Annotated in this window: 45 protein-coding genes; 25 read left to right on the top strand and 20 right to left on the bottom strand. The window is 72.8% G+C overall.

Annotation, left to right across the window (positions count from 1 at the left end; genetic code table 11):
* Positions 1-214: 214 nt before the first annotated feature.
* The 5 genes from BIV25_RS39675 to BIV25_RS39690 all read left to right on the top strand — a co-directional run bounded on the left by BIV25_RS39675 (position 215) and on the right by BIV25_RS39690 (position 3,978).
* The gene (locus BIV25_RS39675; RefSeq protein ID WP_071377420.1) at positions 215-1,093 is read left to right on the top strand and encodes a helix-turn-helix transcriptional regulator; all 879 of its coding nucleotides are present in this window, start codon (positions 215-217) and stop codon (positions 1,091-1,093) included.
* A gap of 3 nt (positions 1,094-1,096) precedes the next feature.
* A complete protein-coding gene (locus BIV25_RS39680) occupies positions 1,097-1,270 on the top strand; it encodes a DUF397 domain-containing protein (protein WP_071377421.1) in 174 nt (57 codons plus the stop codon).
* A 109-nt stretch (positions 1,271-1,379) separates the two neighbouring features.
* Positions 1,380-1,532: a hypothetical protein gene (locus BIV25_RS54780; protein WP_371273124.1), complete on the top strand. Its 153-nt coding sequence runs from the start codon at positions 1,380-1,382 to the stop codon at positions 1,530-1,532.
* Positions 1,533-3,638 carry a 4-alpha-glucanotransferase gene (gene malQ, locus BIV25_RS39685; protein WP_071377422.1) on the top strand — a complete coding sequence of 702 codons (2,106 nt, stop codon included), beginning with the start codon at positions 1,533-1,535 and terminating at the stop codon, positions 3,636-3,638.
* Positions 3,639-3,696: 58 nt separating this feature from the next.
* Entirely contained in the window at positions 3,697-3,978 is a 282-nt protein-coding gene (locus BIV25_RS39690; protein WP_071377423.1) for a hypothetical protein, read from the top strand.
* A 126-nt stretch (positions 3,979-4,104) separates the two neighbouring features.
* Here the strand turns inward: BIV25_RS39690 and BIV25_RS39695 are convergent, their stop codons facing one another.
* A complete protein-coding gene (locus BIV25_RS39695) occupies positions 4,105-5,622 on the bottom strand; it encodes an MFS transporter (protein WP_371273125.1) in 1,518 nt (505 codons plus the stop codon).
* 257 nt (positions 5,623-5,879) lie between these two features.
* Here BIV25_RS39695 and BIV25_RS39700 point away from each other — a divergent pair, with 257 nt between their 5' ends.
* A complete protein-coding gene (locus BIV25_RS39700) occupies positions 5,880-6,872 on the top strand; it encodes a helix-turn-helix domain-containing protein (protein ID WP_256257116.1) in 993 nt (330 codons plus the stop codon).
* A 38-nt stretch (positions 6,873-6,910) separates the two neighbouring features.
* Here BIV25_RS39700 and BIV25_RS39705 read toward each other — a convergent pair whose 3' ends face one another.
* Positions 6,911-7,528 carry a TetR family transcriptional regulator gene (locus tag BIV25_RS39705; RefSeq protein ID WP_071377424.1) on the bottom strand — a complete coding sequence of 206 codons (618 nt, stop codon included), beginning with the start codon at positions 7,526-7,528 and terminating at the stop codon, positions 6,911-6,913.
* Positions 7,529-7,658: 130 nt separating this feature from the next.
* Between BIV25_RS39705 and BIV25_RS39710 the strand changes: the two genes are divergently transcribed.
* Positions 7,659-9,158, top strand: coding sequence for an FAD-dependent monooxygenase (locus BIV25_RS39710; protein ID WP_071377425.1), 1,500 nt, complete (start codon positions 7,659-7,661; stop codon positions 9,156-9,158).
* 91 nt (positions 9,159-9,249) lie between these two features.
* Here the strand turns inward: BIV25_RS39710 and BIV25_RS39715 are convergent, their stop codons facing one another.
* Positions 9,250-9,756, bottom strand: coding sequence for a MarR family winged helix-turn-helix transcriptional regulator (locus tag BIV25_RS39715; RefSeq protein ID WP_071377426.1), 507 nt, complete (start codon positions 9,754-9,756; stop codon positions 9,250-9,252).
* Positions 9,757-9,855: 99 nt separating this feature from the next.
* Here BIV25_RS39715 and BIV25_RS39720 point away from each other — a divergent pair, with 99 nt between their 5' ends.
* From BIV25_RS39720 to BIV25_RS39735, 4 genes are all read left to right on the top strand, one after another.
* On the top strand, positions 9,856-11,178 hold the full coding sequence (locus tag BIV25_RS39720) for an MFS transporter (RefSeq protein ID WP_071377427.1): 1,323 nt from the start codon (positions 9,856-9,858) through the stop codon (positions 11,176-11,178).
* Positions 11,175-12,128 carry an EamA family transporter gene (locus BIV25_RS39725; RefSeq protein WP_071377428.1) on the top strand — a complete coding sequence of 318 codons (954 nt, stop codon included), beginning with the start codon at positions 11,175-11,177 and terminating at the stop codon, positions 12,126-12,128. Before BIV25_RS39720 ends, BIV25_RS39725 begins: the two co-directional genes overlap by 4 nt.
* A gap of 39 nt (positions 12,129-12,167) precedes the next feature.
* Positions 12,168-13,073, top strand: a complete 906-nt coding sequence (locus BIV25_RS39730; RefSeq protein WP_071377429.1) for a DMT family transporter — start codon at positions 12,168-12,170, stop codon at positions 13,071-13,073.
* A 684-nt stretch (positions 13,074-13,757) separates the two neighbouring features.
* Positions 13,758-14,660: a LysR family transcriptional regulator gene (locus tag BIV25_RS39735; RefSeq protein WP_071377430.1), complete on the top strand. Its 903-nt coding sequence runs from the start codon at positions 13,758-13,760 to the stop codon at positions 14,658-14,660.
* A gap of 117 nt (positions 14,661-14,777) precedes the next feature.
* Here the strand turns inward: BIV25_RS39735 and BIV25_RS39740 are convergent, their stop codons facing one another.
* Together BIV25_RS39740 and BIV25_RS39745 are read right to left on the bottom strand one after the other, a co-directional pair.
* Positions 14,778-15,026, bottom strand: a complete 249-nt coding sequence (locus BIV25_RS39740) for a hypothetical protein (RefSeq protein WP_071377431.1) — start codon at positions 15,024-15,026, stop codon at positions 14,778-14,780.
* A 131-nt stretch (positions 15,027-15,157) separates the two neighbouring features.
* Entirely contained in the window at positions 15,158-15,652 is a 495-nt protein-coding gene (locus BIV25_RS39745) for a DUF1203 domain-containing protein (protein ID WP_071377432.1), read from the bottom strand.
* 112 nt (positions 15,653-15,764) lie between these two features.
* On the opposite strand from BIV25_RS39745, the gene pepN (BIV25_RS39750) reads away from it, so the two are divergent.
* On the top strand, positions 15,765-18,341 hold the full coding sequence (pepN, locus tag BIV25_RS39750) for an aminopeptidase N (protein ID WP_071377433.1): 2,577 nt from the start codon (positions 15,765-15,767) through the stop codon (positions 18,339-18,341).
* Between the two features lie 139 nt (positions 18,342-18,480).
* Here pepN (BIV25_RS39750) and BIV25_RS39755 read toward each other — a convergent pair whose 3' ends face one another.
* Positions 18,481-19,500: an aspartate-semialdehyde dehydrogenase gene (locus BIV25_RS39755; RefSeq protein WP_071377434.1), complete on the bottom strand. Its 1,020-nt coding sequence runs from the start codon at positions 19,498-19,500 to the stop codon at positions 18,481-18,483.
* 309 nt (positions 19,501-19,809) lie between these two features.
* On the opposite strand from BIV25_RS39755, the gene BIV25_RS39760 reads away from it, so the two are divergent.
* Positions 19,810-20,361 (top strand): RNA polymerase sigma factor, encoded by a 552-nt coding sequence (locus tag BIV25_RS39760; RefSeq protein ID WP_071377435.1) that lies wholly within the window; start codon positions 19,810-19,812, stop codon positions 20,359-20,361.
* Positions 20,358-21,215: a hypothetical protein gene (locus tag BIV25_RS39765; protein WP_256257117.1), complete on the top strand. Its 858-nt coding sequence runs from the start codon at positions 20,358-20,360 to the stop codon at positions 21,213-21,215. Before BIV25_RS39760 ends, BIV25_RS39765 begins: the two co-directional genes overlap by 4 nt.
* A gap of 51 nt (positions 21,216-21,266) precedes the next feature.
* Here BIV25_RS39765 and BIV25_RS39770 read toward each other — a convergent pair whose 3' ends face one another.
* A complete protein-coding gene (locus tag BIV25_RS39770; protein ID WP_071377436.1) occupies positions 21,267-21,809 on the bottom strand; it encodes a CGNR zinc finger domain-containing protein in 543 nt (180 codons plus the stop codon).
* Between the two features lie 110 nt (positions 21,810-21,919).
* Here BIV25_RS39770 and BIV25_RS39775 point away from each other — a divergent pair, with 110 nt between their 5' ends.
* From BIV25_RS39775 to BIV25_RS39800, 6 genes are all read left to right on the top strand, one after another.
* Positions 21,920-22,366: a VOC family protein gene (locus BIV25_RS39775; protein ID WP_071377437.1), complete on the top strand. Its 447-nt coding sequence runs from the start codon at positions 21,920-21,922 to the stop codon at positions 22,364-22,366.
* 2 nt (positions 22,367-22,368) lie between these two features.
* Positions 22,369-23,274, top strand: a complete 906-nt coding sequence (locus BIV25_RS39780; RefSeq protein WP_071377438.1) for a pyridoxamine 5'-phosphate oxidase family protein — start codon at positions 22,369-22,371, stop codon at positions 23,272-23,274.
* A gap of 9 nt (positions 23,275-23,283) precedes the next feature.
* Positions 23,284-23,778 (top strand): NUDIX hydrolase, encoded by a 495-nt coding sequence (locus BIV25_RS39785; RefSeq protein WP_177235585.1) that lies wholly within the window; start codon positions 23,284-23,286, stop codon positions 23,776-23,778.
* A 210-nt stretch (positions 23,779-23,988) separates the two neighbouring features.
* Entirely contained in the window at positions 23,989-25,761 is a 1,773-nt protein-coding gene (locus tag BIV25_RS39790) for a TIGR03767 family metallophosphoesterase (RefSeq protein ID WP_071377440.1), read from the top strand.
* An 80-nt stretch (positions 25,762-25,841) separates the two neighbouring features.
* The gene (locus tag BIV25_RS39795; protein WP_256257118.1) at positions 25,842-27,026 is read left to right on the top strand and encodes a serine hydrolase; all 1,185 of its coding nucleotides are present in this window, start codon (positions 25,842-25,844) and stop codon (positions 27,024-27,026) included.
* 336 nt (positions 27,027-27,362) lie between these two features.
* Positions 27,363-28,553: a glycosyltransferase gene (locus BIV25_RS39800; protein ID WP_071377462.1), complete on the top strand. Its 1,191-nt coding sequence runs from the start codon at positions 27,363-27,365 to the stop codon at positions 28,551-28,553.
* A gap of 16 nt (positions 28,554-28,569) precedes the next feature.
* On the opposite strand, the gene BIV25_RS39805 is transcribed toward BIV25_RS39800, so the two are convergent.
* From BIV25_RS39805 to pepN (BIV25_RS39815), 3 genes are all read right to left on the bottom strand, one after another.
* Positions 28,570-29,379 carry an SGNH/GDSL hydrolase family protein gene (locus BIV25_RS39805; RefSeq protein ID WP_071377442.1) on the bottom strand — a complete coding sequence of 270 codons (810 nt, stop codon included), beginning with the start codon at positions 29,377-29,379 and terminating at the stop codon, positions 28,570-28,572.
* 162 nt (positions 29,380-29,541) lie between these two features.
* Positions 29,542-30,591: a hypothetical protein gene (locus tag BIV25_RS39810; protein ID WP_071377443.1), complete on the bottom strand. Its 1,050-nt coding sequence runs from the start codon at positions 30,589-30,591 to the stop codon at positions 29,542-29,544.
* A gap of 207 nt (positions 30,592-30,798) precedes the next feature.
* Positions 30,799-33,384 carry an aminopeptidase N gene (gene pepN / locus BIV25_RS39815; protein ID WP_071377444.1) on the bottom strand — a complete coding sequence of 862 codons (2,586 nt, stop codon included), beginning with the start codon at positions 33,382-33,384 and terminating at the stop codon, positions 30,799-30,801.
* Between the two features lie 130 nt (positions 33,385-33,514).
* On the opposite strand from pepN (BIV25_RS39815), the gene BIV25_RS39820 reads away from it, so the two are divergent.
* Complete coding sequence (locus tag BIV25_RS39820) at positions 33,515-34,153, top strand: DsbA family protein (RefSeq protein WP_071377445.1); 639 nt, start codon at positions 33,515-33,517, stop codon at positions 34,151-34,153.
* A gap of 125 nt (positions 34,154-34,278) precedes the next feature.
* Here the strand turns inward: BIV25_RS39820 and BIV25_RS39825 are convergent, their stop codons facing one another.
* The 8 genes from BIV25_RS39825 to BIV25_RS39860 all read right to left on the bottom strand — a co-directional run bounded on the left by BIV25_RS39825 (position 34,279) and on the right by BIV25_RS39860 (position 42,873).
* On the bottom strand, positions 34,279-34,926 hold the full coding sequence (locus BIV25_RS39825) for a superoxide dismutase (protein ID WP_071377446.1): 648 nt from the start codon (positions 34,924-34,926) through the stop codon (positions 34,279-34,281).
* Between the two features lie 124 nt (positions 34,927-35,050).
* The gene (locus BIV25_RS39830) at positions 35,051-36,448 is read right to left on the bottom strand and encodes an amino acid permease (RefSeq protein ID WP_071377447.1); all 1,398 of its coding nucleotides are present in this window, start codon (positions 36,446-36,448) and stop codon (positions 35,051-35,053) included.
* Between the two features lie 121 nt (positions 36,449-36,569).
* Complete coding sequence (locus BIV25_RS39835) at positions 36,570-37,466, bottom strand: TauD/TfdA family dioxygenase (RefSeq protein ID WP_071377448.1); 897 nt, start codon at positions 37,464-37,466, stop codon at positions 36,570-36,572.
* 18 nt (positions 37,467-37,484) lie between these two features.
* Positions 37,485-38,828 carry an LLM class flavin-dependent oxidoreductase gene (locus BIV25_RS39840; RefSeq protein ID WP_071377449.1) on the bottom strand — a complete coding sequence of 448 codons (1,344 nt, stop codon included), beginning with the start codon at positions 38,826-38,828 and terminating at the stop codon, positions 37,485-37,487.
* A complete protein-coding gene (locus BIV25_RS39845) occupies positions 38,825-39,559 on the bottom strand; it encodes an ABC transporter ATP-binding protein (RefSeq protein WP_071377450.1) in 735 nt (244 codons plus the stop codon). Before BIV25_RS39845 ends, BIV25_RS39840 begins: the two co-directional genes overlap by 4 nt.
* Positions 39,535-40,380, bottom strand: a complete 846-nt coding sequence (locus tag BIV25_RS39850) for an ABC transporter permease (RefSeq protein ID WP_071377451.1) — start codon at positions 40,378-40,380, stop codon at positions 39,535-39,537. The genes BIV25_RS39845 and BIV25_RS39850 overlap by 25 nt, the downstream gene beginning before the upstream one ends.
* Positions 40,377-41,420, bottom strand: a complete 1,044-nt coding sequence (locus BIV25_RS39855; protein ID WP_071377452.1) for an ABC transporter substrate-binding protein — start codon at positions 41,418-41,420, stop codon at positions 40,377-40,379. The genes BIV25_RS39850 and BIV25_RS39855 overlap by 4 nt, the downstream gene beginning before the upstream one ends.
* A gap of 238 nt (positions 41,421-41,658) precedes the next feature.
* The gene (locus BIV25_RS39860; RefSeq protein WP_071377453.1) at positions 41,659-42,873 is read right to left on the bottom strand and encodes an ROK family protein; all 1,215 of its coding nucleotides are present in this window, start codon (positions 42,871-42,873) and stop codon (positions 41,659-41,661) included.
* A gap of 481 nt (positions 42,874-43,354) precedes the next feature.
* On the opposite strand from BIV25_RS39860, the gene BIV25_RS39865 reads away from it, so the two are divergent.
* Positions 43,355-43,939: a biotin transporter BioY gene (locus tag BIV25_RS39865; RefSeq protein WP_071377454.1), complete on the top strand. Its 585-nt coding sequence runs from the start codon at positions 43,355-43,357 to the stop codon at positions 43,937-43,939.
* Between the two features lie 278 nt (positions 43,940-44,217).
* Here BIV25_RS39865 and BIV25_RS39870 read toward each other — a convergent pair whose 3' ends face one another.
* Positions 44,218-45,642 (bottom strand): amino acid permease, encoded by a 1,425-nt coding sequence (locus BIV25_RS39870; protein ID WP_071377455.1) that lies wholly within the window; start codon positions 45,640-45,642, stop codon positions 44,218-44,220.
* A gap of 273 nt (positions 45,643-45,915) precedes the next feature.
* On the opposite strand from BIV25_RS39870, the gene BIV25_RS39875 reads away from it, so the two are divergent.
* Together BIV25_RS39875 and BIV25_RS39880 are read left to right on the top strand one after the other, a co-directional pair.
* Positions 45,916-46,401, top strand: a complete 486-nt coding sequence (locus BIV25_RS39875) for a ribose-5-phosphate isomerase (protein WP_071377456.1) — start codon at positions 45,916-45,918, stop codon at positions 46,399-46,401.
* Between the two features lie 58 nt (positions 46,402-46,459).
* Positions 46,460-47,269 (top strand): Fpg/Nei family DNA glycosylase, encoded by an 810-nt coding sequence (locus tag BIV25_RS39880; protein WP_071377457.1) that lies wholly within the window; start codon positions 46,460-46,462, stop codon positions 47,267-47,269.
* Positions 47,270-47,283: 14 nt separating this feature from the next.
* Here the strand turns inward: BIV25_RS39880 and BIV25_RS39885 are convergent, their stop codons facing one another.
* Positions 47,284-48,531 carry a GNAT family N-acetyltransferase gene (locus BIV25_RS39885; RefSeq protein WP_071377458.1) on the bottom strand — a complete coding sequence of 416 codons (1,248 nt, stop codon included), beginning with the start codon at positions 48,529-48,531 and terminating at the stop codon, positions 47,284-47,286.
* A 208-nt stretch (positions 48,532-48,739) separates the two neighbouring features.
* On the opposite strand from BIV25_RS39885, the gene BIV25_RS39890 reads away from it, so the two are divergent.
* Entirely contained in the window at positions 48,740-49,924 is a 1,185-nt protein-coding gene (locus BIV25_RS39890) for a PP2C family protein-serine/threonine phosphatase (RefSeq protein ID WP_071377459.1), read from the top strand.
* Positions 49,925-50,173 lie beyond the last annotated feature (249 nt).

Below are 50,173 nucleotides of genomic sequence, written 5' to 3' on the forward strand. Positions count from 1 at the left end.
CTGCGGGGGACGGGGGTGTAGTCGAGCTGGTCTTCGTGGGGGAGGGGGGTGGGGGTGGGGCTGGGGTCGGGCATGGCGTGCACCTCCGGATGACTCCGATACGTGGGTGACTGCTTGCTGAACGTAGCGGTGCGTATGTAGCGGGTGCAAGGCGATCAGGTGCAATTGTCTCCATCGAGTGACGAGGTGTAATCCGGCAGGAGAGACTTGGCCCGTGACTCGTACCTCGCCACTGGGTAACCGGACGTCAACTGTGCTGGGCCGCAGGCTCGGCGGTGAGTTGTTGCGCCTGCGCGACGCCGCCGGCAAGACCCAACGCCAGGCAGCGGACGCCATCAACGCGTCCAACTCGAAGATCGTGAAGATGGAACAGGGCTGGGTTCCCATGCGGGACCCCGATATCCGTGCACTGTGCGAGTGCTACGGCCTCAACGAGCAGAAGGCCGTGGCCCGACTGCTGGAATTGGCGAGGCTGGACCGTGAGCGCCGGAAGGTCAGAGGGTGGTGGAGCAGCCGTCTCGACACAGGCGCGACGGCTGAGTTCATCGCGATGGAGGACGCTGCCAGTCGTATCCGTAACTGGCAGACGGCACTGATCCCTGGACTCCTCCACACTCCCGAGTACACGCGTGCCCTGGCTGTCGCCGACGGTGCTTGGGAAGACCCGGATGAGATCGAGCACTGGGTCGCGATCAAGCAGCGGCGTCAGGAGCGGCTGTTCGGCGAGCGTCCGCTCCATTACCACGCGGTGATCTGGGAAGCCGCGCTGCGGCAGCAGATCGGAGGACCCGAGGTGATGAGAGCCCAGCTGGAAAGGCTCCTGGAATCCGCCGAGTTGCCCAACGTACGCCTTCAGGTGCTCCCGTTTCGAGCTGGGGCGCACCCGTGCATCTCGGGCCCGTTCAGCATCCTCTCCTTCGCGGAGGGCGAGGCGCTCGACGTGGTCCAGAGCGACGTCATCATGGGAATGGTCTGGGTGGAGAACGAGACCGAGAGTGGCACGTACAGCCTGTTGTTCGACCGTACGTCCCGACTCTGTCTCGCGCCCCGCGATTCCGCGACGCTCATCGACAACCTGCGCAAGGAAGTGTGAGTCATGTCCGAGTTCGAGTTCCGCAAGTCCAGCTACAGCCACGTTGAGAACGACTGCGTCGAAGTCGCCCGCAACCTCCGCCACACCGTCGCCGTCCGCGACTCCAAGACCCCCGACGGCCCGATACTCCGCCTCGCCCCGCAGACCTGGACGGAGTTCACCGCGTCGCTCCGCTGAGTCGAATGTGACGAATGGCATGTTGTTCCCTGCCGTACGTCTGCCGTCGCGCTCACGGGGTAGGGGCTGCGGTAGCCCACAAGGTCGCCGTACCCGAAAGGAGGCCCCCGTGTCCGTCTTCTGCGCGGAGAGTGCCTGTACTCAGGCCCCGCTGACCAGCGAGCCGCCCCTGCCCGACGCCGAACCCCTGACCAGTGAGCCGCCGCTCGCCGAGACCGCCCCGCTGACCAGTGAGTCCGACGCCCTCGCCGCGGGGGTGTAGGTGACCGCGGCGCTTGCGGACGCGGGCCTGGCCCGGCTCGCCGAGCTGCACGGGGTCGCCACCTCCTACCGCCCCGCCCCGGACCGTACGGTCGCCGTGCCCGCCTCCGCCGTGGTCGCCGCCCTGGCCGCCCTCGGCGTCGACGCGGCCGGCCAGGGCGCCGTCCGCACCGCGCTCGCCGCCCGGGAACGCGAGCAGCGCGAGCGCCTGCTGCCGCCGACCGTCGTGTGCTGGGGCGGGGATCCGCAGCGGCCCGCTGCTCTCGCCGCGCTGCCGTCCGGCACCCGGCTCACCGTCACCACCGAGGGCGCGACGGAGGAGCGGGAGTGGGATGGCGGCGGGGGCGGGGAACTGCCGCTGGGCGTGCACCGGTTGACCGCCGTCGCGGCCGACGGGCGGACCGGCCGCGCTCATCTCGTGGTCGCCCCCGACCGGCTGCCCGCCCCGCCCAACCGCTCCCACGGGCTGCTCGTCCAGCTGTACTCACTGCTCTCGCGCCGCTCCTGGGGCATGGGCGACCTCGGTGACCTCGCCGAGCTGGCCGGCTGGGCCGGGCGCACCGCCGGTGCCGGATTCGTGCAGGTCAACCCGTTGCATTCGGCCGTACCCGGCGCCCCGACCGATCCATCGCCGTACCGCCCGTCCTCCCGCCGCTTCCCGGACCCGGTCCATCTGCGGATCGAGGACGTTCCCGAGTACGCGTACGTGGAGGACGCCGAGGGCCGGGAACGGCTGGCGGCGCTGCGGGAGCGGGCGGGCCGGCTGCGCGCCGCCGTCCTCGACAAGGGCGAGCTCATCGACCGGGACGCCGTGTGGGAGCTGAAGCGCGAGGCCCTGGAGATCGTCCTCGCCGTACCGCTCGGACCGGGGCGGCAGGCGGCGTACGACGCCTTCCGCGCCGCCCACGGCCGGGCCCTCACCGACCACGCCACCTGGTACGCCCTCGCCGAGACCCACGGCGCCGACTGGCACGGCTGGCCCGAGGAACTGCGCGACCCCCGCTCGGCCGCCACCGCCGCCGCACGCGACGGCCTCGCCGACCGCGTCGAGTTCCACACCCGCCTCGCCTGGCTCACCGACGGCCAGCTGCGCGCCGCCCAGCGGGCCGCCGCGGAGGCCGGGATGTCCGTCGGGATCGTGCACGACCTCGCCGTCGGCGTGCACCCGCAGGGCGCCGACGCCTGGGCGCAGCAGGACGTGTTCGCCGCCGGCATGTCGGTCGGCGCCCCGCCCGACGCCTTCAACGCCCGCGGCCAGGACTGGGGCCTGCCGCCCTGGCGCCCCGACCGGCTCGCCGCCTGCGGCCACGCCCCGTACCGCGAGCTGCTGCGCGCCCTCTTCCGCTACGCCGGAGCCCTGCGCATCGACCACGTCATGGGCCTGTTCCGGCTGTGGTGGGTGCCGAGCGGACGCGCCCCGACCGAGGGCACGTACGTCCGCTACGACGCCGACGCCATGCTCGCGATCCTCGCCCTGGAGGCGCACCGCGCCGGGGCGCTCGTCATCGGCGAGGACCTGGGCACCGTCGAGCCGGGCGTGCGCGAGGCGCTGCAACGGCGCGGGGTGCTCGGCACCTCGGTCCTGTGGTTCGAACGGGACTGGGAGGGCGACGGCCGCCCGCTGCCGCCCGAGCGCTGGCGCGCCGACTGCCTGGCCACCGCCACCACCCACGACCTGCCGCCCACCGCCGCCCGGCTCACCGGCGACCACGTCGGCCTGCGCGACCGGCTGGGTCTGCTCACCCGTTCGGCGGCCGAGGAGCGCGCCGAGGCCGACGCCGACACCGCCGAGTGGCTCGCCCTGCTCGGCAGTCTGGGCCTCCTGGACCGGCCGGCCGCCGGACCGCCCGGCTGTGACGAGGAGGAGGAGATCCGCGCCGTCCACCGCTTCCTGCTGCGCACCCCGGCCCGGCTGATCGGCGTCTGGCTCCCGGACGGCATCGGCGACCGCCGCCCTCAGAACCTGCCGGGCACCTGGGACCAGTACCCGAACTGGCGGCTGCCCATCGCGGACCGCGACGGCCGCCCCCTGCCGCTGGAGGAACTGACGGCCGCGCCCCGACTGCGGGCGTTACTCGATGTATTCACCCAGGTCAGGGGCGGGTGAACGGCGCGTACGGGACCCCGGACGCGCGCCTCTGCAGGCGATTCGCTAACTTGAGAACGTGGACAAGAAGAACGCCCTGCGCGCCGGCGCCCTGGCCTCCGGTACGACGCTGATGATGCTGCTCATGTCGTCCCCCGCGCTCGCGCTGACCCGCGACGACGGTGACGACCCCGGCCATGGCCTGAGCGTCGTCCAGACGCTGGGCCTCTACGTGCTGATCCCGCTGGCCCTGTTCGCCGTCATCGCCGGCCTGGTGATGGCGCTCGACAAGTCCAAGATCCGGACCATCAAGCCCTCGTCCAAGGCTGCCGTGAAGTCCGGGGCCGACGCCAAGGCCTGACCGCCTGCCGGTTCTTGCGCACACCGGTTCTTCCGCCGGGGGCGCCCGCCTTCCCGCCGTACGCGCGCATCGCCGTATCCGGGTGGGGGGGGGGCGCCCTCGGCGTTTTCGTGCTCCCGGCCGGGCTCAGCCACGCCGCAGCAGGAGGCGGGAGAGGGCGGCGGTGAGGACGAGGAGCGCGGCGACGGCGAGGAGGCCGAGGCGCATTCCGGGGAGGGAGAAGTCGCCGCCGGGGCCCGAGAGCAGGCTGCCGAAGAGGGCGACGGCGAGCGCACCGCCGGTCTGCCGGAAGGAGTTGAGCAGCCCCGACGCGGTCCCCGCGCGCTCCCGGGGCACCGCGTCCATCAGCAGCGCGGTCAGCGCGGGCACCGCGAGCGCACCGCCGATGCTCAGCGGCAGCAGCAGGACCAGGACCAGCCACACCGGGGTGTGGGCGGCCAGCGGCAGCATGGCCAGCATCGCCCCCGCGAAGACCAGCTGGCCGGCGACGATCACCGGACGCCGCCCGATCCGCTCCGCCATGCGCGGCGAGACCAGGTTGGTCGCCGTCACCACCGCCGACATCGGGACGAACATCAGCCCGGCCGCCGTTCCCGACATCCCGCGCAGCTGCTGGTAGTACAGCCCGAGCAGGAAGATCCCGCCGTAGAAGGCGGCGTTGACGGCGAAACCGACCGCGAGCGGGACGGCCACCTGGCGGTTCCTCAGCATGCCCAGGGGGACCATGGGCTGGCGGTGCCGGGTCTCTGTCGCGTAGAAGGCGTAACCGGAGGCGACGGCGAGCGCGGCGGCGGCCAGGACGGGGCCGCTGGTCCAGCCCTGGTGGCCGCCCTCGATCACCGCGAAGGCCAGCCCGGCCAGGGCCAGTACGGCGGTGAGCTGCCCGCCGCCGTCCAGCGCGGCCGGCCGGCGCGGGGAGCGCGGCACCCGGACCAGCAGGGCCAGGATCACCGCGCCCACCGGGAGGTTGAGCAGGAAGACCGCCCGCCAGCCGGCCGAGTCGGTGAGCAGACCGCCGAGCACCGGGCCCGCGGCCATCGCCACCGAGCCGCCGACCGTCCACAGCGCGATGGCGCGGGCGCGCGCCCGGACGTCGTCGTACGCCTGCCGTATCAGCGCCAGCGAGGCCGGCATCACGACCGCGGCGGCGGCGCCCTGCGCCACGCGTGCGCCGACGAGCGTGCCGATGCCGGGCGCGAGCGCGCAGCCGAGGGAGGCGAGGGTGAACAGGGCGACGCCCCAGGCATAGGCGCGGCGGGCGCCGGTGCGGTCGGCGAGGGCGCCGGCGGAGAGCATCAGGGCCGCGAACATCAGGGTGTACGCGTCCACCACCCACTGCAGCCCGGTCATCCCGCCGCTGAAGGAGTTCCGGATCGCGGGCAGGGCGATGTTCACGGCCGAGACGTCGATGGTGATCACGCTGAACCCGAGCAGCGCGGCGACCAGCGCGAGCCCGCTCCTCGATGGCGGGGTGGGTCCATCGGCGGGTGGTGTGGGTCGCCCGGCCGGCGCGGCCGGCCGGGCCCGGTCCGGCTGTCGCCGCCGGACCGTGAGCGCCGCCGGCCCCGGGGCGGGGGCCGATGACTCGGGGGCGGTCCCGTGAGCGGTGGTGGTGGCGGTGGACCGGGGCGGGGTGGCCGGCACGGTGACTCCCTTTGGCATGGGGGTGGTTGACGGCTCGTTGACGGCTCGTCAGTGGTGAAGCGGCGGGCGGCGGCAGCCCGCCGGGGCCGCGGTCCGGTGTCGTGCACCCCCTGGGCCCCGGCGGCCGGGCCGCCCGCTCCAGGACCAACTGTGGCTCCGCGCACGGCCGTCCGGCAGACCGTGCTCTGCCGGGGGTGCGGCGTTCCAGGCCCTGACAGGACCCCCCACGCTCCCGGTCCGCCTGCGACAATGGCCGGATGGCAGCAGCATCAGCGGACACCCGGGGCACCGAGCTGGGCAGGTATCTGAAGGCCCGCAGGGCGCAGGTGCGCCCGGAGGAGGTCGGCCTCCCGGCCGGCGCGGGCGTGCGCCGCACCCCCGGACTGCGCCGGGAGGAGCTGGCCGCGCTGGCCGGGGTGAGCGTCGACTACTACATCCGCCTGGAGCGCGGCCGGGAGGCCAACCCTTCGCCCGCCGTCGTGGACGCCCTCGGCCGCGCTCTGCGGCTGCGCGGCGACGGTTACGAGCGCCTGCACGAGCTCGCGGAGCTCGCCGCGGGCCGGGTCTCGGAGCTGCCCGCCTGCTCGGACCACACCGTCCGCGAGTCGGTACTGCGCATGCTGGAGTCGGTGCGCCCGCTGCCGGCCTACGTGGTGAGCCGCTACAACCGCGTACTGGCCGCGAACCCGCCCGGCCGGCGGCTGCTGCCCGGGCTCTGGGACTGGCCGGAGGACCAGCGCAACCTGACCCGCTACCTCTTCCTCCACCCGGTCGGCCGCACGATCTACGACCCGTGGGAGGAGAACGTCGCCCTGTCGGTGGCGCACCTGCGGGCGGTCGCCGGGGCCGACCCGGACGATCCCGAGCTGACCGCGCTGGTCGGCGAACTGGTGCTGAAATCACCCGAGTTCGCGCGGCTGTGGGAGCGGTACGACGTCTGCGAGCGCGGCGGCGGGCAGAAGACCTTCCAGCACCCGAGGACCGGCCCGATGACGCTGACCTACGAGGTCATGCGACTGGCCCGGACGGGCGGCCAGCGGATGGTGGTCTACCAGGCCGCTCCCGGCACGCCGGACGAGGAGGCCATGTTGAGCCTGGACGCCGGGGACGCGGTGGACACCGCGGACGCCGCGGACGTCCGACCGGTGCCGGAGCCCGTGCAGGAGCCGGTGCTGGTGCCCTCGGGCCGTCGTCCGCAGCCGGCCGTCGCGCCGTGCCCTGCCTGCGCGCAGACCCCGGCCCACGTCTGATCACGGCCCACCCCTGAGCGCGGCTCGTCGAGCCCCGCTCAGGGGTTCGGCGCCGTCAGATACCGCTGCACGGTCGGCCCGAGCCACGCCAGCAGCTCCGCGCGGGTCAGCTCCTGGGCCGGCGGCAGGCGCAGGACGTAGCGGGTGAGGGCCAGGCCGAGCAGCTGCGCGGCACACAGCGCGGCGCGCGCCGGGAACTGCTCGGGGTCGGGGCACACCTGCCGGGCCACCGGCAGCAGCTGGTCCCGGAAGATGCCCTGCATCCGCTGCGCCCCGGCCTGGTTGGTGGCGCCGACCCTGAGCACGGCCGTCAGCTCCTCGTTCTGCTCCCACAGGTCGAGGAAGTGGCCGACCAGCGTCCGGCCCACCTCGTCCCGCGGCACCTGATCGAGGTCGGGCAGCCGCAGATCCAGCGTGACGGCCGCCGCGAACAGCCCCTCCTTGCTGCCGAAGTACCGCATGACCATCGACGGGTCGATCCGGGCGTCCTTGGCGATGGCCCGGATGGTGGCCCGTTCGTAGCCGTCGGCGGCGAACCGCTCGCGGGCGGCGTCGAGGATGGCGGACCGCGTGGCGTCGGAACGCCGCGCCGGGCCGCCCGGGGCCTGGGTCGGGGCCTGGGTCGTGTCCTGGTTCTTCTGTGCGCTGCCGTTCATACCAACGAGCGTAGGCCAACAACCGTAGGCCAACAAGTGTTGACGCGCGTCGTGCCACGGTCCTATCGTTGCCTACAAGCGTTGGCCTACGGATGTTGGCCAACGGGCGTTGTCACCCCAGGAGGCCACCATGAACGGCACCACTGGACACGTCGCCATCGTCGGCTCCGGCCCCACCGGCCTGCTGCTCGCCGGTGATCTCGCCGCCGCCGGCGTCCCGGTCACCGTCCTCGAAAAGCGCCCCCACGAGATCAGCAACCTCTCCCGCGCCTTCGTCCTGCACGCCCGCACCCTCGAACAGCTCGACGCCCGCCCGTCGCCCACCACCACCCTCAACGGACGCGCTGCGCGCGCACCTCGTTCGCGGAGCCTCGCCGACGAGCTGGAGGCCCTCGGCCGGCCCCTCGACCACCTCCGCGCCTTCGGCCGGCTCGACCTCGACCTCGGCGCCCTCCCCTCCCGCTTCCGCCACCTCCTCGTGCTGCCGCAGTACGAGGTCGAGAAGGTCCTGGCGGAGCGGGCCGTCGAGGCGGGGGCGCAGTTCCGGTACGACACCGAGGTGACCGGGATCGCCCAGGACGCGGACGGGGTCACCGTCGAGGTGCGCGGGCCCGAGGGGCGTACGGAGGCGCTCCGCGCCGGGTACGTCGTCGGCGCCGACGGGATGCGCAGTGCGGTGCGGCAGGCGATCGGGCTGCCGTTCCCGGGCAGGTCGGTGATCCGGTCCGTCGTCCTCGCCGACGTCCGGCTCGCCGAGGAGCCGCCGGACCTGCTCACGGTGGGCGCGGTCGGCGACGCCTTCGCCTTCCTCGCGCCGTTCGGCGACGGCTACTACCGGGTGATCGGCTGGCGGCGCGGCCGCGACCTGCCCGACCACGAGCCCGTCGGCCTGGCCGAGGTCGAGGAGATCACCCGGCTCGCCCTCGGCCGGGACTTCGGGATGCACGACGCCCGCTGGATGTCCCGCTTCCACAGCGACGAACGGCAGGCGCCGGCCTACCGGGTGGGCCGGGTCTTCCTGGCCGGCGACGCCGCGCACGTGCACACCCCGGCCGGCGGCCAGGGTATGAACACCGGGCTCCAGGACGCCGTCAACCTGGGCTGGAAGCTGGCCGCGGTCGTCGCCGGGCACGCGGACCCCGCGCTGCTCGACACCTACCAGGCCGAACGGCACCCGGTCGGCAGGGCGGTGCTGCGCAGCAGCGGCGGGATCATCCGCCTGGCGATGGCCAAGCGCCCCTGGACGCTCGCGGCGCGCTCCGTGTTCACCCTGTTCCTGAACACCGTCGGCCCCGCCCGGCGTGCCCTCACCGCGCAGGTCACCGGCCTCGGCTACCGCTACCCCGCGCCCCGCGGCGCCCACCGCCTCACCGGCACCCGGGTCCCGGACGTCGCCCTGGCCGGCGGCGGCCGGCTCTACGAGGCCCTGCGCGGCGGCCGGTTCGTCCTGATCACCCCGGAGCCGTACGAGCCCGGACCCGGCCGTGCCGGCCGGCTGACCGTGGCCCGCTGGGCGAGCGACCGCCGTACGACGCTGCTGGTGCGCCCCGACGGATACGCCGCCTGGGCGGCCGACTCCACCGGCGCGAAGGGGATCGAGGCGGCGGTCAGCGCGCACGTCGGCCGCTAGAGGGTGTCGGTTTGGATCATGCCGGCGCCGCGGGGTCCGGCGCGCACTCCCGCAGCACCGTTCCTCATGGCCGTCCTGATCCGGACACCCCCTAGTGCGGCGCCTCCGGGCTCTCGGTGAGCAACTCCCGCAGCAGGCCGGCCAGTTGGCCGGCTTGCTCGTCGTCGAGGTGGGACAGGGCCGCGGTCTGGACCGCCAGACCCGCGCCGACCGCCCGGTCGATGACGTCCAGTCCCTTCTCGGTCAGCGTCACCTTCAGGCCCCGGCGATCGTGCGGGTCGGGGGAGCGGCGCAGCAGGCCGCCCCGCTCCAGCTTGTCGAGGCGGCCGGTCATCCCGCCGGTGGTGAGCATGAGAGTGGCCGACAGCTGGCGCGGCGAGAGGGTGTACGGCTCGCCGGAGCGGCGCAGGGTCGCGAGCACGTCGAACTCGCCGCGCGAGATGCCGTACTGCTGGTACGCCTTCTCCATGCGGTCGCCCATGGCGCGGGAGAGGCGGTAGATCCGCCCGAAGACCTCCATCGCCCTGGTGTCGAGGTCGGGCCGGACGGCCGCCCACTGGTCGATGATCGCGTCGACGGGATCCCTGCCTGCACTCATGCGCCGAGTATGGCCTTCCCGGAGGTCGTCGGCAAGAAAGTAACTTGATGGAAAGTAGATTGCTGCTAAGCTACTTCCGTTCAAGCTACTTCAGGGGGCATGGTGACAAGAGAGAACGAACGCATAACCGGCGCATGGACGCTGCCCGTCACCGCCGCCGTCAACGGCGTCGGCACCGGCATGTACGTCCCGTTCACGCTGGTCTTCTTCCACGCCGTGACCGGGCTGTCCTTCCCGGCCGTCGGCGCCGTGCTCACGGCCACCGGCCTCGCGGGCATCGCCGTACTGCCGCTCGCCGGGACGGCGGTGGACCGGTACGGCGCGCAGCCGACGCTCTACGCGCTCTACGGCGTCCGGGTCGTCGGCTTCGCCCTCTACCCCTTCGCCCACTCCCTGCCCGCCTTCGCGGCCGTCGCCCTGGTCACCGCGGCCGCCGACCGGGCCTTCCCCGCCGCCCAGCAGTCCCTGATCGGAGAGGTGGCGCGCGGGGCCGGCCGGGACCGGCTGCAGGCGTCGACACGCGCGCTCCAGAACGCCGGCAACGGCGCGGGCGCGCTGCTCGCCACGCTGGTCATCTCCCTTGCGGGCAGCGCCGGTTACACCTACGCGGCCTGGGGCAACGCCCTGTCCTTCGCGTTCGCGGCCCTGCTGCTGCGCCCGCTGCGCCCGCTGCGCCCGCTGCGCCCGCTGCGCACGGCGGAGGAGGGACCGGCCCCGCGCCGGGCGGGCGCGGGCTACCGGCTGGTCCTCGCCGACCGCCCCTTCCTGGTCGTCACCGGCGCCAACTTCCTGAACGCGCTCAGCTATTCGGCCCTCTCGGTGCTCTTCCCGCTGTTCCTGGTGGAGTGGCTGCACGGCCCCGCGGCGCTCACCGGCGCCGCGTTCACCCTCAACACCGTGCTGTGCGCGGTGGCCGGGGTCGCCGTCGGCGCGCGGGTCCGCAGGAACGGTGCCCGGCGCACCCGGGCGGCGGCGCTGGGCGGAGCCCTGTTCGCGGCCGCGTTCGCCGCACAGATCGTGCTCGGCACGCTCCGGCCCGGCGACGACCTGGTGCTGGGCGGCGCCCTGGTCGCCGTGACCGTCGTCTACACCCTCGGCGAGCTGATCCACAGCCCCGCCTCCCAGGTGCTCGCGGTCGAGGCGGCGCCCGAGGCGGTGCGCGGCCGCTACCAGGCGGCGTACCAGATGTCCTGGTCGCTGGCGAAGGCGGTGGCGCCGTCCCTGTTCACGGCCCTGCTCGCGCTGGACGGCCGGGCGCCGTGGGCGTTCCTCGTCGTCACCTCGGCGCTCGCCGCCGCCCTCCTGATCCGGGTGGAGCGCCGGCTCCCGGCGGAGGTGCTGCGGCCGCTGCCGGCGTCGGTACCGGTGGCCCGCGGCACCGCCGTCCCCGTTTCTCCCGCCCCCGAAGGAGTCCGGCCGTGAGACGCTCCCTGGCCGCCGTCGCGCTCACCGCCCTCGCCCCCGCCTCCTGGGGCACCACCTACGCGGTGACGACCGCGTTCCTGCCGCCGGACCGCCCGCTGTTCACGGCCCTCGTGCGCGCCCTGCCCGCAGGGCTGCTGCTGCTCGCCCTGACGCGGGTGCTGCCGAAGGGCGCCTGGTGGTGGAAGTCGCTGGTGCTGGGCGCGCTGAACATCGGCGCCTTCTTCCCGCTGCTGTTCGTCTCGGCGTACCGGCTGCCCGGCGGCATGGCGGCCGTCGTCGGCTCGGTCCAGCCGCTGTTCGTCGTGGGCCTCTCGGCGCTGCTGCTCGGCCGGCGGCCGGCCGGGCGGACCCTCGCCACCGGGGTGGTCGCCGCGCTCGGTGTCAGCCTGGTCGTCCTCCAGGGGGCCGGCGCCCTCGACGTGGTCGGGGTGCTCGCGGCCGTGGCCTCCACGGCCTCGATGGCCGCCGGTACGGTGCTGACCAAGCGGTGGGGCCGCCCGGACGGCGTCGGTCCGCTCGCCCTCACCGGCTGGCAGCTCACCGCGGGCGGCCTGCTCATCGCGCCGGTCGCCGCCCTCGCGGAGGGAGCCCCGCCGGCCCTGGACGGCCGTGCCGTGGCGGGCTACGTCTACCTGGCCCTCGTCAACACGGCGGTGGCGTACTGGCTCTGGTTCCGCGGCATCGGCCGGCTCAGCGCCACCCAGGTCGCCTTTCTCGGCCCGCTGTCCCCGCTCACCGCGGCGGTCGTCGGCTGGGCGGCGCTCGCGCAGTCGCTGACGCCGGTGCAGGTGGCGGGCATGGCGCTGGCGTTCGGGGCGACGCTGGCGGGACAGCTCGGGGGGTCCGGAGGGTCCGGAGGGTCCGGAGGGGAGCGATCGTTCAGTTCTGCTGAAAAGAACGGTCGTAAAGTTTCGATGGACCTGACAGGTAAGTCCTTGCGACGGTGAAGAGGCACGGCCCGCTGCCGCCTCGCCGAAAGGACCCCCGTGACCGCCGTCCTCCCCCGGACCCCCACCTCTGCCTCCACCTCCGCCGCCCCTGTCCTGGGCCTCGCCTGCGCCGCCCTCGCGACGGTCGTCTGGTCCGGCAGCTTCGTCGCCTCCCGCGGTCTGCACGACAGCGTCCCGCCGATCCAGCACGCCTTCTGGCGCTGGGTGATCGCCCTGCTCGCCGTGGCGCCGTTCGGTGCCCGGCAGGCCTGGCGCAGGCGGGCCCTGTTCCGCCGCCACGCCCGCTACGTGTTCCTCACCTCGCTCCTCGGCGTGGCCGTCTACAACACCCTCGTCAACCAGGCAGGACTGACCACCCCGGCCGCCACGATGGGCATGATCATGGCCGCCTCGCCGGTGCTCATGGCGGTCCTCGAACGCCTCGGCGGCGTACGGCTCGGCGCGCGGCGCGCCACCGGGCTGCTGATCGCCTGCGCGGGCGTGGCCCTGCTCGTGGGCGGCGCCGCGCGGTTCTCGGCGGGCGATTTGTGGATGATCGCGGCCGCCTGCTGCTTCGCGGGCTACAGCGCGCTGCTGCGCCGCAAGCCGGCCGAACTCGGCGGCACCGCCTTCCTGTTCGCGACGTTCGTCATCGGTGCCCTCCTGCTTCTGCCCGTCCAGGCGGCGAGCGTGGCCGTCCAGGGCGGCTTCGCCCCGACCCCCGGCACGGTCCTGCCGCTCCTCTACGTGGGCGTGGCCTCCTCGGCGGTGGCCTTCTTCGCCTGGAACAAGGCCATCACCCTGATCGGCGCGACCCGCGCGGGCATCGTCTACTACCTTCAGCCCCTCTGCGTGACCCTGCTGTCCTGGGCCCTCCTCGGCGAGACGACCGGATGGCCGCAACTGCTGTCGATGGCCCTGATCCTGGGCGGGGTCGTCCTGGGCGCTGGATCTCGCCGGTGACGGTGTCGGGGACGGCGGTGTCAGGGCGGTGGTGCCAGAAGTGCGGCGGTGTTCGGGGTCGCGGGGATGGTGGCGGCGGACGGGGGCCGCGGTGGACGGGGGTCGGGGGGTTGGTGGCGGTGGTGGGCCGGGGTCGTGGAGGCGGGGCCGTGGTGATGGCGGCGGCGGTCGACCGGGGCCGGGGGGTCCAGGTCAGCGGTGATGGCTGTGGCGGTGTCGGGTCCGCGGCGGGCAGGGGTCGCGGGGTTGGTGGCGGCGGTGGGCCGGGGTCGTGGAGACGGGGCCGCGGTGATGGCTGTGGCGGTGTCGGGTCCGCGGCGGGCAGGGGTCGCGGGGTTGGTGGCGGCGGTGGGCCGGGGCTGTGGAGGCGGGCCGCGGTGACGGCTGTGGCGGTTCATCGAGCTGCGGTGTTTCGGGCTGGGGGGGGTGGCTGTGGCGGTTCATCGAGCTGCGGTGTTTCGGGCTGGGGGGGTTGGCTGTGGCGATTCATCGAGCTGCGGTGTCCCGGGCTGCGGAGCTGGTCGTGGCGGTCCGCCGGAGGCGCGGTGTCCCGGGCCGCAGTGATGGCTCGGCGGTGGACCGCGATCGCGGTGGGCCCCGGGATCGTAGTGGACCGGGGCATGCCGTGGACGAAGGTGTGCCGCAGGCCCAGGCGTGTCGTGCGGCGGCGTGTAGCGTGCGCGCATGGTCGAGTGGGACATCCGTAAGTTGCAGATCCTGCGTGCTCTGCGGGAGCGCGGAACGGTGACCGCGGCGGCGGAGGCCCTGCACATGACCCCCTCCGCGGTCTCCCAGCAGCTCACCAATCTCGCCCGGCAGCTCGGTCTGCCCCTGCTGGAGGCACGGGGCCGCCGGGTGCGGCTCACCGACGGGGCCCGGCTGGTGCTGGCGCAGACGGAGCCGGTCTTCGAGCAACTGGAGCGTGCGGAGGCGGCGTTGGCGGCGTACGCCGAGGGGGAGGCGGGGGAGGTCCGGGTGGGCGCCTTCGCCACCTCGGTGCCCGCCCTGGTCGTACCGGCCGTACGGGCCCTGCGGGACGCCCACCCCGGGGTGAGTGTCCGCGTGCGGGAGGCGGAGGCGGCCGAGGCCTACGAACTGCTGACCGCCGGTGACGTCGACCTCGCCCTGTCGCTGGCGGCCGAGGCTCCGAGCGCGGCCGATCCGCGGCTCACCCAAGTGCCGCTGCTGGCCGATCCGTTGGACGTGGCCCTGCCCCCCGATCACCCCCTGGCGTCGGCCCCCGGCCTGACCCTGACCGACCTGTCGTCCGAACCCTGGATCTTCGGTGGCAGCGGCCCCTGGTCGGACATCACCCGTCGTGCCTGCGAGGCGGCCGGATTCAGCCCCCACCAGGGCCACTCCGCCTCCGGCTGGACCGCGATCCTCGCCATGGTCGAGGCGGGCATGGGCGTGGCGCTGGTCCCCCGGATGGCCGCGGGCCGGCGGGACGGGGTGGTGCTGCGGGACCTCGGTCCGGACGGCCCGGTCCGGCATGTCACGGCGGCGGTCCGCAGGGGCGGCGAGTCGGGGCGGGCGGTGGGCCGGGTACTGGAGGCCCTGCGGGACGCGGCGGCGGGCGGGCGCTGACGGCTGCCCGCCGCCGTGGCGCCGCCCGACGCGAAGGCCCCGTACCGGTCACGGTACGAGGCCTTCTGCATCCACTCGGAGACCAAACGTGCGGCTCACCGCAGGCCGGACGGACTGTCAGCGATCGCAGTCGGTACCCATGTCGGTGGACTGCGCACCAGGGCTTCCCTCGCCGTTCAGCGCGTTGCCGAGCAGCCCGTTGAGGATGCCCACCTCACCCAGGATGTCGAGATTCTGGTTGTGGGTACGGCATCCATGTCCGCCGCGCATCTGCACCGCGGGCTGGGCAAGGGCGGGACCGGCACCCATCACACCGACACCGGTGATGACGGCGGCCGTAACGGCGAGCTTGGATATCAGGCGCATTTTTCCTCCTCGGGACGGATCGAGCGCACCATCAGAAGATCCACATTGCGCTCATCTCGGAGGCTAGGCCGCTGCCCGCCGCGGCGCTCATCGGGAAAGCCATTCGGGGGGAACTGAGACTCGCTCAGGCCCTAGCCCCGCCGCACCTCGTACAGAAAGCACCCGTACTCCACCGCCCGTACATGCACCAGCGTCACCTCCGGATCGGTGAAGGCCTCCGTGAGGGCGTCGGTGAAGGCGTCGGGGAGGGCGTCGGTCACCAGGCGGCCGCCGAGGATGTGCCCCTCGCGGGAGTAGCGGCGCAGTACGCGGGGGGCGTTGGTGAAGGGCAGGGCGGCGGGGTCGGCCGGGCCCGCGCAGTCCTCGGCGTGGACGAAGACCGGGCCCTGTTCGTCGTAGGCGCCGGGGTGGGCGCCGGTCTCGGCCGCCCAGCGGCGCAGCGGGGCGTACGAGACCAGGGCGATCGCCTCCCCGGGGACACTCCTGCGCAAACAGCAGCGCAGCGGGGCGCCGCCCTCGGCGTCGGTGAAGGGCACCGCGCGGCGGCCCGCGTCGTCGGTGACCCGCAGCGACCGGAGGACCTCGGGGGCGATCGGACGTGCCGTGTGTGCCGTTGTCGTCGTCATGCCTCAAGCGTCCGTTCCGGCCACCGCGGTCACCGGCGGGAACCGGACATCGCGTTCCGTGTGGATCGCATGGAAGGATGACGCAACCGACACATAACGAGGAGATGACCGCGTGCCTGGCACAAACCTGACTCGCGAAGAGGCGCAAGCGCGGGCCGAGCTGCTCACCGTTGACTCGTACGAGATCGAGCTCGACCTCTCCGGCGCGCAGGAGGGCGGCACCTACCGGTCCGCGACCACGGTGCGCTTCGACGTCGCCCGCGGCGGAGCCGAGTCCTTCATCGACCTGGTGGCGCCCACCGTCCACGAGGTGAGTCTGAACGGTGACACGCTCGACCCCGCCGAGGTCTTCGCGGACTCGCGGATCGCGCTGCCGGGCCTGCTGGCGGGCCGCAACGTCCTGCGGGTCGTCGCCGACTGCGCGTACACCAACACCGGCGAGGGGCTGCACCGCTTCGTCGACCCGGTCGACGAGCAGGCGTACCTCTACACCCAGTTCGAGGTGCCGGACGCCCGCCGGGTCTTCGCCTCGTTCGAGCAGCCCGACCTGAAGGCGACCTTCCAGTTCACCGTGACGGCGCCCGACGGCTGGACGGTCGTCTCGAACTCGCCGACGCCCGAGCCGAAGGACAACGTCTGGATCTTCGAGCCGACCCCGCGCATCTCGTCGTACATCACCGCGCTGATCGTCGGCCCGTACCACTCCGTGCACAGCGTGTACGAGAAGGACGGGCAGTCCGTGCCGCTCGGCATCTACTGCCGCCCCTCGCTCGCCGAGTTCCTGGACTCGGACGCGATCTTCGAGGTGACCCGGCAGGGCTTCGACTGGTTCCAGGAGAAGTTCGACTACGCGTACCCCTTCGCCAAGTACGACCAGCTGTTCGTGCCGGAGTTCAACGCGGGCGCGATGGAGAACGCGGGCGCCGTCACCATCCGCGACCAGTACGTCTTCCGGTCCAAGGTGACCGACGCGGCGTACGAGGTGCGGGCCGAGACGATCCTGCACGAGCTGGCCCACATGTGGTTCGGCGACCTCGTCACCATGGAGTGGTGGAACGACCTGTGGCTGAACGAGTCGTTCGCCACCTACACCTCCATCGCCTGCCAGGCCGCCGCCCCGGGCTCGCGCTGGCCGCACTCGTGGACCACGTTCGCGAACTCCATGAAGACCTGGGCGTACCGGCAGGACCAGCTGCCGTCCACGCACCCGATCATGGCGGACATCCGCGACCTGGACGACGTGCTCGTCAACTTCGACGGCATCACGTACGCCAAGGGCGCGAGCGTGCTCAAGCAGCTCGTCGCGTACGTCGGCGAGGGCGAGTTCTTCAAGGGCGTGCAGGCGTACTTCAAGCGGCACGCCTTCGGCAACACCCGCCTGTCCGACCTGCTCGGCGCGCTGGAGGAGACCTCCGGGCGCGACCTGAAGACCTGGTCGAAGAAGTGGCTGGAGACCGCGGGCATCAACGTCCTGCGCCCGGAGCTCGCCACCGACGCCGACGGCGTCATCACCTCCTTCGCCGTCCGCCAGGAGGCCCCGGCGCTGCCCGCCGGCGCCAAGGGCGAGCCGACCCTGCGTCCGCACCGCATCGCGATCGGCCTGTACGACCTCGACGCCGCGAGCGGCAAGCTGGTGCGTACCGAGCGCATCGAGCTGGACGTCGACGGCGAGCTGACGGCCGTACCGCAGCTGAGCGGCAGGCGCCGCCCGGCGGTCGTGCTGCTCAACGACGACGACCTGTCGTACGCCAAGGTCCGACTGGACGAGGAGTCCCTGGCGTTCGTCACCGAGCACCTCGGCGACTTCGACGCCTCCCTGCCGCGCGCGCTGTGCTGGGCGTCGGCCTGGGACATGACGCGGGACGCCGAACTGGCCGCCCGCGACTACCTCTCCCTGGTCCTGTCGGGCATCGGCAAGGAGTCCGACATCGGCGTCGTGCAGTCGCTGCACCGCCAGGTCAAGCTCGCCATCGACCTGTACGCCGACCCGGCCGCCCGCGAGTCCCTGCTGACCCGCTGGACCGACGCCACGCTCGCGCACCTGCGCGCGGCCGAGCCGGCGAGCGACCACCAGCTGGCCTGGGCCCGCGCCTTCGCGGCGACGGCCCGCACGCCGGAACAGCTGGACCTGCTGGAGAGCCTGCTGGAGGGCACCCACACCGTCGAGGGCCTGGCCGTGGACACCGAGCTGCGCTGGGCGTTCGTGCAGCGCCTCGCGGCGGTCGGCCGCTTCGACGAGGCGGAGATCGCGGCCGAGTACGAGCGGGACAAGACCGCGGCCGGCGAACGGCACGCGGCGACGGCACGGGCGGCCCGCCCGACGCCGGAGGCGAAGGCGGAGGCCTGGGCCTCGGTCGTCGACTCCGACGGGCTGCCGAACGCCGTGCAGGAGGCCGTGATCGGCGGCTTCGTGCAGACCGACCAGCGCGAGCTGCTGGCGCCGTACACGGACCGGTACTTCGAGGCCCTCAAGGGCGTCTGGGACTCCCGCTCGCACGAGATCGCCCAGCAGATCGCCATCGGCCTGTACCCGTCGGTCCAGGTCTCCGAGCAGACCCTGGCCAAGACGGACACCTGGCTCACCGCGGCCGAGCCGAACGCGGCCCTGCGCCGCCTCGTCTCCGAGTCCCGCTCGGGCGTGGAGCGCGCCCTGAACGCCCAGGCGGCGGACGCGGCGGCCGGTCAGTAGGCAGTACGGCGAGTGAGGGCGCCCGTGCTTCGTGCCGGGCGCCCTTTCCCGGTGCGCACACCGCAGGCCCTCACCCGGGCCCGGCAGACGGCAGGGGCGGCCGCGCGCACGCGACCGCCCCGGTGCCGTGCCGGGTGTCCTACTTGGCGGACAGCTCCGCCGCCACCAGCTCCGCGATCTGGACCGCGTTCAGTGCGGCGCCCTTGCGGAGGTTGTCGTTGGAGACGAACAGCGCGAGGCCGTTGTCCACCGTCTCGTCGCGGCGGATGCGGCCGACGTACGACGGGTCCTGGCCGGCTGCCTGGAGCGGGGTCGGGATGTCGGAGAGGGTGACGCCCGGGGCCGCGGCGAGCAGCTCGGTCGCGCGCTCCGGGGGGATCGGGCGGGCGAAGCGGGCGTTGATCTGGAGGGAGTGGCCGGAGAAGACCGGGACGCGCACGCAGGTGCCGGAGACCTTCAGTTCGGGGATCTCCAGGATCTTGCGGGACTCGTTGCGCAGCTTCTGCTCCTCGTCGGTCTCGTTCAGACCGTCCTCGACGAGGTTGCCGGCGAAGGGGAGCACGTTGAAGGCGATGGTGCGCTTGTAGACGTTCGGCTCGGGGAAGTCGACCGCCGCACCGTCGTGGGTGAGCTTGTCGGCGTCGGCCGCGACCTTCTGCACCTGGCCGTGCAGCTCGGCGACGCCCGCGAGGCCCGAGCCGGACACCGCCTGGTAGGTGGCGACCACGACCGCCTCCAGACCGGCCTCCTCGTGCAGCGGCTTCAGGACCGGCATCGCGGCCATCGTCGTGCAGTTCGGGTTGGCGATGATGCCCTTGGGGCGGTCGGCGATCGCGTGCGGGTTCACCTCGGAGACCACCAGGGGGACGTCCGGGTCCCGGCGCCAGGCCGAGGAGTTGTCGATCACGACGGCGCCCTGGGAGGCGACCTTCTCGGCGAGCGCCTTGGATGTCGTGCCGCCGGCGGAGAAGAGCACGATGTCGAGGCCGGTGTAGTCGGCGGTCGCCGCGTCCTCCACCGTGACGCCGTCCAGCACGGTCCCCGCCGAACGGGCCGAGGCGAACAGGCGCAGCTGCGTGACCGGGAAGTTCCGCTCCGTGAGGATCCTGCGCATGACCGTGCCGACCTGACCGGTGGCTCCGACGATTCCGACCCTCACGGCGACTCCTTCTAGGTGTTCTCTGCGTGTACGCGGCTTTTCCATCATGCGGCCGACCCCGGTCCGCCTGTCCAATTCTTTGCGTGTCATGCCCGAGTACTGGGACACCAGAGCGCGACGGCCGGTTGCGGAACTCCCGTCGCACCCCTTCTGAGCTGGAGAAATTCGCCTGACGATCTCCCTTCGCCGCAAGCCGTGCAGGTCCGTGCGCCGGTGTGAGGTACGCCTCGGCGCGGATTCCGGAAAACCCGGTCGAACGTTTCCGTGCGCAGCCGCGTCGTAGGGGAAACGCGGTGAGGGGGTGGCTGGGTGCTGCGCGGAACGGCCCGCCGTGTCCAGGGGGACGATCAGGGCGATCCTCTGGACGCGGCCCAGGAACGCCGGGTGCGGGCGGTGCTCGCGCTCGGCGGGGTGCCGCAGTCGGACCTGCCGGACGGGGTGCAGCAGGTCCGGCTGCGGCTGCTGGAGCGGACCGCGAACGGCCAGGAGGCGCCGCGGGACGTGTCGGCGTGGGCGGCGGTCGTCGCCTCCCGCCTCGCCATGGACTGGCACCGGGCCAGGCGGCGCCAGGACCGGCTGGGCGAGCGGCTGGCCGCGCTGCGCGCACCCGCGCATCCCTCCGGCGAGGAGGCCAGCCTGCTCTCCCTCGCCGTGGCCCGGGGCCGCGACGAACTGCCCGCCGTCCAGCGGCAGGTGCTCGTGCTGCGCTTCTTCGCCGACCTGCCCGTGCGGGACATCGCCGGGGAACTGGGCATCCCGGAGGGCACGGTCAAGAGCAGGCTGCACACGGCGGTCCGCGCCCTGCGCGGCCGGCTGCACGAGGACTACGGGAACCACGGGGGACGGGGTGGTGTGAGATGACCGCCGAGTACGGGGGTACGACCGGTGCGGGTGCGGGTGCGGGTGCGGGTGCGGATGACGGCGGGGACGGCCGGGAGTACGACGGAGTGGACGCGTTGATGGCCGCCATCATCGGGGAACCGCTGCCGGAGGAGGCCCGCCGGGACCCCGCCTTCGTCGCCGAGCACCGCGCGGCCGCAGCCGACGTGGCCGTACTGAGGGAGCAACTCGCCTGGCTGGGCGAGGCGTTGGCCGCAGACGCGGAGGCCGAGGCGGAAGGGGAGGAGGGGAGAGCGGCCGTCGCACGTCCGGAACCTCCGGTCCATCCGGTACGGCCGCCGCGCTCCGGCCGACGCCCCGCCCTCCGCTTCGCGCTCGGTTCGCTCGCCGGTGCCGCGGCCTTCGCGATGGTCGCCGGCTTCGGCTGGCTGGTGACGCACGACTCCGGTACGGCCGGCGGCGCGAGTACGGCGTCCGACGCCAAGAGCCGGCCGGTCCGCGGGGCGGACCAGGGCCGCCCGGCCGACCCGGAGCGCGAACTCGCCTGCTCCCGGCTGGTGGTGGAGGGCACCGTGGCCCGGGTGACGCCGGAGAAGGCGTCCTCCTGGCAGCGGGTCACGCTCACCGTGACCCGCTCCTACAAGCCCGCCCACGGCCCGGCCGAGGTCGGCTTCCTGCTGGACGGCGGTGCGCGGCCGGCCCCGCGCGCGGGGCAGCACGTGCTCGTCACGGTCCTCGCGGGCGGGCAGGACGCGCACCTGTGGGTCGTCGGAGACGCCCGCGTGGCCGTCGGCCGGGCCTGGATCACCGAGTCGCTGCCCGCCTCCCGGCATCTCGGCTGCCCGTCGGGCGACCCCTCCCGGGCGGGGCGGTAGCGGGGCGGCAGCGGATCGGCGGCGGGGCGGTACGGCGTCGGCGCGGGCCGGTCAGCTCTCCTTCGAGCGCGCGTAGTGCCGGGACGCCTTCGCGCGGTTGCCGCACGCGGCCATCGAGCACCAGCGGCGGGTGCCGTTCCGTGACGTGTCGAAGAAGTGCAGGATGCAGCCGCCGCCGGCGCAGGTGCGGATCCGCTCCGGGGCCCGGGTGAGCAGGTCCAGGTAGTTCCGGGCGGCGAGCCAGGCCGGGCCCCAGGCCGGGTCGGCGAACTCGGGCTCCTCGGCGGGGCCCTCGGCGGTCAGCCGAGCCCGGATCCGGCCGTGCGCGAGGACGGCGTCCACGAGCGGCGCCGCCTGCCCCGGTGAGCCGTGCACGGCGGCCGTGAGTGCCTCGCGGGCCGTGCGCAGATGGCGCAGTGCGGCCGCGTCGGCCGGGTGCGCGCCGGCCAGTCCGTTGCTCGCCAGCCACACCGCGAGCCCCTCGGGGGCGTCGAGCAGGTCCTGGGTCTCGCTCTCCCGGTTCCACCGGGTGTTGAGCAGGTCGAGGGCGAGGGGCTCGCCGGTGAGCGGGCGGGGATCGGGGGCGGCGGGCATGGGACTCTCCTTCTCCTCTAACCGCTCAATCGTACGTTACCGGTTGACTCTGCCGCCTCTAACCCCCTAACGTTGATTACGTAGGTTAGTCATCCCGAAGGAGAGCAGCCATGGCGCCCCGCCTCGCGCACACCGGCCTGAACGTCACCGACCTCGACCGCTCCCTCGCCCTCTACCGCGACCTCCTCGGCCTCGCCGTACTCGCCGAGGGCAAGGAGGACGACCGGCGCTGGGCGCTGCTGGGGGAGAGCGGCGGCCCTCCGCTCGTCACCCTCTGGCAGCAGGCACAGGGGACGTACGACAGCGGCCGACCCGGACTGCACCACCTGGCCCTCGCCGTGGACACCGTCGACCAGGTCCGCGCCTACGAGGCCGCGCTGCGGGCCGCCGGGACCGACTTCGCCCACGAGGGCGTCGTCGCCCACCGGGAGGGCGGCGCCTCGGGCGGGATCTTCTTCCACGACCCGGACGGCATCCGCGTGGAGATCTCCGCACCGCTCGGCCCCGAGGGTGCCCCCGCCCCGTACGAGGCCGCTCCGACCTGCGGATTCTTCTAGCCATGGGCGCCTACCACGCGGGCTCGCTCGCCGTGCAGGAGCTGCTGGGCGTCCGTGACCGCGCCGACCACGTCGGCCGCTCCCTCGGTCAGGACATCAAGCCGGTGGCGGCGGCCTTCCTGGAAGTCCAGCCCCTGCTCGTCGTCGGCGCGGCGGACCCGGGGACCGGGCGGGTGTGGGCGTCGGCGCTGACGGGGGCGCCGGGGTTCGTCCGGGCGACGGGCCCCCGGCAGATGTCGGTCGTCACCGCCGAGGGCCCGCACCCGGCCGGTCGCCCGGACGCTGCGCTCGCCCCGGCCCTGCACACCCCCGGCACCCGCATCGGCACCATCGCCCTCGACCCCCGCACCCGCCGCCGGATGCGCCTGAACGGCCGGCTGCGGCCCACGGCACGGGGCTTCGCCGTCGAGGCGGACCAGGTCTTCGCCAACTGCCCCAAGTACATCCAGCGCCGGGAGTCGTACGAGACGGTCGCCGACCGCACGCCCGGAACCCCGCAGGTCCGCACCGAACTCACCGAGGGGCAGCGGGAGTTCGTCCGGCGGGCCGACACCTTCTTCCTCGCCACCGTGCACGGCGGCGGCGCCGACGCCAGTCACCGCGGCGGCAACCCCGGCTTCGTCCGGGTCGCCTCACCGCGCGAACTCGTCTGGCCCGACTACCCCGGCAACGCCATGTTCCTCACCCTCGGCAACCTGCGCACCGACCCGCGCGCCGGGCTGCTCTTCCTCGACTGGACCACCGGCGACACCCTCCAGCTCACCGGCGAGGCGCACACCGGGTGCACGGCCGACGGCGGGCGTACCGTCCGCTTCGCGCTCACCGCTGCCCGGTGGACCCCGGGCGCCCTGCCGCTGCGCTGGTCCGCCCCCGAATATTCACCGGCGAATCCGGACATCGCACGCTAACGTCCGCGCATGCGAAGGAACTTGAGGGTGGCGGCCTACGCCGTGTGCATCCGCGACGGACAGCTCCTGCTCGCCCGCTCGCCGGGCCCGGACGGGACGCCCGAGTGGGTGCTGCCCGGCGGCGGCATGGAGCACGGCGAGGATCCGTACGACACCGTCCGCCGTGAGGTCACCGAGGAGACCGGCTACCGGATCCGGGTCACCGACCTCCTCGGCGTCCACTCCCACCGGCTGGTCGGGAACCCGCGCGTCGGCCGGCGCACGGACCACCACGGGGTCCGGATCGTCTACGCCGCCGAGGTCACGGGCGGCGAACTCCGGTACGAGGTCGGCGGATCCACCGACCTCGCCGCCTGGCAGCCGCTGGACGCCGTACCCGGACTCCACCGCGTACCCCTCGTCGACATCGCCCTCGGACTGTGGCGCGAGCGCCCGCCCCATGGACGCCCGTCCCACGGACGCCCGGAGGCAGGGCCCCTGCCCCGGCAGATGAACGAGGAGTGACCGGCCTCCGGCCGCGCGCGATCCGCTCCCCGTCCACTCCATGGCCGCAGGCAGGCCCCGTGATCCACGTACGGTGATCGGCGCCGCGCGTTGCCGCCGCGTTCACGCACAGGCCATTCCCGGTGCCAAGCATCCAGTGCGAGCGGGGTGTTCGCGCCTGCGACGGCCCGCGACCACTGCCGACGCGTTCGCACTCGGGGAGATCGCGCCATGTCGCGCACACGCTCTGTCGCCACCTCCACGGGCTCCGGCCCGGGGGTCCACCGCCGTACCGTCCTCGCCGCCGCCGGAGCGGTCTCGCTCTCCGCGGGCGTCGGCTACGCCCTGCGCCCCACCGACAGCGAGGCCGCCACCGCCGCCGGCACCGGTGACGACGTGCCCGTCGCCCACTCCCGGCAGGCCGCGGCCGGCCCGCTCGCCCCCTACACCAAGGGCACCACCCTCGCCTCCGTCGCCACCCCGCTCAGCGGCGGCGCCTACCGCCGCCTCGGCGACGGCCCCGGCTGGCCACGCGTGGTGCGCGAGGAGCTGGCCGTGCCCACCTCCGGCCGCGCGAACCGCCGTACGACGCTCGCCGCGTTCGTGCAGTTCACCGACCTGCATCTGATGGACGTCCAGCACCCCCTGCGCTGGGAGTTCCTGCGCGCGGCGGACGTGCACTCCTGGCGCCCGCAGGAGCTGCTCACCGTGCCCGGCGCCATCTCGCTCGTCGAGCGGGTCAACGCCCTGCGCGGCGCCCCCGTCACCGGCTCCCCCCTGCACTTCGTGATGACCACCGGCGACAACACCGACAACAACGCCCGCTCCGAACTGGAGTGGTTCATGAAGGTGATGAGCGGCGGCCGCATCACCCCGAACACCGGTGACCCGAGGCACTACGAGGGCGTGCAGAACAGCGGGCTGAAGCTGTACTGGCAGCCCGACTCCACCCTGCGCGACCGCGACAAGACGCTCGGCTTCCCGCATCTGCGGGGCTTCCTGGCCGCCGCGACCCGCGAGCTCAGGAGCCCCGGCCTCAACCTGCCCTGGTACTCCACCGTCGGCAACCACGACACCCTCCCGCTCGGCGCCTACGGCTCCCACGGCGACCGCTACCTCGCCGAGGCGGCCGTCGGCGGCAAGAAGCTGATGGACGTACCGGCCGCCGACGCCAGGAAGCTCCTCGACAGCATCAACCACGCCACCGACCCCAAGGGCACCGGCTACCGCGACTTCCTCAAGGCCCACGCCCGCTCCATGCGCTCGGTCACGCCGGACGAGCGGCGGGCGCCGTACACCCCGGCCGACTACCTCAAGGCCCACCTGGACCCCGCCCACCAGGGGCTCGGCCCGGTCGGCCACGGCTACTCCGCCGCCAACCTCGACGCCGCCACCCAGTACTACGCCTTCCGCGTCTCCGCCGACGTCATCGGCATCAGCCTCGACACCACCGACGCGGGCGGCCACTACAACGGCTCCGTCGGCACCGCCCAGCTGAACTGGCTCGCCAGGACGCTGAAGGACAACAAGGACGCCCACGTCGTCGTCTTCAGCCACCACACCAGCAAGACGATGAACAACACCCGCCCCGACCCGGCCCGCCCCGGCGAACAGCGGCACACCGGTGCCGAGGTGCTCTCGCTGCTGTCCGCCCACGCGAACGTCCTGGCCTGGGTGAACGGCCACGTCCACAAGAACGTCGTCACCCCGCACCAGGGCTCCTCCGGCGGCCACTCCTTCTGGGAGATCTCCACCGCCTCCCACATCGACTTCCCCCACCTCGCCCGGGTCATCGAGCTGGTCGACAACAAGGACGGCACGATCTCGGTCTTCACCACCCTGATCGAGTCGGCCGCCCCGCACCGCACCGACTTCTCCGACCTCTCCCAGACCGGTCTGGCCGCCCTCTACCGCGAACTGGCCTGCAACGCCCCCGGCGCCGACACGAGCCTCGGCGGCACGGCGGGGGACCGGAACACCGAGCTGGTGCTCAAGAAGAGCTGAAAATCACCCAACTGGCGTAACGTCGAGCAACCTTCACGTATCCGGCACCGGTTTCATCCCCCGACCGCATCGTTCATCACATGCTGGGGGAAGACATGCGTGCACGTACGACTCTGGTGGGCGCCGCCGCCCTGCTCGTCTCGGCCGCCCTGGCGGCTCCGGCGTTCGCCGCAGGCGGCAGTACGGGTGAGGGCCTTGCGGGTGGCGGGCACGCCGCCACCCGCAAGGCCGTCGAGGCCGCCGTCACGGCCGGGGTGCCCGGCGCGACCGCCACCGCGAGGGACACCCACGGCACCTGGTCCACCACGGCGGGCGTGGGCGACCTGCGCACGGGCGAGCCGCGCTCGGCGGCCGACCGCTACCGCGTCGCCAGCATCACCAAGACCTTCGTCGCCACCGTGCTGCTCCAACTGGAGGCGGAGGGCCGGCTGTCCCTGGACGACACGGTGGCGAAATGGCTGCCGGGCCTCGTCCACGGGAACGGCAACGACGGCAGCCGCATCACCGTCCGCCAACTGCTGAACCACACCAGCGGCATCCACGACTACCTCGCCGACCCCGACTTCCGGCGCACCTACTTCACCCCGGACGGCTTCTACGCGCACCGCCGCGACACCGTCACCGCGCAGGACCTGGTGGCGATCGCGATGCGGCACCAGCCGGACTTCGCGCCGGGCACCTCCTGGAACTACTCCAACACCAACTACGTCGTCGCCGGGATGGTGATCGAGAAGGTCACCGGCCACTCCTACGCCACCGAGATCGAGCACCGCGTCATCCGGCCGCTGCGGCTGACCGCGACCTCCGTGCCCGGCACGAGGACCGCCCTGCCGTGGCCGAGCAGCCGGGCGTACTCGAAGTTCGCGAACCCGGGCGGCCCCACGTACGACGTCACGGAGCTCAACCCGTCCATCGCCTCCTCCGCCGGCGAGATGATCTCCGACTCGGCCGACCTGGACCGCTTCTACGGCGCCCTGCTCGGCGGAGAACTCCTCCCGCCCCGGCAGCTGAAGGAGATGAAGACCACCGTCGCCAGCCGGATCGCCCCGAACGTCCGCTACGGCCTCGGCCTCATGGACACCAGGCTGACCTGCGGCGTCCACGTCTGGGGACACACCGGCGGCATCCACGGCTCGGCGTCCGAGGCAGCCACGAGCGAGGACGGCCGGCACTCCGTGGCGGTCAACCTCAACGGCGACTGGACGGGCGACACGGGAGCGGTGACGGAAGCCGAGTTCTGCGGTGGGCGGGGTGACGTGCCGTAGGCGTGCTGGGTTCCGTGCTGTACGGCGATGCCGCGAGACGGGTCACGGCCGCGTGGCCGTCCGGATCGTCCCGCAGCACGGCCGCCGGCTCCGGCCGGCAACGGGCCGGCCCAGATCAACACGGCTGAGGACAACGGCACCCTCTTCACGGTCATGAACGGCGCGTTGCAGCGTGTGGTGTCATCGGCCGGACCCTGATCCGATATGCCGTGTTCATTCGGATGAAACGTCTGTACCGCCTCATATCGGCTAACCCGCTGTTCACGGGGATGGCTCGATCTTCTCGATCGTTGATGCAAGGCGGGTGGTCGTGTGCGCGCGACGCACGGACTGCGGGTGCTGTCGGTCTACGAGGGCTTCTTCTCCGGAGGCGCCCGGATCGTGCACAGCGACGTCGTACTGGGACTGGCCGAGGGCGGCCAGTCCCACCGGGTGCTGAGCATCCATGGCGAGGTCCGCCGCGAGGCCACCCGGCAGCGCATGGAGGACGACGCCTGCTACCGGGCGCTGACGGCCGCCGGGGTCGGCGTCACCTCGCTGGGCCGCAGCGCCGGGCTGGTGGACGGGGCGCTGGCGGCGAACGTTTTCAGCGGCCCGGAGATGGCCGAAACAGCCCGTGCGATGGCGGGCGCGGACGTCGTCCTCTCCCTGAAGGAGCAGCCGCTGGCGCTGGTGAACCAGGCCGGTCTGCCCCGCCGCCCGGTCGTGGTCGGCCTGCACCGCTCCGACCCGGAGAACCAGGGGCCCGCACTGGACGAACTGAAGGCTTCCATCGCGGACGGCACGGTCGTGGCGTGCGTGTGCTGCGCGGAGTCGACCCGGGCGGCGTACGAGGCGGCGGGCATCCCGGCCGCCCTGCTGCACGTGATCCCGAACGGGGTGGACCTGCTCCGCTTCCGCCCGGACCCGGCGGCGCGCCTCGCCTTCCGGGCGTCCCTGGGGATCGGCGCCCAGGCCCCGGTGATCGTCTTCGCGGCACGGTACGCGCCGATGAAGAACGTCCCGCTCCTCCTCGCCGCCGCTCGCGCCTGGCTGGCCCGCGAACCCGAGGGCCACGTGCTGATGTGCGGGGCGGGCATGACCGGCGAGAACCCCGCCCTGCGGGCCGACGTCGAGGTGGCGTTCGGCGCGGACCGGCACCTCGCGCAGCGGATCGGGCTCCTCGGGGTCCGGCACGACATGCAGGCCGTGTACGCCGGTGCCGACGTCGTCGCCCTGACCTCCGTCGTGGGCGAGGCGGCTCCGCTGTGCCTGATCGAGGGCATGATGTGCGGCGCGGTCCCGGTGACGACCGACGTCGGCGACAGCGCGTCGATCGTCGAGGGCCTCGGCTTCGTCACCCCGCCGGACCCGGCCGCGATCGCCCTGGCCTGGTCCGCCGCGATCGCGTCCCGCGCGGAGCTGGGGGCGGCGCTGGACCTGAGCCGGGAGCGCTTCAGCCGGACGAGGATGATCGCGGCCTATGCCACGCTGCTGGACGAGGTCTACGCCTCACACGTCGGCGGCCGGCGGATCGTCGAGCTGTAGCCCGCCCGGCCACGGTTCAGGAGACCCGGTCGAGGGCCGGGAAGTAGCCGTGCGCCTGGCCCGGGGCCGTCGGGTGGTACGACTCGGTCAGCGCGAACGGGTCGACGCTGCGCAGCCAGGGGTCGCGGGAGCAGATCTCGTGGCCGGCGAAGGCGGCCCTGACGTCGGCGAAGGCGAACCCGTGGCCGGTCGCCCGCCCGGCGATCACGGCGTCGAGACGGTCCACGGCACTGTCGATGGCGGCACGCTCGGCGTCCTGGAGGCCGCCGCGGCAGGTGCCCCTGAGGTGGTACAGGTGCGGATAGCCGAGCACCACGACGTGCGCGGCGGGAGCCCGGTCCCGGATGGCCGAGTAGAGCCGGTCCAGGCTGCGCGGGAGGGCGCGCGCCATGATGGTGCGCGCCTGGGAGACGGCCGTGAGACAGGGGACGGGGCCGCCCAGCGCACAGATCGCCATCGCGGAGCCGAAGCCCACGTCGCTGCCGCCGACGGTGAGCGTGACCAGCCGGGTGCGGGGGCCGAGCGCGCCGAGCTGTCCGCCGAGGACGTCGCCGACCTTGGCGCCGTTGCACGCGGGGAAGGCGAAGGCCGCCGTGTGGTGCGCCGCCGCCCACAGCATCGGGTACGACCGGCTGCTGCGCTTGCACTCCTTGCGGCCGGGGAGGTAGTCGCCGGCGCCGACGCCGGAGGAGTAGGAGTCGCCGAGGGCCACGTAGCCCGGGGCCGGCGTCCGGGGCGCGCCCTGCGCCGAGGCGGGGGCGGTGGCGAGGCAGGCCGTGGCGAGCACGAGGGCGGAGCAGCATGCGGCCATCCGGGTGTGTCGCATACGTCCCGGTGTACCGCGGCCGAGGCCGGCACCGCCCGCCGGCCTCGGCCGGTCGGGTGAGAGCGGAGCGTCACGGAACGCCGAGGAGGGGCCACCGGAATCCGTCCGGTGGCCCCTCCTCTCCCCTCCTGCCTCCCCCGTCGGCGCTCCTTCGGTCCGTCACTACCGGGGGAGCACCACGACATACGCGGCCGGGTCGCGGTCGGCGGACGCCATCAGGGCCGTACGGACCACCGTCGCCTGCTGCTCCGGCGACTCGCGGAGCTTCCTCGGCGTGACGTACACGACCGTGATCCCGAGGCGTTCCAGGTGCTCGCGCTTGCGGGTGTACTCCGAGCAGAGCGTGTCGTCGTCCTGGCGGGGCGCCCTGGTGTCCAGCTCGACCGCCACCGCCTGGTCGGGCCAGTACGCGTCCAGGCCACCGAGGTGCGGGCCGCCGGGCAGGCGCAGGTCGACGTTCCAGACCGGGTCGGGCAGGGCGTGGTCGCGGACCATCCGGTACAGGCGGTCCTCGGCGATCGAACGGCCCTCCGCCAGCAGCGAGTCCACGGCGTCGATCACATGGGGGAGGTTCAGCAGCTTCGCCTGGGTCAACTCCCGTACCACGGCCGCGGGTTCGCAGTGGCCGCCGCGCACGGCCTCGGTCAGCAGCCGCCGTACCGTCTGCCCGTCGGTCAGCTCGGTGACCGCGTCCGCCAGGGCCCGGGGCACCGGCGCCACCGGCAGGCCCGTCACCGTGCGGGGTGTGGGCAGGGCGGGGGTGCGCAGGATGCGCACGTAGCCCGCGGAGCGCAGTCGGCGCTTGCGCGGGACGAGGACCTGCACGTGGTCCAGGGAGGTGAGCGGCGGAGTGGCCGAGAAGCCGTACAGGGCCAGCGCGGCGAGACCGGTGATCATCACCTCGGGGTAGGCCGGACGGTGGGCGTCCTCCGCCGTCGGCTGGGACGGGACGGCCGGCGTCTTCTCGGGCGCGTCCTCGCGGGCCGCGTACAGCAGGGCGCCGTGCAGCCACTCCTCGCCCGTGGGCGGGCCGGGGTGGAGCAGGACCACGTGGGGGAGCAGTTGTTGCCAGGGGCCGCCGGGGCGGCATTGCTCGTTCAGCTCGGCCGCCGTCACGCCGTGGGCGCGCAGCCGGCCCGCCGTCATGACGCGGCGGTGGGCCTGGGAGAGATGGCGGAGGGGGCGGGGGGAGAGCGGGGTGTTGTGCGTCATGGCGTCGGGATTCCCGCGTCTCGTCCCCCCTTTAACCGCTGTTACACGGCCGTTGAAGAATACGGACAAGCCGGGACTAAAGGTCAGGTGTTCGGGTGCCGAATAGGCAGCGAAAACCCCTGGTCCGAATGGGGGCGGACCAGGGGTTACGGCTACGGCTGACCGGATTTCGTAACGGTCACCTGCCGGGCAGGCTCAGGCCAAGGCTCAGCGGGTGCCGGCCGCCGCGTCGCACTCCTGTGCGCGCAGCGCCCGCGCCAGGTCGTCCCGCGCCTCCAGGACGAGCCGGCGCAGCGCCGGGGCCGCGTCCCGGTGCTCCTGAAGCCAGGCGTCCGTCGCCGCCAGCGTTTCCGGCCGGTCCTGGAGCGCCGGGAACAGGCCCCGTACGACGTCCATGCCGATCTGGATCGACCGCTCCCGCCACACCCGCTCGATCGCCGCGAAGTACTTCTCGGCGTACGGCGCGGTCAGCTCCCGCTGCGAGGCCTGGTCGAAGCCCGCGATCGTCGCCTCCACCAGCGCGTTCGACAGCGCGTCGGACTCCACGACCTGCGCCCATGCCTGCGCCTTGACCGCCGCCGAGGGGCGGGCCGCGAGGCAGCGGACCTGGTGGCGCTTGCCGGACGCCGTGTCGTCGCGGGCCAGTTCGGCCGCCAGCGCCGACTCGTCCGCCACGCCGTGCGCGGCCAGCGGCTCCAGGAACGCCCAGCGCAGCTCCTGGTCCATCTCCAGGCCGTCGATCGTCGTCGTGCCGTCGAGCAGCCCGGTCAGCAGCTCGAACGCCTCCGGCGCGTCGGCCACACGCGCGTGGAAACGTGCCCACGCCAGCTGGTGCTCACTGCCCGGCTCGGCGGCGTGCAGCTCGGCCGAGGCGCCCCGGCACAGCTCCCGCCCCGCCTCCGCGCGCCGCTCGGGCGCGGTGTAGTGCACCGCCGCCGACTCCGCCCACGCGTGCAGCATCTGGAGCACGCCGATGTCGGACTCCCGGCCCGCGAACCTCAGCACCAGCGCGATGAAGTCCCGGGCGGGCAGCAGCGCGTCCCGCGTCATGTTCCACAGCGCCGACCAGCACAGCGCCCGCGCCAGCGGGTCCGTCAGCTCGCCCAGCCGGGCGCGCAGGGTGTCCAGCGAGGCCGCGTCGAAGCGGATCTTGCAGTACGTCAGGTCGTCGTCGTTGACCAGGACCAGGTCCGGCGCGTCGGCGCCCGCCAGCTCCGCGACGACCGTGCGCGGGCCCTGCACGTCGGTCTCCACGCGCGCGTACCGCTCAAGCGCGCCCTCGGCCGTACGCCGGTACAGCCCCACCGCGACCCGGTGCGGCCGCAGCTCGGGGTGGGCCTCGGGCGCCTCCTGCACCACCGCGAGCTCAACGACGCGGGAGTCTTCGAGCAGCACCTGCGGGGTCAGCGAGTTGACCCCGGCCGTCTGGAGCCAGGAGCGCGCCCACGCCGACATGTCCCGGCCGCTGGTCTCGCCGAGCGCCGACAGCAGGTCGCCGAGGCGCGTGTTGCCGTACGCGTGCCGCTTGAAGTAGCGGCGGGCGCCCTCCAGGAACGCGTCCTGGCCGACGTACGCCACCAGCTGCTTGAGCACCGAGGCGCCCTTGGCGTACGTGATGCCGTCGAAGTTCAGCTTGGCGTCCTCCAGGTCACGGATGTCCGCCGTGATCGGGTGCGTGGAGGGCAGCTGGTCCGCGCGGTACGCCCACGCCTTGCGGCGGTTGGCGAAGGTGATCCAGGCGCCGGTGAAACGGGTCGCGCCGACGTTCCCGAACGAGCCCATGAAGTCCGCGAAGGACTCCTTCAGCCACAGGTCGTCCCACCACTCCATGGTGACCAGGTCGCCGAACCACATGTGCGCCATCTCGTGCAGGATGACGTTGGCCCGCGCCTCGTACGACGCCTGCGTCACCTTGCCGCGGAAGATGTACTCCTCGCGGAAGGTCACCAGACCGGGGTTCTCCATCGCGCCCAGGTTGTACTCGGGCACGAACGCCTGGTCGTACTTCCCGAACGGGTACGGGTAGTCGAAGTGGTCGTGGAAGAAGTCCAGGCCCTGCTTGGTGATCAGGAAGACGTCGTCGGCGTCGAAGTGCGGGGCGAGCCCCTTGCGGCACATCGCGCCGAGCGGGATCTCCAGCTTGGAGCCGTCCTCGAAGGTGCGCGTGTAGGAGTCGGTCACGTAGTGGTACGGCCCCGCCACCACGCAGGTGATGTACGTCGAGATCGGCCTGGTCTCGGCGAACTTCCAGACGCCGTCGGCCAGTTCGCCCGCGCCGTTGCTCCACACCGTCCAGCCCTCGGGGGCCCGGACCTCGAAGCGGAACGGCGCCTTCAGGTCCGGCTGCTCGAAGTTCGCGAACACCCGCCGGGAGTCGGCCGGCTCGTACTGCGTGTAGAGGTAGACCTCGCCGTCCTCGGGGTCGACGAAGCGGTGCAGGCCCTCGCCGGTGCGGGAGTAGGCGCACCGGGCGTCCACCACCAGCTCGTTCTCCGCCGCCAGGTCCTCCAGGAGGATCCGCGCGCCGTCGAAGACCTCGCCCGGGTCCAGGTCGCGTCCGTTGAGCGACACCGACGTCACGCCCGGCGCGATCAGGTCGGCGAAGCTCGCGGCGCCCGGCTCGGTGCAGCGGAAGCGGATCGTGGTCACCGAGCGGAACGTGCGCGGCGCTCCGCCCTCGGACTCTCCGTCGCCGACGGCGGACCGCAGGTCCAGGGACACGTCGTACCCGTCGACCGACAGCAGGGCGGCCCGCTCCCGGGCCTCGTCGCGGGACAGATTCTCACCGGGCACGGGCGGCACTCCTTGGCTGGTGTTCGGTATGTGGACAGGCCGATCCTGCCACGTGCCCCGACCGGGTCAGCAGGGAATGGCAGCGCGACCGGTGGCGTTCACGCGGAAAAGGTTCCTCGTGAGGAGAGACATGTCGGACAAGACTCCTGTCGACTTCTGGTTCGACCCGCTGTGCCCCTGGGCCTGGATGACCTCCCGCTGGGTGCTGGAGGTGGAGAAGGTCCGGGACATCGAGGTCCGCTGGCACCTGATGAGCCTCGGCATCCTCAACGAGAACAGGCTCGACGAGCTGCCCGAGGAGTACCGGGAGCTGCTGGAGACCAAGGCGTGGGGCCCGGTCCGCGTCGTCATCGCGGCCCAGCAGGAGCACGGCCCGCAGGTGCTCGGCGACCTCTACACCGCGCTCGGCACCCGCATCCACAACCGGGAGGAGGGCCCGGAGAAGTCGACGGTGGCGGCCGCCCTGAAGGACGTCGGGCTGCCCGACTCCCTCATGGACCACTGGGACTCGACCCCCTACGAGGCCGAGCTGCGCGCCTCCCACAAGGAGGGCATCGACAAGGTCGGCCAGGACGTCGGCACCCCGGTCATCGCGGTCCCGGGCCCCGACGGCGAGCAGATCGCCTTCTTCGGCCCCGTCGTCACCCCGGCCCCCAAGGGCGAGGAGGCGGCCCGGCTGTGGGACGGCACCCTCGCCGTGGCATCGGTGCCGGGCTTCTACGAGATCAAGCGGACCCGCACCAAGGGCCCGGACTTCAGCAACCTGTAGGCCACGACGGAAGACCCCCGCGAGTCACGTCCTCGCGGGGGTCTCCTTCTTTCCGCCTGCCGTCGTGAAGGGTGAGAAGACGATCACGAGGCAGGACGTTCTGGGGCCTGTGGGGCCTCCGGGCCTCAGGGGGCGAGCAGCAGCACGTTCGCGCGGGACTTCGCGGCCTCGTAACGGCGGGCCACGTCCTGCCAGTTGACGACGGCCCACATGGCCTCGACGAAGTCGGCCTTCTGGTTGCGGTACTGGAGGTAGAAGGCGTGCTCCCAGGCGTCGAAGACCAGGACCGGGGTCGAGCCCTGGCCGACGTTGCCCTGGTGGTCGTAGACCTGCTCGACGACCAGCCGCCCGCTCAGCGGCTCGTACGCCAGCACGCCCCAGCCGGAGCCCTGGGTGGTGGCCGCGGCCTTGGACAACTGGGTCCTGAACGCGGCGAAGGACCCGAACGACTCCTTGATCGCCTCGGCCAGCTCGCCCACCCCGTCGGCCGCGAGCGGCTCGCCGCCGCCGTCCTTCGGGCCGGTCATGTTCTGCCAGTAGATGCTGTGCAGGATGTGCCCGGAGAGGTGGAAGGCCAGGTTCTTCTCCAGCCCGTTGACCGAGCCCCAGCTCTCCTTGTCCCGCGCCTCGGCCAGCTGCTCCAGCGTGTCGTTGGCGCCCTTCACATAGGCCGCGTGGTGCTTGTCGTGGTGCAGCTCGATGATCTCCGGGCTGATCACGGGGGCGAGCGCGGAGTAGTCGTACGGCAGGTCGGGCAGCGTGTAGACGGGCATGGGTGATCCCCTCCGGAACCTTATTGCAAAGTACTTGCAAGTGCAGGCTAGCAACAAGAGTGCCGGGGCAACAGAAAGGCCCCCGCGTGTCGAACGCGGGGGCCTTCGCGGGCGGGCGGAGGCGTCAGCCGGTCTTGGCCCGTATCTTCTGGCGGCCGTAGCCCACGGCCGCCAGTACCGCCGTCATGCCGCCGGTGAAGTACAGCTGGACGCGGGTGTCCGCCTCGCGCGCCATCAGGACGAAGATCGCGGCCATGCCGGCCAGGGCGACCCAGGTGAGGACGGGGAACGCCCACATGCGCACGACCAGCTTCTCGGGGCTCTCGCGCTCGATGCGGCGGCGCAGCAGCAGCTGGGAGACGGCGATGAAGATCCAGACGACCAGGATGACCGCGCCGATCATGTTCAGCAGCCACTTGAAGATGTCGTTCGGCCGCCAGTAGCTGAGCAGCACGCACACGAAGCCCAGCACGGAGGAGGTCAGCACCGCGACGCGCGGGACGCCGCCGGACAGCTTCGCCAGCACCTTCGGACCCTGGCCGCGGTCGACCAGGGAGTAGGCGATGCGTGAGGCGCCGTAGATGTTGGCGTTCATCGCGGAGAGCAGGGCGACCAGGACGACCACGTTCATCAGCCGGCCCGCGCCGGGGATGCCCAGGTGGTCGAGCGTGGCGACGTAGGGGCCCTCGGAGACGACCGCCCCGGAGTTCCAAGGGACCAGGGTGACCACGACCGCCATCGAGCCGATGTAGAACAGGGCGATGCGCCACATCGCCGTACGGACGGCGGACGCCACGCCCCGTACCGGGTTCTCCGACTCGGCCGCCGCGATGGTGACCGTCTCCAGGCCGCCGTAGGCGAAGACGGACGCGAGCAGGCCGATGATCAGGCCGTTGCTGCCGTGCGGGAAGAAGTCGGACAGGTTCGAGGTGCCGGGCGCGTCCGTGCCGGGCAGGACGCCGGTGATGGCCAGCACGCCGAGGATCAGGAAGAGGGAGATCGCGCCGACCTTCAGGGTGGCGAACCAGAACTCGAACTCGCCGAAGTTCTTCACGGCGGCCAGGTTCGTCCCGCAGAAGACGACCATGAACAGCGCCACCCACAGCCACTCGGGCGTGCCGGGCAGCCAGCCGGAGACGATGTGGGCCGCGCCGATGCCCTCCAGTCCGACGGCCGTGCACAGCAGGATCCAGAACGACCAGCCGGCGGTGAAGCCCGCCCACGGGCCGATCGCCCGCTCGGCGTGCGCCGAGAAGGAGCCCGAGGACGGGTAGGCGGCCGACATCTCGCCCAGCATCCGCATCACCAGCATCACCAGCAGGCCGGAGACCGTGTAGGCGATGATGATGGACGGCCCGGCGGCGGCGATGCCCGCACCGGAGCCGACGAACAGGCCCGCGCCGATCACCCCGCCGAGGGCGATCATCGACAGATGGCGCTGTTTGAGGCCGTGCGAAAGAGAGGCGCCACCCTGCTGCTGTTGCTGGGGCGGCGTCTTCGTCGTCGGTTCCGGTGCGGGCATGGGCGCGGCTCTCCCCCTGCAATGGGCGGGCAAAAACCCCGCCAGTGTGGGCGGCCCGTCCGCTCAGGCCAACGGGCTGCCCACTATCCGGACATCCGGCGTACGCAGGGTGAACGGACGGTTACGCGACCGCGAGTACCGGCGTGTAGTGAGCGGCGTCGCCCTCGATCGAGTAGCTCTCCTTCCCCTCGACACCGACCGGGACGTCACCGGCGACGGTCACCCGGTGCAGCCGGCGCGGCCGGCCGTCGTAGTTGTCGATGGCGTAGTGCTGGGTGATCCGGTTGTCGAACAGGACCAGCTCGTTCTCCGCCCAGCGGTGCCGCAGGATGTTCTCGGGGCGGGTGACGTACGCCTGGAGCAGGTCGAGCACCGTGCGGGACTCGCCGACGGACAGGCCCACGATCCGCTGCGCGAACCCGCCGATGAACAGGCCGCGCTCGCCGGTCAGCGGGTGGACGCGGACCACGGGGTGGGCGGTGCGGTACGTGATGGACGTGAACTCGGCGCGCTGGGCGGCCTTCTCCTCGTCGACGTCCTCGTCCGGCACCGCGTAGTCGTAGTCGTTGGTGTGCTCGGCCCACAGGGTGTCGGCGAGGCGGCGCAGCGGCTCGGGCAGGTCGCGGTAGGCGGCCGCCGCGTTCGCGATCAGGGTCTCGCCGCCGTACGGCGGGATCGTGATCGAGCGCAGGGTGCTGGCCTGCGGCGGGTTGAGGACGAAGGTGACGTCGGTGTGCCAGTGGTTGGCCCGGCCCCGCTCGCTGTCCACGGGCAGCACGTTCGGCGCGCCGTCGACCGCGCCGACCGTCGGGTGGGCGGTGGTCAGGTCCCCGAAGTGCCGGGCGAAGGCCTGCTGGCCGGCGTCGTCGAGGCCGCCCGCGTCGAAGACGAGCGCCTTGTGGGCGTTCAGCGCCTCACGGATCGCGGTGACCTCCTCCGGGGCGAGGGGCCGGGTGATGTCGACGCCCGAGACACGGGCGCCGATGCGGGCGGTGACCTTGGTGATCTGGAGGGACATGGAGGTTCCTTTCGGATGTCAGGCGAGGGCGGGAGCGGGGGTCAGGTACTGGTTGGCGGGGCGCGGCAGGCCGTAGCGCTCACGGAGGGTCTGCCGGGGGCCGTACTCGCCGCGGAACAGACCTCGGGCGCGCAGGATCGGTACGACGTGCTCGACGAAGGCGTCCAGGCCGGAGGGCAGCACCGGGGGCATGATGTTGAAGCCGTCGGCGGCGCCCTGCGTGAACCAGGTCCCGATCCGGTCGGCGACCTGCTCGGGCGTGCCGGCGAAGGTGAGGTGCCCGCGCCCGCCGCCGAGCCGTCCGATCAGCTGACGGACGGTGAGCCGCTCGCGCCGGGCCAGTTCGACCACGAGCGTGTAGCGGCTCCTGGCGCCCTCGATCGCGGACTCGGGCGGCAGATCGGCGGGCAGCGAGCCGTCCAACCGAAGTGCTCCGGAGGGGAGTTGCAGCAGCCGCTCCAGCCGTGCCACCCCGTGGTCGTACACGATGTGGTCCTCCAGCAGCCGCTCGGCCGCCCGCGCCTCCGCCTCCGTCGAGCCGAGGACGGGCACGATCCCGGGCAGCACCTTGAGGTGCCCGGGATCGCGGCCCGCCTGCTCCGTCCGGGACTTGAGGTCGGCGTAGAAGGCCTGCGCGTCGGCGAGGGTCTGCTGCGCGGTGAAGACCGCCTCCGCGTACCGGGCCGCGAACGCCTTGCCGTCCTCGCTCGACCCCGCCTGCACGAGCAGGGGGTAACCCTGGGGTGAGCGCGGGACGTTGAGGGCGCCGGCGACGCTGAAGTACGGGCCCTGGTGCGCGGGCGGATGGATCTTGCTGTCGTCGCCCCAGACGCCGGCCGCCTTGTCGGCGACGATCGCGTCGTCCTCCCAGCTGTCCCACAGCTTCAGCGCCACGTCGAGGAACTCGGCGGCGCGGGCGTACCGTTCGGCGTGCGCGGGCTCCGCGTCCAGCCCGAAGTTGCGGGCAGCCTCCGCTCCCGCCGTGGTGACGATGTTCCACCCGGCCCGGCCGCCGCTGATGATGTCCAGCGAGGCGAACTTCCGGGCCAGGTTGTAGGGGGAGTTGTAGGAGGTGGAGGCGGTGGCGATCAGGCCGATGTGTTCGGTCGCCGTCGCCAGCGCCGTCAGCAGCGTCAGCGGTTCCAGGGCGCCGGCCGGGCGCTGGGCGAGGTCGCCCCACAGCTGGGGGCCGTCGGCGAGGAAGAGCGAGTCGAAGGTGCCGCGCTCGGCGGCCTGGGCGAGCCGTACGTGGTGCCGGAGGTCGACGTGCGCGTACGGGTCGCTCTCCGGCAGCCGCCACGATGCCTCGTGGTGGCCGGTGTTCATCAGGAACGCGTTCAGGTGGAGCTTTCTGTCGGTCATCGGTGGTCCTCCGTGACGCCCAGGGCGGCCAGCAGCCGCTCGCGGTACTCGCCCAGGACCGGCTCGCGGTACGAGCGCGGATGGGGGTGGTCGATGGTCAGGTCGAGGCCGATGCGGCCCCGGTCGAGGACGAGGACCCGGTCGGCGAGCACGATCGCCTCGTCCACGTCGTGGGTGACCAGCAGCACGGACGGCCGGTGCCGCTGCCACAGGTCGCGCAGCAGGGCGTGCATCCTGATCCGGGTCAGCGCGTCCAGCGCGCCGAACGGCTCGTCGGCCAGGAGCAGTTCGGGCTCGCGGACCAGGGAGCGGGCGAGCGCGGCCCGCTGGGCCTCGCCGCCGGACAGCTCGCCCGGCCAGGCCCGCTCGCGCCCTTCGAGCCCGACCTCCGCCAGCGCGGCCCGGCCCCGTTCCGCGGCGTCCCTGCCGTCGGCGCCCAGCAGCACGTTGTCCAGCACCCGGCGCCAGGGCAGCAGCCGGGAGTCCTGGAAGACGACCGACACCCGCTCCGGCGCCGTCAGCCGCCCGCCGCCCGCGACCCCGTGGTCCAGCCCGGCGATCGCCCGCAGCAGCGTGGACTTGCCCGAGCCGCTGTGCCCGAGCAGGGCCGTGAACTGTCCGGCGGGCAGTTCGAGATCGATGCCGTCGAGGACCGTGCGCCCGCCGAACGACCGGGTCAGGTCAGCGAGTTGTACGGCGGGACGGGTCAGCTGCTCAGTGTGCGGCGCCATGACAGCACCCTCCGTTCGACGAGTCGGACCGCGCTGTCGGAGACCAGGCCGAAGACGCCGTAGATCAGCAGCCCGACCAGGATCACGTCGGTCTGCCCGTAGTTCTGCGCCTGGAACATCAGGTAGCCGAGGCCGCTGGTGGCGTTGATCTGCTCCAGCACCACCAGGCCCAGCCAGGAGCCGGTCACCCCGAGCCGGAGTCCCACGAAGAATCCGGGCAGCGCACCGGGGATCACCACCTGGCGGACGAAGGCGAGCCTCGACAGGCCCTGCACCTCGGCGAGTTCGACGTACCGGCTGTCGATGCCCGCCAGCGCGGCATGGGTGTTCAGATAGACCGGGACGTAGACGACGATCGCGATGATCGCGATCTTGAAGGTCTCCCCGATGCCCAGCCAGAGGATGAACAGCGGGATCAGCCCGAGGGTCGGGATCGCCCGGTTGAGCTGCACCGTCCCGTCGATCAGCGCCTCTCCGGTCCGGCTGAGCCCGGCGGCGAGCGCGAGCAGTACGCCCGCCGTGAGCCCGATCGCGAAGCCGTACGCGGCCCGCTTCAGGGAGGTCAGGACGTCGGTGGACAGCGTGCCGTCGGTCCACAGGTGAGCGGCCGTCCGCAGCACCGTCCAGGGGGCCGGTACGGCACTCGTGTCGAGGGTCCCCGCGGCCGACGCGGCGGCCCAGAGCACCAGGACGAGCAGGGGGCCGGCCAGCCGGGCGGCGGGCAGCCGGCGGCCAGGGGAGAGCCGGCGGCGCCGCCGGACCTCGGGCAGTTCTCCGGCCCGGGCCGCCGGGACGGCGGTCGTCGTGGTCACGGCGGTCATTTCCGGTACTCCTCGGGTACGGCCTTGGCGGCGATCGACTCGAAGCGGTGGTCGAAGAGCGAGGAGACGTCGAACTTCCTCACGAACCCGCCCTCGGCGAGCAGGTCGGCGGTCTCCTGCTCCCACGTGATCGCCTCGTCCCAACGGGGCGGGAACAGCGGCTTGTTGGCGAGCCTGGTGATGCCCTGTGCCTGCTGGAGGGTCAGGTTCTGGGTCCTGACGTAGAACTCCTCGTTCCATTCGTCGGGGTGCTCGTACGACCACACCTGGCCCTTCGCCCACCGCGGGATGTAGGCGGCGACCGCGGCGGCCTTCGCGGGGTCGTTCAGCACGGACTGCGGGGCCCACAGCAGGTTCAGCAGGTCGACGACGTCCGTGTCGACGGCGCGGGCACCCTTGGGGCCGTACTGCTTCAGGTAGGCGGGGGCCTGGCTGATGGCGAGCGGGGCCACGTCGACCTGCCCGGACTGCAGGGCGGTGAAGAACTGGTTGCTGGTCAGCGGGACCAGCTTCACCTCGCCGTACGCCAGGCCCGCCTGCTTCAGCGCGCGCAGCAGGACGACGCCCTGCGCCTGGCCCTGCGAGAAGGCGAGCCGCTTGCCCTTGAAGTCGTCGACGGTGCGGATGTCGCTGCCGGGCCTGGTGGCGAAGAGGTAGTTCGGCCTACGGGTGAGGTCGATCGCCACGATCTTCGCGGCGTAGCCCTGGTAGTGCGCCTGGATCGGCGGAATGCCCGCGTTGTTCGCGAGGTCGAGGGACTTCGCGCGGAAGGCGTTGATGACGTCCGGACCGGCGCCGATGTTCAGCCAGTTCGACACCGTGAAGGGCGGCGCGGGCAGCTTCGCCAGCCGGGCCTGGAGCTGCTGCTGGCCCAGATAGTCGCTGATCTTCAGGCTGGTCCCGGCCGGGACCCTGTCGGCGAGCGGCCTGGTGGCGGCGCCCGCGGTGTCGGCGGAGGCATCGCCCTTGGCACAGCCGCTGAGGCCTGCCACGGCCGCGGACGCGCCCAGCACGGAGGAGAGAAAGACACGACGGTGCATGGGAGAACTCCCAGGGGGAAAAGGGGAAACGCGGCAGGAATTCCGGGAAGGCAGGCAGGAACGAGAAAGACTCAGGCAGCGGAGAAGCTCACGCGACAGGAAGGCTCACGCAGCGGGAAACACGCGCTTCATGCGCGGCAATGTGTCAGCAACAGAGGGTGCGACAGCTCCTGAGCGGGTCCATGACCAGCATGTTCCCGGCCACGATCGCCCCCTGTCAACATTCCGAGTTTCTGAATTAAATACCCTCAGGTGACGCGCCCAGCGGATCACGGAACAGCACGTCCAGCACCACCGAACCGCCTGCCACGGCCAGCACGGAATCCGGGAAACTCGTCGGCAGAACGGCCGCCGTACGACGTATTCCGGCCGCTTCTCTGAGTGCGGCGAGGCAGTCCTCGAAGTGGATGACCCCGACCTCGGTGACGACGACCGTCTCCGGATTGAGCACGTCCAGCAGCAGCCCGGCCGCCCGCCCCGTCATCCGGGCCCGCTCCACCAGCAGCCGCCGCGCCACCGTGTCCCCGGCCGCCGCCGCGGCCACCACGTGCGTCGGGTTCGCCGAGTCGATCACCCCGGCCGCGCGGGCCCGCCGGCACAGCGTCCGCTCGCTCAGCTCCGCCTGGAGGCAGCCGGTGCGGCCGCACGGGCAGGGCTCGGTGCCGCCCGGCAGCGGCAGATGCGCGATCGCCCCGGCCGCCGAACGCGGCCCGTGGTGCACCTCGTCATGGGTGGCGAAGGCCGCGTCGACCACGTTGCCCACGAACAGATGCAGCACGCTCCCGCTGCCCCGGGCCCGCCCGAACAGCCGCTCCCCGTTCACCAACGCCCGCGCGTGCCCGTCCACATGGACCGGGAGCCCGGTGCGCGCGCCGAGCAGCTCCCGCACCGGCACCTCCCGCCAGCCCAGCAGCTCGTGCTCGACCACGGTGCCCGTCGCCCGGTCCACCCAGCCGCCGACGGCCACCCCGACCCCGAGCGCCCGCCGGCCCGGTACCCCGGCCAGCAGCCCCGCGAGCCCCTCGGCGGCCCGCGCCAACACCGGGCCGGGCTCGGTGCGTTCGTGCTTCAGCTCGCGTCGGGCCACCACCCTGCCGCGCAGGTCCAGCAGGGCGACCGTGGTGTACGGCACGGCCACATGCACCCCGCCGACCAGGAACCCGGTGTCGTCCAGATCGACGGGGACATGCGGCCGGCCGACCCCGTTCGAGCGGCGCGGCGCGGCGGACTCACGGATCAGGCCGAGGCCGGCGAGCCGGGCACAGTGCTCGGTCACCGACGCCGGCGACAACCCGGTCAGCCGGGCGACGGTGCTGCGCGCCACCGGTCCGTGCTCCAGCACGGAGCGCAGGACGACGCTGGCGCTGGTACGCCGCCGGTCGCTGTCGGCGGCACGCGGAACGGGCGAGCGCGCAGCGGGTGAGTCGAGGGTGGACACCGCGGTACGGGGCATGGAGGACCGTCCTCGGGAACGGGGGCCGACACGTCGCGGGAGGGCGGGGCGTGCCGGGCGCGCCCCTAACCCGGGCGGCGACAGGTGGCCGTGCCCTGGCGTCGCAGGTCGACATAGCGACGCGACGTGAAGTACCGGGCCTGGGCAACCATGTGAGCGAAGCTAGCAAAACGCCCCCGCGCTGCCCAGAGCACGACCGACGGGCGAGACGGGCCCCGCCGGGGCGCCGGGACTTCGGCGTATCGGCCGGGCCTTTGGCGGGAACCCACAGTCCCGGTCCGCCGTGGGGAAGTGAGCCGGGCATCTCCACCTCAGTGACCGGCATCACGCCGTACCCGGTGTAACCCACATCCTTTGTACGGAGCCCACCAATGCCCGGCGGGGGCCTTTGTCGACCGATGACGGTGATCGACGCGAGCGGCGCGGTATAGCGTCACGATGTTCCCGCCTGCCCGCCCACTCACTCACCCGCGGAGTCCCCATGAGCACCGCCACCGCCCTCGCCCGCCCCGGCGCCGTACTCGCCGACCTGCTTCCCGCGTCCCGTGTCCGCGACGCGGCCCTCGTCGTCGGCGGCGCCGTCCTCACCGGCATCGCCGCCCAGGTGGCCGTCCCGGTGCCGCACTCCCCGGTGCCGGTGACCGGCCAGACCTTCGCCGCGCTGCTCGTCGGCACCGCGCTCGGCGCCCGCCGCGGCTTCCTCTCCCTCGCTCTCTACGCGCTCGCCGGTGTGGCCGGGGTGCCGTGGTTCGCGGACGGCGCCTCCGGTGCCGGCATGGTCTCCTTCGGCTACGTCCTCGGCCTGCTGCTCGCCTCGGCCGCCGTCGGCGCCCTGGCCCGGCGCGGCGCCGACCGCTCCCCGCTGCGCATGGCGGGCACGATGGTCCTCGGCGAGGCGATCATCTACGCCGTCGGCGTGCCCTACCTGGCCCTGGCGGCCCACCTCTCCCTCTCCCAGGCCGTCGCCGCCGGCCTCACCCCCTTCCTGATCGGCGACGCTCTCAAGGCCGCCCTGGCGATGGGCGTGCTGCCCACCGCCTGGAAGGTCGTCAACAAGCAGCGCTGACGCCGTGGTTCCTGCGGAAGAGGTTCGCCGGGTTGTGGTCCGCCTCCGCCCGGGCGAGCCTCTTTCGCGTCTCCGGTCCGTACGGTCCCGCGCTGTCGCCCTAGGAGGCGTGCGGGAAGTCCGGGCCGCGGGGTCGACGCTGAGCCGGCCCAGGTGCCGCGTCGTCACCAGCAGCCCGCCCTCGAACCGGGCTGTTGGTCGTGGAACGCAGTGTGGCCGCACAACCTGACAGGTGGCGTCAGGTCATGCGGCCAGGTACCGGATCTTTGCGCGGTGCGTCAGCCGGTGGTGACCTTCTCGGTCTCCTCGACGGCGGCGACCGGGGCGCGGCCGGCCTCGAGCTTCTGCTTCACCACGGCGATCACGACCACGAGCGCCGCCACGCCCAACGACAGCAGCACGGTGGTACGGCCGCTGCTCTCGCCCTTGGTGTCGGTCAGCATGTAACCGAGGACGAAGACGATGAAGGCGGCCGTGATCCAGGTCAGGTACGGATACAGCCACATCCTCACGACGAGCTTCTCCGGCGCCTCCCGCTGGATGATCTTCCGCAGCCGCAGCTGCGAGAAGCAGATGACCAGCCACACGAACAGGGCCACCGCACCCGAGGAGTTGACGAGGAAGAGGAAGACGGTGTCCGGGTAGGCGTAGTTGAAGAAGACCGCCACGAAGCCGAAGACGACCGACGCCAGGATCGCCGCCATCGGCACACCGCGCGCGGTGGTGCGGGCGAACGCCTTCGGCGCGTCACCGCGCTCACCCAGCGAGAACGCCATGCGGGAGGCGGTGTAGAGGCCGGAGTTGAGGCAGGACAGCACCGCCGTCAGCACGACGACGTCCATGATCTGGCCGGCGTGCGCGATCCCGAGGGAGTTCAGCGCGGCGACGTACGAGCCCTGCTTCTCGAGGGACGGGTCGTTCCACGGCAGCAGCGAGACCACGACGAGGATCGAGCCGAGGTAGAAGACGCCGATACGCCAGATGATGCTGTTGGTGGCCTTGGTGACCGCGCGCTGCGGGTCCTCCGACTCGCCGGCCGCCAGGGTGGCGATCTCGCTGCCCATGAACGAGAAGACGACCAGCAGCACACCCGTGAGGATCGTGCCCGGACCGTGCGGCAGGAAGCCGCCGTGGCTGGTGAGGTTCCCGAAGGACGCCTTGTCGGTGTGCACGCCCGGCAGTACGCCGAACACGGCCAGCAGGCCGATGACGATGAACGCGCCGATCGCCACGACCTTGATGCCGGCGAACCAGAACTCGAACTCGCCGTAGGAGCCGACGGAGACCAGGTTGGTCGCGGTCAGCACGGCCATCACGATGAGCGCCCAGCCCCATTGCGGTACGCCCGGCACCCAGCCCGCGAGGATCTTGGCGCCCGCGGTGCCCTCGACGGCCAGTACGACGACCCAGAAGAACCAGTAGAGCCAGCCGATGGAGAAGCCGGCCCAGCGGCCCAGTGCACGGTCGGCGTGCGCGGAGAAGGAGCCGGAGGTGGGGTTCGCCGCGGACATCTCGCCCAGCATCCGCATCACGAGGACGACGAGGGTGCCGACGAGCGCGTACGACAGGAGGATGCCGGGTCCCGCGGTCGCGATACCGGAGCTGGAGCCGACGAAGAGGCCGGCCCCGATGACGCCGCCGACCGCGATCATCGTCAGGTGGCGGTTCTTGAGTCCTGCTTGGAGGCCCGAACCAGGGGTCATGGACGGTTTCCTTTACGCCAGGTGTGGAGCACATTCGCACGAGGGGTGTACGAGCCGGACCAGTGAATCCGAGGTGAACGGATTCGGGAACCTCCGAAACGGGATCGTTACTTGAGGTTCCCTTGAGGTTCTATGGTTTTGCTCACACATTTCGGACAGAGCGGGGGTCGGGTCCGGGCCGCGTCCGGCTCGCGTTCCGGTCGGATTCGGGGTCCGTCGGGAGCCCCGGCACCCGGGGCTGCTGCCCCGCATGGGTCATGTCACACTCGTGGCATGCGCGTGTACCTCGGCTCCGACCATGCGGGCTACGAACTCAAGAACCACCTCGTCGACTGGCTCAAGGCGGCGGGGCACGAGCCCGTCGACTGCGGGCCGCACATCTACGACGCCCAGGACGACTACCCGCCCTTCTGCCTCCGCGCGGCGGAGCGTACGGCCGCGGACCCCGAGGCCCTCGGCATCGTGATCGGCGGCTCCGGCAACGGTGAGCAGATCGCCGCGAACAAGGTCAAGGGCGTGCGGGCGGCACTGGCCTGGAGCGAGGAGACCGCGTCGCTGGGCCGCCAGCACAACAACGCCAACGTGGTGGCCGTGGGCGCGCGCATGCACACGCGGGACGAGGCGACGAAGTTCGTCGAGACCTTCCTCGGCACCCCGTTCTCGGGCGACGAGCGCCACATCCGCCGCATCGACATGCTGTCGGCCTACGAGACGACCGGCGACCTGCCCCCGATCCCGGCCCACCACCCCCAGCAGTAGGGACCCCGGGGGCATTGCGCCCCCGGCCCTCCGTCCTGCCCGAAAGGACAGCTCAGCCTTGCCGGAAGGGCACACCATTCACCGGCTGGCCCAGGACTACGCCGAGCGTTTCCGGGGCACCGCCCCGCGGGTGACCAGCCCCCAGGGCAAGTTCTCCGACGCCGCCGCCCTGCTGGACCGAGCCACGCTGACGGCCACCGAGGCCCACGGCAAGCACCTCTTCCTCCGCTTCCGGGACACCGACTGGGTCCACATCCACCTCGGCCTCTTCGGCAAGGTCGGCTTCGGTGACACCCCCGCACCCCCGCCGGCCGACACCGTCCGGCTCCGGCTCGTCAACGACACCGCCTACGTCGACCTGCGCGGGCCGACCACCTGTGCGCTGATCACGGACGCCGAGAAGGACGCCGTGCACGACCGCCTCGGCCCCGACCCGCTGCGCGAGGACGCCGACCCGAGCGCGGTGTACCGCCGTGTCTCCCGCAGCCGTACGACGATCGCCGCCCTGCTCATGGACCAGAAGATCGTCGCGGGCGTGGGCAACGTCTACCGCGCCGAGGTCCTCTTCCGGCACGGCATCGACCCGTACCGCGCGGGCCGGGACATCACCCCGGCGCAGTGGGACGCCGTCTGGGGCGACCTCGTCGCGCTGATGCGCGAAGGCGTGCGGAACAACCGCATCGACACCGTCCGGCCCGAGCACACCCCCGAGGCCATGGGCCGCCCGCCGCGCGTGGACGACCACGGCGGCGAGGTGTACGTCTACCGCCGCGCCGCCCAGGCCTGCCACATCTGCGGCGACGAGATCCGCACCGCCGGCCTCGCCGCCCGCAACCTCTTCTGGTGCCCCACCTGCCAGAAGCCCTGAACCGGGCAGCGGCGTCAGAAACCGTGCGGCAGCCACGGCGGCACCGGTGAGCCGAACGCCACCGACGCCTCCGTGAGCGCTCCCGGACGCAGCTCCGCCACCCGCCCGGCGCGCGCGAGCGACAGCAGGCTCACCCCGCCGAGGTAGGCCGCCCCCAACTCCCGTACCGACAGGGCGAGATCGGCCGCGTCCGTGGTCCGCTCGCAGGACGCGCCCTTCGGGTCGCCGGTGAGCCGCAGCCGGCCCGCGTTCCAGGGACAGAAGGTGTCCTCGACGTCGAGCACGACGTCCACCGGGGTCTGGTACGTGCGGGCGGCGAGGGCCGCGGCGACATCGACCAGGCGGACGTGTCCGGAGTCCCGCAGCCGCGGGCGGCAGCGGCGGATGTCGCTCACCAGGTGCTGCCAGGCGTCGTCCACGGGGCGCCCGTGCAGGCTCAGCGTCGACATCAGGTCGATGCCGAAGAGGAAGCGCCACAGCGCCGCGTCCGTCGCCGGGTCCAGCGCGGCCAGGTCCTCCAGCTTCACCGTGCCGTCGTGCCCGTCCGGCCCCCAGCCGAGCTTGGTGCGGTACCGGGCGTACCCCGTGACCTGCCCCTTCCGCTCCGCGACCACGCACTGGAGCGCCGACGCGCCCTCCCGCTCACTGTCCGGGTCCAGCAGACCCACCCGCTCCCAGCCCGGCTGCCGGGCCAGCATCCCGGGCCGGCCCGGCACCAGGGCCGCGTACACCGCCTCGCACGCGTCGAGCACCTCGGCGGGCTCCGCGTACCGCACCCGTACGTCGTCCGCGCCTGCGGGCAGCGCGAGCGAGACCCGGCGCGTGTCGATCTCGGCCGTCAGCTGGGAGGCCGCCGCGCCGTAGCCGAAGCGGCCGTAGATGGCCGGCTCGGACGCGAACAGCACCGCCAGGGGCTCGCCCAGCTCGCGCACGTCCTCCAGCTGCCGGCGCATCATCGAGGTCAGCACCCCCCGCCGCCGGTGCGTGGCCGCCACGCTCACCATGGTCACGCCGGCCGCCGGGACCCCGGCACCGCCCGGCACGGTCATCCGGAAGCTGAACGCCCCGGCCGTCCCGACGATCTCGTCCCCGTCCAGGGCGGCCAGCGAGCGGTCGAACTCCGTGAGGGAACGGTCCAGTTCGCGCTCCTCGGCCGCGGCGACCCCGCCGAAGGCCCGCACCAGCCCGTCCCACCAGCGGTCGAAGTCCTCCGGCCGCAGCACCGTCAACCCGGTCGTGTGATCTGTCCGCGCTGTCCCCATGGCCCATGCCTATCAAGGCGGCCCGGGCCGGGCCAGCGAATTTGCCCGGGGCGGGAGCGCGGCGGCCGCGCGTGCCGTTCACTGTGAGGACCAACTGCGCGGAGGAGCCCCGGAAGAGCACCGGAAGAGCCTCGGAGAAGCCCCGGAGGGGGGACAAGTGGGACCTCCCGTGCCAAGCAACCGGTCCGATGGATAGGGTCGCGAACTAATGGCAGCAGGACGAGAGCGGCGCGCGAAGGCCGAGACGTTCACGGCCCGGTGGAAGATGCAGTGGCACCGGGTCCGCACCGGCCTGCGCAGAAGCGCCGTGGACTACTTCCGCGGCGACGGCTCGGACTGGATCGCGTTCGCCGGCCTGCTGCTGACCATCCCGGTCCTCATGGCCATGACCCTGGTCGACTCGGTGTGGTGTTCCCCGGCCACGCTGGTGCTGCCGATCGTCGCGGGCGGCCTGCTGCTGCGCCCGGCGAGCCTGCTCGGACTGTACGCGGCCGGGGCGACCGCCCTGATCGTGGAGTCGGTCCGCCTGGGCCCGTACACGGAGGGGCCGTCACGTGTCACCCCGGGAGTGGTCCTGGTGGTCGCGGCCTGCGGCTTCTTCGGCCTGCTCACGGCCCAGTTCCGCAGCCGGGTCGGCGTGCCCTGGCGGCGCGGCGGCACCATGCTGTTCGACCTGCGCGAGCGGATCCGGGTACAGAGCAAGCTGCCGAAGCTGCCGCAGGGCTGGCACCACGAGATGGCGCTGCGGCCGGCCGGCGGGCAGTCCTTCTCCGGCGACTTCGTCGTCGCGGCCCGTACGAACGGCGGCCGCACCCTGGAGGTCGTGCTCACGGACGTCTCCGGCAAGGGCATGGACGCGGGCTCGCGCGCCCTCCTTCTGTCGGGCGCCTTCGGCGGCCTGCTCGGCTCCCTGCCCCCGCACGCCTTCCTCCCCGCCGCGAACGGCTACCTCCTCCGCCAGGACTGGGACGAGGGCTTCGCCACCTCCATCCACCTCGTCCTCGACCTCGACTCCGGGGACTACGAGCTCTACACCGCCGGCCATCCGCCGGGCCTCCAGCTCAGCGCGGGCAGCGGCCGCTGGGAGGAGAAGGCCGCCGAGGGCCCGCTGCTCGGGGTGTACGACGGCGCGCAGTTCGACCCCGTGAAGGGCTCGCTGCGCCCGGGCGACGTCCTGATGCTCTTCACCGACGGCCTGGTGGAGACCTCCGACCGGGACATCGTCGAGGGCATGGACCGCCTCACCGGCGAGGCCGACCGCTACGTCGCCGGCGGCTTCCACGGCGCCGCCTGGCATCTGATCGAGGCCGTCGCCAAGGACGTCAACGACGACCGGGCCCTGCTCCTGATCTGCCGTCAGTCGACGCCCTCGCCGCAACCGGCGCTCCACTGATCCACCCCCTCCGTGCCCTGCCGGCGGAGCACGGAAGCTCTGGGCAGCCACCCCACGCGGCAGCCGAGTCGTCGCGCGGGGGCCCGGTGCGGTACGCGAGGCATCGGCGGGTGCGCTGTGTGGCGGGTGAGGAGCCGGGGGCGGTTCCGTCGGGGATGGGGGGAGGCGTGGTGCTGGTTCTTCTGGGCGGGCGGGAGGCCGGGCGGGCGACGTGCGGGGCATGCGGGGCGTCGGGCGGCGGCCTCGTGG

The organism is Streptomyces sp. MUSC 14 (genome assembly GCF_001866675.1).
Classification (GTDB): domain Bacteria; phylum Actinomycetota; class Actinomycetes; order Streptomycetales; family Streptomycetaceae; genus Streptomyces.

What these genes read in the sequence shown, in the direction of transcription:
- BIV25_RS39830 (WP_071377447.1), bottom strand. Translation starts at nt 36,448, where the DNA reads ATGCCCGCACCGGAACCGACGACGAAGACGCCGCCCCAGCAACAGCAG.
- BIV25_RS39850 (WP_071377451.1), bottom strand. Translation starts at nt 40,380, where the DNA reads ATGACCGCCGTGACCACGACGACCGCCGTCCCGGCGGCCCGGGCCGGA.
- BIV25_RS39765 (WP_256257117.1), top strand. Translation starts at nt 20,358, where the DNA reads ATGACCGCCGAGTACGGGGGTACGACCGGTGCGGGTGCGGGTGCGGGT.
- BIV25_RS39795 (WP_256257118.1), top strand. Translation starts at nt 25,842, where the DNA reads ATGCTGGGGGAAGACATGCGTGCACGTACGACTCTGGTGGGCGCCGCC.
- BIV25_RS39785 (WP_177235585.1), top strand. Translation starts at nt 23,284, where the DNA reads ATGCGAAGGAACTTGAGGGTGGCGGCCTACGCCGTGTGCATCCGCGAC.
- BIV25_RS39875 (WP_071377456.1), top strand. Translation starts at nt 45,916, where the DNA reads ATGCGCGTGTACCTCGGCTCCGACCATGCGGGCTACGAACTCAAGAAC.
- BIV25_RS39885 (WP_071377458.1), bottom strand. Translation starts at nt 48,531, where the DNA reads ATGGGGACAGCGCGGACAGATCACACGACCGGGTTGACGGTGCTGCGG.
- BIV25_RS39745 (WP_071377432.1), bottom strand. Translation starts at nt 15,652, where the DNA reads ATGACGACGACAACGGCACACACGGCACGTCCGATCGCCCCCGAGGTC.
- BIV25_RS39715 (WP_071377426.1), bottom strand. Translation starts at nt 9,756, where the DNA reads ATGAGTGCAGGCAGGGATCCCGTCGACGCGATCATCGACCAGTGGGCG.
- BIV25_RS39825 (WP_071377446.1), bottom strand. Translation starts at nt 34,926, where the DNA reads ATGCCCGTCTACACGCTGCCCGACCTGCCGTACGACTACTCCGCGCTC.
- BIV25_RS39720 (WP_071377427.1), top strand. Translation starts at nt 9,856, where the DNA reads ATGGTGACAAGAGAGAACGAACGCATAACCGGCGCATGGACGCTGCCC.
- BIV25_RS39890 (WP_071377459.1), top strand. Translation starts at nt 48,740, where the DNA reads ATGGCAGCAGGACGAGAGCGGCGCGCGAAGGCCGAGACGTTCACGGCC.
- BIV25_RS39790 (WP_071377440.1), top strand. Translation starts at nt 23,989, where the DNA reads ATGTCGCGCACACGCTCTGTCGCCACCTCCACGGGCTCCGGCCCGGGG.
- BIV25_RS39845 (WP_071377450.1), bottom strand. Translation starts at nt 39,559, where the DNA reads ATGGCGCCGCACACTGAGCAGCTGACCCGTCCCGCCGTACAACTCGCT.
- BIV25_RS39870 (WP_071377455.1), bottom strand. Translation starts at nt 45,642, where the DNA reads ATGACCCCTGGTTCGGGCCTCCAAGCAGGACTCAAGAACCGCCACCTG.
- BIV25_RS39810 (WP_071377443.1), bottom strand. Translation starts at nt 30,591, where the DNA reads ATGACGCACAACACCCCGCTCTCCCCCCGCCCCCTCCGCCATCTCTCC.
- BIV25_RS39710 (WP_071377425.1), top strand. Translation starts at nt 7,659, where the DNA reads ATGAACGGCACCACTGGACACGTCGCCATCGTCGGCTCCGGCCCCACC.
- BIV25_RS39865 (WP_071377454.1), top strand. Translation starts at nt 43,355, where the DNA reads ATGAGCACCGCCACCGCCCTCGCCCGCCCCGGCGCCGTACTCGCCGAC.
- BIV25_RS39805 (WP_071377442.1), bottom strand. Translation starts at nt 29,379, where the DNA reads ATGCGACACACCCGGATGGCCGCATGCTGCTCCGCCCTCGTGCTCGCC.
- BIV25_RS39780 (WP_071377438.1), top strand. Translation starts at nt 22,369, where the DNA reads ATGGGCGCCTACCACGCGGGCTCGCTCGCCGTGCAGGAGCTGCTGGGC.
- BIV25_RS39740 (WP_071377431.1), bottom strand. Translation starts at nt 15,026, where the DNA reads ATGCGCCTGATATCCAAGCTCGCCGTTACGGCCGCCGTCATCACCGGT.
- BIV25_RS39770 (WP_071377436.1), bottom strand. Translation starts at nt 21,809, where the DNA reads ATGCCCGCCGCCCCCGATCCCCGCCCGCTCACCGGCGAGCCCCTCGCC.
- BIV25_RS39775 (WP_071377437.1), top strand. Translation starts at nt 21,920, where the DNA reads ATGGCGCCCCGCCTCGCGCACACCGGCCTGAACGTCACCGACCTCGAC.
- BIV25_RS39705 (WP_071377424.1), bottom strand. Translation starts at nt 7,528, where the DNA reads ATGAACGGCAGCGCACAGAAGAACCAGGACACGACCCAGGCCCCGACC.
- BIV25_RS39840 (WP_071377449.1), bottom strand. Translation starts at nt 38,828, where the DNA reads ATGACCGACAGAAAGCTCCACCTGAACGCGTTCCTGATGAACACCGGC.
- BIV25_RS39855 (WP_071377452.1), bottom strand. Translation starts at nt 41,420, where the DNA reads ATGCACCGTCGTGTCTTTCTCTCCTCCGTGCTGGGCGCGTCCGCGGCC.
- BIV25_RS39735 (WP_071377430.1), top strand. Translation starts at nt 13,758, where the DNA reads ATGGTCGAGTGGGACATCCGTAAGTTGCAGATCCTGCGTGCTCTGCGG.
- BIV25_RS39860 (WP_071377453.1), bottom strand. Translation starts at nt 42,873, where the DNA reads ATGCCCCGTACCGCGGTGTCCACCCTCGACTCACCCGCTGCGCGCTCG.
- BIV25_RS39680 (WP_071377421.1), top strand. Translation starts at nt 1,097, where the DNA reads ATGTCCGAGTTCGAGTTCCGCAAGTCCAGCTACAGCCACGTTGAGAAC.
- BIV25_RS39700 (WP_256257116.1), top strand. Translation starts at nt 5,880, where the DNA reads ATGGCAGCAGCATCAGCGGACACCCGGGGCACCGAGCTGGGCAGGTAT.
- BIV25_RS39820 (WP_071377445.1), top strand. Translation starts at nt 33,515, where the DNA reads ATGTCGGACAAGACTCCTGTCGACTTCTGGTTCGACCCGCTGTGCCCC.
- BIV25_RS39835 (WP_071377448.1), bottom strand. Translation starts at nt 37,466, where the DNA reads ATGTCCCTCCAGATCACCAAGGTCACCGCCCGCATCGGCGCCCGTGTC.